Origin of the sequence: Collinsella sp. HCP28S3_G2, from assembly GCF_052065125.1 — a bacterium.
Classification (GTDB): Bacteria; Actinomycetota; Coriobacteriia; order Coriobacteriales; family Coriobacteriaceae; genus Collinsella.
On sequence record NZ_JBQHUO010000007.1, the window covers coordinates 57,672 to 102,301 of the forward strand.

The following is a 44,630-nucleotide window of genomic DNA, read 5'->3' on the forward strand; positions in this document are numbered from 1 at the left end:
TGCTCACCAGACGGCCGTGGAAGAAGTCACGGACCTGCTGGGCGACCTCGGCGGCGTCGAACTCGATGCCCTGCTCGCTATAGAGCTCAAGGGCAAAGTCGATGAGCGTCGTGGGGTCGATCGGCAGACGATCGCGCAGGATGTTGATAATGCCGATAGCGGCGCGACGCAGCGCGTACGGGTCGGAAGAGCCGGTCGGGGGCTCACCGATGGCAAAGATACCGGCAATGGTATCGAGCTTGTCGGCACAGGCCACGATGCAGCCAGCGGTGCCCTCGGGCAGCTCATCGCCGGCAAAGCGGGGACGATAGTGATCGCGGATGGCGTGGGCGACCTCGTCGTTCTCCCCCATCGCAGTTGCGTAATAGCCACCCATCACGCCCTGCTGGCTCGTAAACTCGACGACGGCGTTGGAAACCAGGTCGGCCTTGCACAGGTGCGCGGCGCGAGCGGCATCGGCAGCGAGGTGGGCGCCCAGATGGGCCTCGCGGGCAATAGCGAGCGCGAGCTGCTCAATGCGCTCGGACTTGGCGAGCACGCTGCCGAGCTTCTCCTGGAAGGCAACCTTGGCCAGACGCTCACGGAACTCGTCGAGGGAGATCTTCAGGTCCTCCTCGTAGAAGAACTTGGCATCGTCCAGACGGGCGCGCACGACGCGCTCGTTGCCGTCGATCACACGATCGGCATTCTCGGGCTTGCTGTTGGAGACGACCACGAACTCACGCGTGAGCTTGCCCTCGCCGTCATAGATCGGGAAGTAGCGCTGGTTGGTGAGCATGGACTCGCAGATGATCTCGTGCGGGACCTTGAGGAACTCCTCGTCGAAGGTACCGACGAGCACCGTCGGCCACTCGCAGAGGTTAATGACCTCCTCGAAGACCTTCTTGGGCGTATCGACATGGCAGCCAGGGCGAGCGGCCTCGACCTCGGCAATACCGGCAAGGATGGCCTCACGACGACGCTCGGCAGAGAGCACGCCGGCGTCCTCGAGCACCTGCTCGTAGACGGCAGGACTGGCGACAACATGGTCACCGGCGCCCAGCACGCGATGTCCGCGCGTGGTATTGCCGCTCGTCACATCGGCAAACGTCACGGGCACAACGTCCTCGCCCAGAAGGCAGCAGATCCAACGGACCGGACGCACAAACGTAGCGTGCTCGTGGCCCCAGCGCTGACTGCGGTAGTTGGGCCACTGCAGGCCTGCGATCGTCTTCTCGCACAGAGCCGTCAGAATAGGGGTAGCCGGCGCGGAGGGAATGTTCTTCTCGGCGAACACGTACTCGCGGCCGTCGGTGTCCTCGCGACGGATCAGGTCCTCGGCAGCCACACCGCACTTGCGGGCGAAGCCCTGAGCGGCCTTGGTGGCGTTGCCGTCGGCATCGAAGGCAATGTTTGCCGCAGGGCCGCGCTTGACCTCGTGGACCTCATCGGTCGCGGTGGCGACGTTGGTCACGAGCGCAGCCAGACGACGCGGGCTCGAAATCACGCGGACCTCGCCATGGGCCAGGCCGGCCTCGTCGAGGCCCTTGGCGATCATATCGCCAAGCTGCTTGACGGCATTGTTCAGCGGTGCGGAGGGCATTTCCTCCGTACCGATCTCAAACAGGAAATCCTTAGCGTCTGCCATGGCTTACGCCACCTCGCCTTCCTGGTCGGCATTCTCGTTAACTCCGGCGACCTCGGCCATATAGGCCTCGCAGCACGCCTTGGCGACGGCGCGGACGCGCAGGATGTAGTTGGCGCGCTCGACTGCGGACAGGGCGCCGCGGGCATCGAGCAGGTTGAAGGCATGGCTGCACTTCATGACGCAGTCGTATGCGGGCAGCGGCAGCTTGCGCTCCAGACAGGAGTGGCACTCGGCCTCGTAGTCGTCAAACTTCTGACGCATCATCTCGACGTTAGCGACCTCAAAGTTGTAGGCGCTAAACTCGCGCTCGTTCTCCAGGAACACGTCACCGTAGGTCATGGGCGTGCCGTCGGGCAAATAGCTCCACACCAGGTCGTAGACGGAGTTGACGCCCTGGGCGTACATTGCGATGCGCTCCAGGCCGTAGGTGATCTCGACGGGCACGGGGTCGACCTCGATGCCGCCCACCTGCTGGAAGTACGTAAACTGCGTGACCTCCATGCCGTTGAGCCAGACCTCCCAGCCAAGGCCCCAGGCACCGAGCGTCGGGCTCTCCCAGTCGTCCTCGACAAAGCGGACGTCATGGTCGTTGGGGTCCAGGCCAATGGCGGCAAGAGACCCCAGGTAAAGCTCCTGGGCGTTGACCGGCGAGGGCTTAATGAGCACCTGGAACTGATAGTAGTGCTGCATGCGGTTGGGGTTCTCGCCGTAGCGGCCGTCGGCGGGACGGCGGCAGGGCTGCGCATAGCAGGTGCGCCACTCGGCAGGACCAAGCGAGCGCAGCGTGGTCGCGGTATGGAAGGTACCGGCACCGACCTCGGAGTCATAGGGCTGCATAATGACGCAGCCCTGCTCGCCCCAGTACTGCTGGAGGCGCAGGATGATGTCTTGGAAGGAAAGCGATGAAGCGTTCATGCCTCTAATATCCCCTCGTCGAAACGATTACACGGTTAGGTACTGTACTATAGCGGTTTTTAGTCGATAGCGCCCAGACGGTTGAGCGGCCAGTAACGCACGAGCGCCACGGCGATCAGGTCCGAACGGTCGACCGGACCAAAGTAGCGTGAATCGGCTGAGTTCTCGCGGTTGTCGCCCATCACCCACACGCACCCGTCAGGGACGGTGTAGGGATAGCTCACCTGAGCACCAGGCGCCTGGACCGACAGTGGCCAGCTCATGCCCGTCGTATAGTCCTCGTCGAGCGCTTGGCCGTCAACGACCACCTTGCCGTCCTGCAGGTTGACCGTCTGGCCGGCCGTAGCGATGACCCGCTTGACGAGCACATCGTGCTCAGAGGTGCCATCGGGGTTGTGGAACACCACAATATCGCCCTGTTTGACAGGCTGGCCGAGCTCAAGCGTCACCTTTTGCGCCAGGATCTGGTCGCCAATCTCAATCGTGGACTCCATGGAACCGGTGGGAACCACAAAGGGCTCGACCACAAAGGTGCGAATCAAGAAGGTGGCGGCGAGCGCGATTAGAATGACCAAAACCCATTCCAAGGCGCCCCGCAAAGTGAAAACGGACCTCTCGCCAAAATCATGTTCAAGATGAACTCGTTGGCGGCCTTTATTGTCCTCTATGTTATTCACCTCTTCCAGAAAGCAAATCCTGCGCGTAAGCACGCTCCTCGGGCGTAAGGCGCGCCGTCTCGATCAGATCGGGACGCCAGCGACAGGTGCGCTCGATGGCGTTCTTGCGGCGCCAAGCGTCAACCTTGGCGTGGTCACCACTTACAAGCACGGGAGGCACGCCCTCGCCGTTAAACTCGGCAGGACGGGTGTACTGCGCGTACTCGAGCAGCCCACCGTCCTCGGCGGTCGAGAATGATTCGTCAACGTTGCTCATCTCGTCACCAAGCGCGCCGGGAATCAGACGCACGACGGCGTCAGCAACAACCATAGCAGGCAGCTCGCCGCCCGTGAGCACATAGTCGCCGATCGACAGGCGCTCGTCGGCATAGGCATACGCGCGCTCATCGACACCCTCGTAGCGGCTGCACACAAACAGCAGGCGCTCGCTTTGGAGCAGGCGCTCGGCTACATGCTGCGTAAAAGGCTCACCGCAGGGCGTAAAGAACACTACGGTGGGCTTGGGGCCCTCAGAGCTGATGGCCTCGATTGCCTCGGCAATAGGCTCGACCTTCATGAGCATGCCCTGACCGCCGCCGTACGGCTCGTCATCGACGGTACGGTGGCGATCGTGCGTCCAGTCGCGCAGGTTATACGCCTTAAAATCAAAAAGGCCGGCCTTGCGGGCACGGCCCAAAATCGATGTGGACATGACAGGCTCAAACATCTCGGGAAAGACCGAAAGGGTCTCGATCAGCATGTTGTCCTCCCTACTTGTCCATATCGATCAAGCCGTCCATAACGTGGACGGATATTGCTCCCCGATCGGGAAGATCGAGCACAACTTGCTCGATCACGGGAATCAGCACCTCGCCGTACCGATCACCCTCGACAACCCAAACGTCGTTGGCGGGCGTCGACATAATCTCAACGATCGTTCCGAGCGACCCAAAGCGCTCGTCAACCACCTCACGACCCATAAGGTCGGTATAGGCAGCGTCAAGCGAATCGAGCTCAAAGTCATCACGGTTCGCCAGAACGAAACAACCCGTGATGCCCTCGGCGGCCGTCAAGTCGTCAATGCCCTCAAACAAAACCAGATCGCCATCGCCCGTATCGGTAACGGATGTAACCGTGCAAAAGCGGTCACGCTTGAGCGCCGGTGGCGTCAGGGCGACACGCATACCCGGCTCCAATACAGAAGGAAGCCCCCGCAGCGGCTGCGCGAGGACCTCCCCCTTCCTTCCATGCGGCTTAACCACACGGGCGATGTTTTTGTACTGGGACCTCAAGGTCCTAGCCCAGAACCTCTACCTCGACGGAAGTGTCGAGGCGAGCGGCCAGTGCACGGGCGAGCGTGCGAATGGCCTTGATGGTACGGCCGCGACGGCCAATGACCTTAGCTACGTCATCCTCGGCAACCGAAACCTCAATAGTTGAGGCATCGTCGCCATCGATAACTTCCAGGCTCACGGAATCCGGGTCGTCGACGATCTGAACAACGAGATATTCGACGAGATCGGCGATGCGATCTGAGAGCATTGCCTCACCCTCGAGCTGTGCAGCGTCAACCTCAGGCACGATTTACTCCTCGGCGCCCTCAGCGGCCTCAGCGGCCTCAGCGGCAGCCTTAGCGGCCTCGGCCTCTTTGGCGAGCTGCTTCTTGGACTTCTTGACGACGGTCTCAGTCTTCTCGCCCTCGTTGGCGGCCTTGACCAGGGCAGCGACAGCGTCGGTGAGCTGAGCGCCCTTGGACTGCCAGTCAGCGATCTTCTCGAGATCGAGGTTGATGGTCTTGGGGGCGGTCATCGGATTGTAGCGGCCAACCTCCTCGATGATACGACCGTCACGCGGGGCGCGGGAATCGGCGACGACGACACGGTAGTACGGACGCTTCTTAGCGCCGTGACGAGCAAGGCGAATCTTGACTGCCAAAGGAAACTCCTCCAACCAAGCAGCTTTAGGCTGCAACTACAAACAAACAGTTGAACATAATACGCCATCGACGCGGGCAGGTGAAGTCCGTGAGACCAACTTCTTCGGTGTAGTCGAAGGCAAATCCATATCTTAGACAAGAATTCGCGATTTGCAAGCACATCCACGCACCCCACATGAGCTGCGCGGTATACTCATGCCATGAAAAGATGCGAACATACATACGGTTATGAGGATACTGCGGGCGTCACGCCGCCGCCCTGGACGGGTCCGGCGGTGGGTCTGATGGATCTCGATGCGTTTTTTGCGAGCGTGGAGATGCTCGATCATCCCGAGTGGCGCGGCAAGCCGCTTATCGTGGGCGGAGACGCCGAATCTCGCGGCGTCGTCTCCACCTGCTCATACGAGGCACGTCGCTTTGGCGTGCACTCCGCCATGCCCTCGGCCGAGGCACGCCGCCTATGTCCGCAGGCCATTTGGACACACGGGCATTTCGATCGCTACCACGAGGTCAGCGCACAGGTCATGAATATTCTTGCCGACGAGACACCACGCGTTGAGCGCGTGTCCATTGACGAGGCCTTTATCGACATCACGCCGGGCCGCTTTGCGCCCGAGGACCCACTGCTCGTCGTACGACGCATCAGCGATCGCGTGGCGGCACTGGGGGTGACCTGCTCCATCGGCGTCGGTTGCAACAAAACGGTAGCCAAGATTGCAAGCGAGCGAGACAAGCCGTTTGGGCTTACGGTCGTACGCCCGGGAACTGAGCAGCGTTTTCTGGCACCGTTACCTGTTTCTGCCATGAGCGGTATCGGGCGCTCGGCCGAGGAGCGGCTGCGCCGCATGCGGATTTACACGCTGGGCGAGCTGTCTCGCGCACCGGAATCCACACTGTCTGCGATTTTTGGCGTTAACGGCGAGCGCATGCGCCAGCGTGCGTTGGGGCTCGAGGTTTCCGAAGTCACGAGCTTCGATGAAGAGCGTGAGGTCAAGTCGGTAAGCAATGAGCGCACCTTTGCGAAAGATTTGACCGAGCGCGGGGACATCGAAGCGGCGATTGCACTATTGGGCGAATCCGTCGGACGTCGCCTGCGCCGCCAGGGGCTTACCGGCACCACGGTGACGCTCAAACTTAAGTACTCGTACGGCAGCGGTCGCTCGGCACAGCGACGACTCCCCCATCCCACCGACGACGAGAACATCTTTGTGGCGGTAGCGATCGAGTTGCTCGACAACATCTGGCAGGAAGGAATGCATGTACGCCTTGCCGGCATAGGCATGAGTGACTTCAATCATCAAGGCGGCATACAGACCGACCTGTTTTGCGAAGTCGACGACCGCGGAGCCCAATCCAGCGACCGCCGTGACCTCTCCGTCGCCATCGACGCAGTCCGAGACAAGTTCGGCGACACCGCCCTATCCTTCGGCCGCCAATCACGCTTCTCCTCCCACTAAGTAGTCAATTTGGGACGGGGCTTTTTTAGCTACTTTAGATTGTCAGGGTAGTACGGGGCAGCTAATTTGGGACGGGGCTTTTTTAGCTACCCTTCAGCTGGCAGCGAATTACCCGGGGCCGGAATAAAACTCAACCGATTTGTAGGGTTAGCTAAAATAGCCCCGTCCCAAATTAGCTACCCAACCCATACCTGACGCGGTCGCAACACAGACCTCGTCCAAAATGAGCTATTTTTTGACTTTGACCTTTTGTATGGTGCAGTGTCCAATGCCCGTAAGACGGACGATCTGTTTAATCGAAAAGCCCTCGCTCTTCAAAGTACGAATGCAGGCATCGCGTGCCCCCTTTGGCAAAGCCTTAAGGTGATGAGGCTCGTACGGCTTAAGAAGCGCCTGCGCAAACTCCAGCGCATCTGTGTCGCTCACATGAGCGCCGTCACGGAAGCAATAGCGATTGGGCTCACCCGAGGTGCTGAAGGCAAAAAATCTCTGAGAGTCACCGAGCAACCCGAGAACGCAATCCGTTTTACAGATACCCGGATATCCCATATACTCGCGAAAGCTGCTCCATCGATACAGCGAAGCGGTCCCAATCCTCGCCTTCGCGGGATTGTCGTGAATGTATCTCACGCAGTTGAGCAGCTGATCATCATCGAGGATCGGCACACTCTTAAATCGATCCTGGAAAACAGGCCCCTTCCTGCCTGTCTTTGAGTTGAAATACATGGCATACGCCGTCGTAATCGAATGCATGCAATCGCTCAGATGAACATGCTCGTCGTCAAGCAGAAGATGAATATGGTTATCCATAAGACACCACGCGATGACATCCACTTTAAACTTCTGGCATTTCGAAGCAATCAGCCGAATCAGATAGAGCCGATCTTCGTCATCCTCAAATATGAGTTGGTCGGCACATCCCTTTTGGACGACATGGTAAAAACCATATACAGAGATTTCTCGCGCAGTCCGAGTCATACGCATCCCCTCCTCTACAGATGACAATTACGTTACCCGAGCCAGAGTAGAAAAAAACGTACTGGGAGCTATAAATCGCGATGTTCGGCGAACGGTAGGTAGTAGCTAAAAAAGCCCCGTCCCAAATTAGCTACTTTTGGGCAAAAAGAAAGCCGGGCGGCCGCGGAAAAACGCGACTGCCCGGCGAAATACTTGAGGGTAGCTAAAAAAGCCCCGTCCCAAATGAGCTACTAGAGGAGGTCCAGGGAGAGCTGGGGAGCGTCGCCCCAGAGCTTTTCGAGGCGGTAGAACTCACGTGCCTCGGGAGTGAAGACGTGGACGACAACCGAACCGTAGTCCATGAGCATCCAGGTCTTCTGCTCGCGGCCCTCAATGGAAAACGGGTGCTCGCCGCAAGCCTCGGCGACCTTCTCCTCAATCTCGTCGACGATGGAATCAACCTGGCGGTTGTTGGTGCCGGTAACAAGGACAAAGTAGTCGCAAACATCGGAAAGCTCAGTCAGGTCGAGCACCTGAACGTCCTCGCCTTTCTTGTCGTAGGCGGCCTGCGCGGCGGCGCGGGCGACATCCTCGGCGGCGACACCGCTAGCGGAGAGCGTCGCGGCGGTGCGGTCGGACGTGGCCACGAAACTCTTGTGCTCCGCACCTTCAAGAATCTGCTCGTCAGTCATGGTCTCATCGGCCATGGAATACCTCTTTCTAGACAGCCCGAACTAGCGCAGCTGGGCGTAATGGTTGTAAATCGTAATAGCCGTGGGATAAAGATAGCGCCCGGACTGGATCACATAGACCAGACCCTGCGCAAAACAGGAGAAGAACAACTCGTCGAGCGAGGACTTCCCCACCATCTTGCGCAGCGCATGGGCATAATCGCCGTGGCGGTTGGGTTCGATGGCATCGGCCACAAAGACCACCATATCGAGTGGCGTCATGTCGCAAGCGCCCACGGTGTGACGGTCGACAGCCTGAAAGACCGCCGGCGACAGCTCGGGAAAAAGCTGCGGAAGCTCATAGGCGGCAACCGGGCCATGCAAAAGCGGCGTCGCGGCAGACGGAGAGCCGGCAATCTTAATGCCATAATGCAGAGCGCGCGTGACCAGCTCGTCGTCGGAGAGCACTTTGTCCCAGTCATGGATCAGGCCGGCGGCAGCGGCATCAAAGCGGTCGACGCCGTATACCTCGGCTAGGTGCAGCGCCGTCTCGGCAACCCCGAGCGAATGCACGTAGCGCTTACGCTTATCCTTCATGCGCACATCGAGCAACTCGTGGATACGCGTCAAGAGCGCGCGCTCGTCGCCCTCAAACTGATCTTCTACCGACAACGTTTCCCCCCGTCAATCAAAATCGTCTTGCCCAAGATCGGCATACAGGCCGCGTTTACGGATATAGCCGAGCACGGACTCGCTCGTAAGATAGCGCACGCTCATGCCGCGGGCAACCCGCTTGCGAATGTTGGTCGAGCTAATCGCCAGTGCCGGAATCTGAATATAGCGCACATCGAATGGCAGCCCCGATTCCTTAATCCTCGACCGGGCCGTATCGATGTCAAAGCCGGGACGCGTCGCAGCGATAAAGGTTGCCAGTTCGGCAATCTCATGAGCATTGTGCCAGGTCACAATATCGATAATCGCATCGGCACCCGTAATAAAGTAAAGCTTCACCTGTGGCGGGTAAAACTCGCGAAGGGCACGCAGCGTATCGGCTGTATAGGTGACACCGGCACGATCGATCTCGAAGCGGCTTGCCAAAAAGGCCGGGTTCGCGGCAGTCGCGAGGACCGTCATGGCATAACGGTCCTCAGCAGGCGTCACCGGTTTGTCGAGCTTAAAGGCAGGAGAGCCGGCCGGCATAAAAAGCACAGCGTCCAAGTCGAGCGACTCGCGAGCCTGCTCGGCGGTAACCAAGTGCCCGTAATGAATCGGGTCAAAGGTGCCGCCCATAATGCCAAGCCGAAACTCGTGCCCATCCTTGATGGGCAGCTCAGGCAATCCGATTCCACCGCGCAGCGACATGGCCTACTCGCCCTCCGGGGTCTCAATAACGTCGACTTCGGTAGCGCCTTCGGAGCCCTCGGTGACATGAGCCACGTCCGCACCCTCGGCCGCTACGTCAATAACCTCAACACCAGCATCCTCGAGCTCGTCCTCGAACTCCAAGTAATCCTCGGCGCCTTCAAAGTCAAAGGCGCGCTGGCAAATGCGAACCTCGTCGCCCGCACGGCAGCCGGCCTTCTCGAGCGCGTCGTCGACACCCATGCGCGCAAACTTATGCTGCAGGTAGATGACGGCTTCCTCATTTTCCCAGTCGGTCTGGATAACCATGCGCTCGATCGCGCGACCAACCACGCGGAAAGCACCGGGCTCTTCCTCAACAATGCGGAAGCGCTTCTCGCGCTGCAGGCGGCGACGCTCCCACTCCTCATCGCGCAAATCGACCGGCTCATCGGAAACCGCAAGCTCCGCGCGGAGCTTAGCCACCTGCTCGCCCACGGCAAGCATCAGGGTGTTGAGGCCGGCACCCGTAACGGCGGAAACGGCAAAAAACATATGGCCGTCATCGAGCGCCGCGCGCTTAAGGTCGGCAATCTTGTCGGCCGTGCCCGGCGCATCGCACTTGTTGGCGACAACGATCTGCGGGCGCTCCGAGAGCTCGGCACCATACTGCTCGAGCTCACGGTTAATGATGCGATAGTCCTCAACCGGATCGCGATCCTCAAAACCGCCCGTCATATCGACAACGTGCATGATCAAAGCAGTGCGCTCAATATGGCGCAGGAACTGGTGACCCAGGCCCTTGCCTTCACTCGCACCCTCGATGAGACCGGGGACGTCGGCAACGACGTAAGAATATTCACCGGCACGCACCATGCCCAGATTGGGCACAAGCGTGGTAAACGGGTAGTCGGCGATCTTAGGACGGGCGGCACTCATACGCGCGATGAGCGAGGACTTGCCCACCGAGGGAAAGCCCACGAGCGCGGCATCGGCCATAAGTTTCATCTCGAGCTCGATCCAGTGCTCCTCGGCAGGCTCACCCAGCTGGGCAAACGCGGGCGCGCGGCGCACCGACGTCACAAAGTGGGTGTTGCCCAGACCGCCGGCCCCACCGGGCGCCACGACAACGCGCTCGCCATCGTGCACCAGGTCGGCAATCTCGAACATCGGGGTCTGCGTCTCGGGATCGAGCTCGCGGACTACGGTGCCCATGGGAACTTTCAAAATCAGGTCCTCGCCGCTCTTGCCATTGCGACGGGCACCCTGGCCGTGCGTGCCGCGCTCGGCACGGAAGTGATGCTTAAAGCGGTAATCGATCAGCGAAGACAGCTGAGCATCGGCCTGGATGACGACATTGCCGCCACGACCGCCGTCGCCGCCATCGGGGCCGCCCTTGGGAACAAATGCCTCGCGCCTAAACGACATGCATCCGGCTCCGCCGTCGCCGCCGCAAACGTTAATGCGGCTGATATCGGTGAACTGTGACAACAGAATCGCCTCCTACAAAAAAGAGGGAGACCCTTGAATCCTAAAACTCAAGTGCCTCCCACATATGTGCTCTATGAAGGGTGAATTACGCGTTCGCGAGCGGGCGTACGCTGACCCTGTGCTTGATACCCTTGTGGAACTCAACGGTACCGTCGACCAGCGCGAACAGCGTGTCGTCCTTGCCACGGCCAACGTTCGCACCCGGGTGGATGTGCGTGCCATGTTGACGGACGAGAATCGTGCCCGTGGTTACCGTCTGGCCGGCGAAGCGCTTCGTGCCAAGGCGCTGACCGCGGGAGTCACGGCCATTACGGGAGGAACCGAGTCCTTTTTTGTGTGCCATTGTGTATACCTACTCTTTCGTTACGAGTGTAATCTACTCGGCGACGGGAGCCTCGGCAACAGCCTCAGCCTCTGCCTTGACAGCCTTCTTGGCGCGGGAGGTAGCCTGAACCTTCACGATCTTCAGCTTGGTGAGCTGCTGACGGTGACCCTTCAGACGACGATAGCGCTTACGCTTGTGGAACTTGAAGACCAGCTGCTTCTCGCCCTTGAACTGCTCAACGATCTGAGCGGTAACCTTGGCCTTGGCCAGCTTGTCGGGATCGGTGACGATCTTCTTACCATCGTTGAGGAAGATGACCGGCAGGGTGACCTTGTCGCCCTCATTGCCCTCGATCTTCTCGACGGTGATGACATCGTCGGTGGCGACCTTGTACTGCTTGCCGCCCGTGTTAACGATTGCGTACATGTTTACTTGCCCTTCATGCATCAGTTAGTGCAACAGCCGAATATAGTAGCAGGCGATAATACCCCCGTCAACGAGTATGTGGAGCAAATCCACAAGTTCGCACAGGTATGGGGCTGACGAGTCGGCCCTCGTCGTCTTCGCATGCTTGATTCTGACGCTCGACATCGTAGGAGCAGATGGTCACGAGGTCTTGCATACCGGTGGAAACAATAGGTGCATCGACGCCCGGGGTCAAGCCCTGCAACAAAACATCAGCAGCAGAAAGCAAAATTTCCGGACGCATGGAGCCCTCGTTGTCGGCATGGGTGTCGAGTATGAGCACCAGATGGTCCGGGCGCTCCCCCGCCTTAAGCTCGTAGCCCACGAGCGTATGGTCCAAGTCCAGGCGCTTGCTCTTTTTGCCGCGCGCATAGTCGATGCCGTGGCCCGCACGCAACGTGTCGATTGCGCGTCGCACCTCGTCGATAGCGACCGGCGCCTCAGGGTCCAGATGCAGGTCGATGCGGTACAACAGGCGCGTGAGTTGGGCCGTGAGCGCCGGTGTGCGCACGTCGATGTAGGCGGCCTCGATGGGGACCAAATCAGCCGGAGATGCCGCCGCCAAGCGCTCAAACGCCTCGTCGAGCACGACGAACTCGGTCATAAACAGGTCATACCACTCGCAGATCGACGACGTGCCCACGGGCAGCGCCGAGGAAAAACCCACGCGCATGTGCGGAGAGAAGCCCTGCGTCACGGCATAGGGCAGGCCCGCGCGACGCACGATACGCTCAATGGTATGAATCAGTTCCAAATGGCCCAGGTACTTAAGGCGGTCGCGCTTGCCGTAGCGAACGCGAAGCCTAAAGAGCGTGGGGTTGTCGGTCAAGCGCTCACTCATGCGCGATCACCCACCAATACGTTCTTGGCGTGGAGCGTAGGGCAGATTCCGCAGCCGGTGCACGACGTGCGGGTGCAGTCGGGGGTCGTGACACCCTCCAGCGAGCGACGGTACTCGCGCTCGAGGAAGCCGCGCGAGCAACCGGGGCTCACGTGCTCCCAGGGCAGGTGCCAGTCCAGCTCGTAGGGCAGGTGCACGAGCTCGTTGAGGTCGATGCCGTTTTTGGCCGCGGCCTCCTTCCAGTTATCGAGCGAGAAATGCTCCACCCAGGCGTCAAAACGCGAACCGGCACGCCAGGCATCGATGATGACCGGCGTCATGTCGCGGCCTGCACGAGACAGCGCCGCCTCGATAAGCGAGGTCTCGGCATCGTGGTAGTGCACGCGGACCGCACGGTTGCGAACACTCGTAATGAGGAGCTTCTGGCGGCGTTTGACGTCGTCGTAATCGAGCTGCGGGCACCATTGGAAAGGCGTGGCGGCCTTGGGGATAAACACCGACACCGAGATGGACACCGAGATGGAGCCGCGGCGCGCCTTGGGTACCACGGAGCGGCCGAGCTCGAGCACGTGATCGGCCAGGTTGGCGATGGCCACGATATCCTCATCGCGCTCACCGGGAAGACCCATCATAAAGTAGAGCTTCATGCGGTTCCAGCCGGCCTCGAAGGCCGCCTTGGCCGCGCGGTCCACGTCCTCCTCGGTCACGTTCTTGTTGATGATGTCGCGCATGCGCTGGCTACCGGCCTCGGGGGCAAACGTCAGGCCGCCCTTCTTTTCGCCGGCGACCGACTCGGCCATATCCACGCCAAACGAATCCAGGCGCTGCGAGGGAATGGACACGCGAATGCCCGTATCCTCCAAGCGGCGGTTGAGACTGCCAAGCACGTCGCGGATGCAGGAGTGGTCGGTGGTCGAAAGCGAGGTGAGCGACACCTCGTCATAGCCGGTCTTTTCCAGGCCCTGGATCACCGAGGACACGATCTGGTCGGCCGAGCGCTCGCGCACCGGGCGATACGTCATGCCGGCCTGGCAAAAACGGCAACCGCGAGCGCAGCCGCGCAGGATCTCGATAGACAGGCGATCGTGAACGAGCTGCGCATAGGGCACGCACGACTGCGACAGCGGATTAGTAGCGCCAAAGTCCTCGACGACGCGCTTGTAGACCACCGGCGGGACGTCTTTGCCCTCACGCGGCACGGTATAGCCGTGCGGTGAGCAGGGTTCGTCATAGCGCACCTCGTACAGCGAGGGCACGTAGGTACCGGAGACGGTCGCGAGCCGCTCGACAATCTGGGCGCGCGGGACACCCTCGTCACGCAGGCGGCGATGCAACTGGCAGATCTCGAGCAGCGACTCCTCACCCTCGCCAATCAGGATGGCATCGAAGAAGGCCGCATACGGCTCGGGGTTATAAACCGAAGGTCCGCCGGCGACGACGATGGGATCGTCCTCGGTGCGGTCAGCAGCCAGCAGCGGAATGCCGGCGAGGTCGAGCGCCTCGAGAAAGTTTGTCACGGCCATCTCGTGCGGCACATGCATACCGACGATATCAAACGAGGCCACGGGCGCTGCGCCCTCGAGCGACAGCAGCGGGATACCGGCCTCGCGCATGGCATCGCCCATATCGGGCCACGGCACATAACCGCGCTCACAGGAGATGCCCTCGGCCTGGTTAAGGATGTTGTACAGGATGGCGATACCCTGGTTGGGCAGGCCGACCTCGTACACGTCCGGGTAAATCATGCAGCAACGATAGTCGGCATCGGCCTTGGAGAGCGTACCCCACTCGTGGTCGATATAGCGACTCGGCTTTTCGACCTTCGCGAGCAGCGGCTCGATCAAATGAAAACAGTCTTGGTATGGAACGCGCAAAAGAAACCCCTAAGCAGCGAGATCGGATGCATCCTCAAAAGGATTCATGGGACGGGTAGCGCCGGCAACCGTGGTCACCAGGTCGCGGACGCGCGAGAACGTGGCGGCAACCACCTCGTTGGCACGGCTGTAGTCGATATCGCGCTCGTAGAGAGACACGAGCGCACGACCCATGCCATAGGTGCCGAGGGCGGCGGAGAGTGCCTTGACGGCAAAGCCGATATGCGGCGTCTGCTTTACCAGGGCGCGAGTGACGGCGCGCATTACCAAGCCGCCGGCAAGCACGCCCGCGACCTCGTAGCCGCGCTCGGGCTTAATGCCGCGTCCAAAGATGGCCGCAAGCTCAAAGAGCATGCCAACCTGCGCCAGCGCCATAACGGGATAATCGGCCCCCGGCAAAAACACCAGCGCGCCCGTCGCCATATTGGTAAGCGCGCACGAGGTGATGATGCGGTTGGCGGCGGCGATGCGCATAAAGGCAAAGTTCGCCGCAAAGGCCGTCTCCTTTTCCGTACGGTCCAGGATCCAGCGGGCGAGTGTCTCGAGCAGATACGTCTTATCGGTGGCCGCTACCACGCCGAGCATGGGCGTGGACTCCTGGATAAAAGGCACCTCGACAGCGGACTCGGCCAGCACGCACACGGGCGCGCCGGCAATGACGAGCTCCTGTACAGCACTCTCAAGGCGGTCGGAACCGCACGAAAGCACCAGCACCACGTCGGTATCGGTCTTGGGGACGATTCGCTCCTCACCCAGGCGCTCAACGCGGACAATACCCGACGTCGTCTGCGGCACAAAGGCATCGCGCACCGTCTCGACCAAAAAACGCGAGGCGGTCGAATCCAGGTAGACCGAAACGCGCACCGGCGTATCGGAATCCCTCTTGGTGGTCGCGCCCATTTTAAAAGCGCGAGTCAGCTTTTCCACGGGAATCTTCATGGCAAACCCCTCCAGCGGTTACGCGGCGCCCGAACGATGCCGCCATATGGATTGTACGATACCCACCGTCAACAACTGGATCATCATCGACGACGAACCAAAGCTAATGAACGGCAGCGGAATACCGGTAATCGGCATCATGCCAATGCACATGCCGATGTTCTCGAACGTCTGAAATGCCCACATGCCGACAATACCCACGCATGACAAGCGTAGAAACAGAGACTCGCACTTAAAGGCGACGCGAATCGTCGAGAAGATGAGCAGCACGTACAGGCACAGCAACAAAAAGGAACCGCAGAAGCCGAACGTCTCTGACAAAAAGGCGAAGACGAAGTCGGTATGGAACTCGGGCAGGAAGCCGCCGGCCGACTGCGTCGCATGCCCCAGGCCCTTACCAAAGAAACCGCCCGAGCCGACCGCGATCAACGACTGCTGCAGGTTATACGCATCGTCCGAATCGGCGTTGTCGGGATCGATGAAGACCGTCAGACGATTCATCTGGTACTGCTTAATGAGCACATCGTGGCCGAGCAGCGAATCGAAGACCGAATCGAGCGCCAGGACGAGCGCCACCAAACCCACGAGCAGAGCCAAAGTCGACAGCACCCATTCGCGGCGCGCACCGCTCATGCAGATGACAATGGCGCCCGACACCAGCACGACCAGTCCCGAGCCCAAATCGCCCATGGCGACGACGGCCAAAAACGGAACGGACAGCATGCCGCAGAGCTTAATGTAGTCGCGAGCGGTATCGATGCGCCCGTTGTACTGCGAGCCAAGCGTGGCCATAAAGAAGATGGTGATGAGCTTGGCAAGCTCAACGGGCTGGAATGTTAAACCGATACCGGGAATCTTGATCCAACCCGTCATTCCCAAGCCGCCCGTGTAGGACAGGCCCGGAATCTTAGGCGAGAAGATCACGATGAGATCGATGACGAGCAGGGCCGTCGAAAAGTTGGAAATGCCGCGCAGGTCGGTGCGCCAGACGAGCACCGCCAGCACCGCGCCAATACCGATACCCAGCAGGTGACGCGAGAACGAGGCGTCGGCTTTAAACTGCGAGGCGGACCAGATAATAATGGCGCCATAGGTGACGAGCGCCACAGTCGCCAACAGCACGCCGACGTGCACCTTTTGGCGAAACGTTCCGCGCGATGCGGAAATCTGCTTGTTGACGCGGTCCAGGCTGCTGCGAGAGCCGGTTTTGGTTGAGCGGAACAGGTCCGCCGGCGAAAAGTCCATCGCAACCTCCTATCGAACCGAGGAATCGCCCGTGGCCGTCGACGTGTCGGGCTCGTCATAAATCGCACCGAGGACATCGCGCACAACGTGCAGCGCGGTATCGGAGCCGCCACCGCCCTGTTCCAAGACAGTGGCGATCACGTACTTGGGGTCATCGGCCGGCGCGTAGGCGCAAAACCACGCGTAATCGTCCTCGCCGCTCTTCTCGCCCGTGCCGGACTTGCCGTAGACCGTAGGGGTCAGGGAGTTAAAGTGCGCGGCGGTCGATGTCGACGCCGAGTAAATCACATCGTGCATGCCGTTGCGGACCAGCGCAAGATCGGCATCGTTGTTAATTTGGGCCTCAAGGCGCTTCTTTTTGCCCTTGCCGTTGTACTTGTAGGCATCGCCGTCGCCATCACGCGAGACAGCAGACAAGAACACATGCGGCACATACTGTTTGCCGCCGTTGGCAATACCCATGTAAGCGCAGGCCATCTGCAGCGGTGTCACCAGAATGTCGCCCTGGCCGATGGCGATGTTGGTCATATCGCCGGCATTCCACTTGCGGTCCTCGGCCGAGGCGTCGGTAAAGTACGACTCTTTCCACTCTGCATCGGGAATGCGGCCCGCACCCTCACTCGGCAGGTCGATGCCGCAGGTCTTGCCCAGGCCCCAACGGCGAAAGACCTCTTGCAGGCCTTCGGGATGCTGGTCGTTGTAGAAAAAGGCCTTGCCCATATCGTAGAACACGGGGTCGCAGGAGTTGGCGATACCGGACTGCAGCGTCATCGTGCCGTGGCCGGAGTGCAGCCAGCAGTACTTTCCCCAAGATTTGCCCAAGCCGGTCCAATATCCCGTGCAGTTGGTCGTTTGACTCGAAGTGTACGTGCCAAATTCGAGGCCAGCCAGCGCCGAGAGGGGTTTGATGGTCGAGGCGGACATGTACTGGCCGCTAATGGCGCGGTTGAGCAGCGGATGCGAGCCCTCGTCATCGTTAAGCTCGGTCCACACATCGTTGGAGACGCCGCCGATAAAGACAGAAGGATCAAACTTGGGTTCGCTTGCCATGCCCAAGATCTCGCCGTTGTTGGGGTCGAGGCACACCACGGCTCCGTTGCCGGCATTGCTATGGCCCGTAGTCTTGGCAAGCTCAATGGCATTCGCCAGAGCCGTCTCGCAGGCCTGTTGAATCTTAAGATCGAGCGTAAGCTTAATGTCAGAACCGGCCTTGGCGGGAACGGCGCCGGCTTGACCGGTAACGTTACCCGAGGCGTCAACTTTCACGGTCTGCTCACCGCGAATGCCCTGCAGCAGATTTTCGTAGTAAATCTCTACGCCCGCCTGACCCACAATATCGCCCGATTGATACGAGATCTGGCCAGCCGCGCTTTCGTTGCCGTCCGACGACTTCTTGTTCTGCGCCTCGAGCTGCTCGGAGGTAATGGTGCCGGTATAGCCCAAAATATGGCAGGCGGTCTCGCCATACGGGTACTGGCGCTCGGTGCGCTCGGCGATCTTCACGCCGGGAAACTCACCGGCGTGCTCCTGAATGTAGGCGACGGTAGAGCGGCGCACGTCAGTCGCGATCGTATGCAGGCTCTGCGCGCCCTCGGAATTGTCCTGGATGTTGCGCAGCACCGCGACATACGGCATGCCGAGCACGTTGGCAAGATGACGCACCAGCACCTTGTCGTCGGCAAGATCGCGATAGGCGACGACGGCGAGCGAGGGGCGGTTTTGCACCAGTGCGACGCCGTTGCGGTCCAAGATGCGGCCACGCACGGCAGGGGTGGTAACGGTACGGGTCTGATTGCTCTTGGCCTGCTTGTCGTAGTAGTCCGACGAGACCATCTGCATGCCCCACAGCTTAACGGCAAGCGCGGCAAACATGGCGCCCACACCCGTGGTGAGGATGGAAAAACGGCCCTTGAAGGCCGTGGCGGCCGTATTGCCCTCGCCCTCGGTGGCGCGCGGGGCCGTTCCGTGCTGTGTGTCGTAGGTAAAGCGGGAGTCGCCGCGGCGCATGATGACCAGCGCGACCACAATGGCCACGACCAGCGCGATACCGGCGACAACAACCGTCAACTGGGAAGACATCTTGAGGCCTCCCCTATTTGAGCTTACGGGTCTTGGGCTTAAAGCGCATGCCCGTCTGACGCCCACCACGCGCGGAGAACCCATAGCCAGACTGCGGAGCGGCGCCGGACATCAAAAACGGAATGGCAATCAAGCCCGTCAGGATCGAGGACGGCAGAGCGTGCCCAAAGATGGCCACCACAAAGCTCGTCTCCAGACCCATAAACAGCAAGATGATGCTGTAGACCACGTTGATGGCAAGCGCAAAGGCGCCCACGGTAACGCCGCGCGCGCCCGGCGAGCCGCCCGTCTGACCAGCCGCGCTGTGCACCAAAGCAAAACTGCCCACGGTCAGCAGCAGCGACATAACGCCCACCGGCACGGCGGCGGAAAGGTCGTAAAACAGACCGCTGCAAAAGCCGCACACGACGGCACGCGTAGGGTCGCCCGAAAACACGCTCAGGCACACCAAAATAATCATAAAGTTGACGCGACCGCCCGCGATGGAGATTTGCGGTGCCAGTCCCGCCTGCAGCAGCACGCAGACGATAGCGGCGATTGCAAAGGCGCGGGAGCCAGTCCCCTGCTCGTGTAGATCCATGGACATGCCTCCCTATTCACTCGATCCAGAATCGGACGCTTCGGACGTGCCGGAATCATCATCCGATTTCTCGTCCTTAGACTGAGTCGCGGCATCGCGCGACGTGCCCTGCGGGGCACTATTGGCCGAGCTCACGTCCTCGTCCGAAGCCGACTGCTCATCGGTGAGCGAGGTAATGACGAGCACTTCCTCATTGTTCTCGGCCGTGGTCTGCGCACGTACCACAATGGTGTAGTACACGTCGTTAGCCGACTTCTCGACCGAAGACACGGTGCCGAGCGGCAGTCCCTTGGGAAACACGCCACCGATGCCCGAGGTCACGATGATATCGCCCACCTTAACATCGGAGTCGACGCTCACGTACTCAAGACGCAGCGTGCCATCGGGCTGGCCCTGTAGCATGCCTTGTGCGCGCGTGTCCTGCACCATGGCGGACACACCAGAGTTCTCGTCGCCAATCAGGCGCACGGTCGATGTCTTGGCCGAAACCTCGATAATCTGGCCGATGACGCCGGCCGAGCTCGTCACGGGCATGTTGATGGTAAGCCCGTCGGCAGAACCCTTATCGATGGTGACGGTCGACGTCCAAGCGTCACCCGAGGCTCCGACAATACGAGCCGCAGTGGACTTGAGGTTATAGGTCGACTGCAGGCCCACCAGACCCTCAAGGCGCTCAGCGGTCTTTTGGGCCTCGGAAAGCTCCGCGACCTTGGAAGTGAGGACCTCGTTTTGCTTCTTAAGGTCGTCGAGCGACTCCTGCGAAGCGGTGAGGTTGGAGAAAACGTTGCCGATGGCATTGAATGGCGCCGCCACCGCCGAGCCAACGAAACGCACCGGAGAGGTGATTGTCGTGACGCCCGAGCGCACGGCATGTATCGGCCCGGCCTCGCCCTCTCGAATGTAAAACGTGAGCAGCAACACAGAAATCAGGCTGAAAACAATCAACGGGCGCATACCCGTTGATTGTCGCTTGGTATTCAGATTTGAAGAGAAACCCGAAGATCGTGCCAAATGGAATCCACCTTTTGGAAATTAAGCATTGGTCTGGACGAAACCGCCGTCAAACGCGTTGGCCTCGAGCACGCGGGCGCAACCGTTTACGACGTTGTCGAGCGCCGTGGGGCTCACGTTGACCGAAACGCCTGTCTCATCGCGCAAGCGGACGTCGAGGCCGCGCAGCAGCGCACCGCCGCCGGTCAACAGAATGCCGTAGTACATAAGATCCGAGGCAAGATCGGGCGGCGTGGCGTCGAGTGCGTCCTTGACGGCCTTGGCCATCTCGTCGAGCGGCTTATTGAGCGCACGACGAATCTCCTCGCTCTCGATGCGCACGGTCTTGGGCAGGCCCGTGATCACGTCGCGGCCATTGACCTCGACGTCGAGCTCGTCCTTGAGCGGCACGGCAGAGCCGACCTTAATCTTAATGTCCTCGGCCGTGCGCTCGCCGATGGCCAAATTGTAGGCATCGCGAACATGCGTGAGGATAGCCTGATCGAACTCGTCGCCGGCAATACGGATGGACTGCGACACGACGATACCGCCCATGGCGATAACGGCGACCTCGGTGGTGCCGCCGCCGATGTCAATGACCATGGAGCCGGTCGGCTCCTCGACAGGCAAGTCAGCACCGATAGCCGCGGCCATAGGCTCCTCGATCAGATAGGCCTGGCGAGCGCCAGCCTGAATCGTAGCCTCGAACACGGCGCGCTTCTCGACCGACGTGACACCGGAGGGAACGCATACGACGACGCGCGGACGAGGGGTCCACGGATAGCGCTTCTCGGAAGCCTTATCAATGAAGTAGCGAAGCATGGCCTCGGTGACATCGAAGTCGGCGATAACGCCATCCTTAAGAGGACGCACGGCCACAATGTTGCCGGGCGTACGGCCAAGCATACGCTTGGCCTCGATACCGACTGCAAGAATGCGCTCATCGTTTTTGTCGATAGCGACGACGGAAGGCTCGCGAATGACGATGCCCTTGCCGCGCACAGAGACAAGCGTATTGGCGGTGCCGAGGTCGATGGCTAGATCGCCCGCATAGCTACCGAAGAACATGTCCATCAAAGAAAACAACGCAACTCCTGATGTGTTGGATGATTGCTGGAAAACTACTAGCCCATCATACTAGCGCAAGCCCGGCACCTCACTTGCGGTGAAGCACCGGGCAGCGCCAAATCTCATAAGGTCACTACTGGTTGTCAGCGGCCGAGAAATCGATGTCGAGCGAAGATACCGCCCAGCCGATATGGTTATCGGAGCGCACGAATTTGACGGTATATTCCTGCTCGCCGCCCTTGGACAGCGAAGCCTTCACCTTCGCGGTGGTCTCGGTCATGGACTGATCCATGCCCTCGATGGAGACGGTGGCACCCTGCGGGATCGAGGAGATAATCATCGCCTTGGCGTCCTCGGACAGGCTGGAGGCCAGGCAGGACTCGGCCTTAGCGGTATCACCGTCGCCGGCAGCCTGGAACAGATCGGTGATGACGGACTCCTGCGAGGGGATACCCATGCCGCGCGTGTAGGCAAAGCCCAAACCGCCCGCGGCAAGAACAATCAGCAGAAGCAAAACCAAGAAGACCTTGAGGCCCGTATGGCGATGGCGACGACGGACCTTGGCCTGCTTGCGGTCCTGACGATCCTGCTGGACCATCTCGGACTCGGACAGCGTAAAGAAGCCCGTGTCGGACGGATCGGGCATAAACTGGCCAGTGGCACCCGTGGGATCGAGCGAATCGACAGCAGTCGTATCCATGGCGGGCGCAGGGGCCGTGGCCATGGCGGTCTGGGCCGAAAGCGCGGCAAGTGAATCGTGCACGCGGGCAAGCTCATCGGCCTGCTCGGGTGTGAGCTGATAGATGCCGTCGGCGGTGGCGGCATTAAAGGCATCGAGCGCCTCGGAAGGACGACCCGCGGCAGAAAGCGCCTCGCCCATACCCGCGTTAAGCGCACGCGTGTCATCGCGCGGACCGGCAAAGTCGATAGCGGTGCGATAGGTCTCCACGGCGTCCGCCGGTCGGCCAAGCTTGATGAAGCAGCGTCCGAGTTCGCCAAGGGCGGCCGCGGGGGCTGGATTGGCGCCATCGATGGCGGCCTGGCGGAAGGCAGTGCCTGCATTGGCGAAATCGCCCGACTGGAACAGCGCGTTGCCAAGACCCAGATAGGCCTTAAACGGCGTGGCATAGGAAGCATCCTGCGTTGCGGCGGAGAACGCCTGGGCTGCGGTCACATAGTCACCCACGGCAGCGAGTGCCTTGCCGCGGTTGGTGAGCAGCGCGCCGCGCTTTCCATAGGTGCCGTCGTTGAGGGCAGCCGCGTACGCCTCGGCAGCCTCGGCATACATACCCAGGTGCATCAGAGCGTTGCCACGCAGATGGTCAGCCTCGCCCATGATCTCGCTGGGGGTCTTTGCCGCACCGAGCATCTGAGCGGCTGCAGAAAAGTCGCCCGCACGATAAGCGGCTCGACCCTGTTGAATCAGCTGGCTATTCAAGGAAGTCCCCTTTTACTCGTGAACGATCTCGACATGGACGATCTCGTCGCCGGCACGCAGCTGCGAAATCACGTCGAGGCCCTCGACCGTGGTGCCAAAGACGGTGTAACCGGAATCCAGATTGTGCTGGGCACCCAGGCAGAAGTAGAACTGGGAGCCCGCGGAATCGGGATCCATGGAACGCGCCATGGCAAGCGCGCCGTCCACATGGCTGTTGCGCGGGTTGGTGGCAAACTCTCCCTTGATGCAGTAGCCGGGGCCACCGGTGCCGGGCATACCGTCGGGGCCCTCAAGGCCGGCGGCGACGTCAGCGCCGGACATATCGCGGGTATTGGGGTCGCCGCCCTGGATCACAAAGCCGGGCACATAGCGGTGAAACTTAAGGCCGTCATAAAAGCCCATGGTGGAAAGCTCGCAGAAGTTCGCCACATGGATGGGAGCGCCCTCGCCGTCAAATTTGACCTTGATCGTACCCTTCGACGTCTCGATGATCGCACACTCGTCACCAGCGAGCTGGTACTCGGGCGTATAAAGCTCTTTCTTAAAACCAAACATGCGGTTCCTTCCTCGTGCGTTTAAAGCATATTTGTACGAATTGTAGCAATAAGCACGGGCTTCCATCAATTGCGCACGCAGGTTATGCCGTCGGAGGGCAACAAATTACGAACGCGGCTGCGGCTTCCAGGCGCTCACATTGGCATCGTACTGGTTAAGGGCGCTGTTGCCGCCCTGTGCGATGGGCGCCAAGATTTCACTCTGGCGAGCGCTCAGCGACTCGCCATCGGGAATGGACAGCGAGATATCCCAGCTCTGGCAGATCATGTCGACGCGCTCGTACATCCACTCGGCAAGCTGCTTGAGGTGCTCGATATCCTCCGCGTAGACGGTATCATCTTGCACCTTAAGGTTGTTGAGCTCGTCTTGGGTATTTTTGATCTGGTCGCGCAGGGCATAAGCGCTCTGCGACAGCTCCTGACGCGTGGAGAGCGGCGTGCGCAGGTACCCGCTGTTAAACGAGTCGACAACCTCGCCGATCTGATCATCGTCGCCATACGACACGATGGTCTGATACAGACCGTCGAGCTTGGTATAGAGCTGGTCGTCGGAAAGGACGGTCTCCTCCTGGACCACCTCGGCGGTATCGTCGGACTTGGTCTCTTCCTCGGTAGCCTCGCCCTTCTGGCGCGAGGGGAACGTCGTCTTGGCGGCCTGGCCAAACTGGTCGTAAAAGCCCGGCATAACGCCCATGGGGTCCGACGTCACAAACCAATAGGCACTGCCGCACACGGCAGCGAGCAACGCGATGACGATGAGCGGCTTGGGAATACGGCGCTTGTGCTTGTGGTAGGCATCCTCGTCCGGATGCACCTTGCGCTTGGGTTTTTGATTTTTGGACTGAGCGTCGTCACGAAGGGACACCGGCAGCGGGATATCGACCTTGGAAATGCCAAAATCCCTGTCGAAAGCCGGCAGCACGCAGGTCTCATTGGGATCGGCGGCATCGGAAAGTACCGCGGCGGCAGAGGCCGGCGCATGGGGCACCTCGGTATCGATCTGCTCCTGCGTCAGGCGGGGAAAACCAGCCGTGCGCCCAGCAGCCAGGTCGGATGCGGCCGCATCCTCGGAGAGAATGCCCGGGGCAGGGCGCCCGCACTTGGAACAGGTACGGTCATGAGGCGACAGACGGGCACCGCAGCCTTCGCAGAACACAAACTCGGTGTGCTCGGGGCCATCGCCCGGGCCAACATAGGTATTGCAATAGGGGCAGAACGAGGAGCCGTCCTCTATGGTCTTGAGACAATGCGGGCAAATCACGGCAGCCTCTTTTCGGAATCATTCGAACCTTCGAGGTTAGAGCATAACATCGCTACGCCCCTAAAGGCACAGGGCACCAATTCAACATCGCAGGGTAGCTAATTTGGGACGGGGCTTTTTTAGCTGCCCTGGCCGCCAAACGGCCAAATAGATCGCGTCATCAGCCGGGTAGCTAAAAAAGCCCCGTCCCAAATTAGCTACCCTGTGAGGTGCGGTTACTTCTTCTTCTTTTTGCTCGGCATCGAGACCTTAATGCCCTGGGCGGACTTGGTCACACGCGAGCGCTTGGCGCCCGCGCCCTTCTTTTTCTTGGGCTGGGTCTTTTCCACGCCCTCGAGCGCGCGGGCTTCGGCCTCACGGGTCGTACGCTCCTCGCGGCGCTGCGCCATGTCGGCGGCGACGCGCTTGGCAAAACGCTCGGCCGTCGAGCCCGTCGAGCTCACCTTGCCGCCACCGCGGCCCAAGCGAACGCGCACGCCGCGGCCAAAGCCAGTGGCGGCATGACGGCGACGCGGCTTAAGCGAATCCATCATCGAGGCGAGTTTAAAGAACACGCTGCAAGTAAAGACCACAATCACCAGAAGGATAATTGCCTCGCCCATCGACAAGTTGGCGATAGACAGCAGCTCGGGGAATCCGATAACGCCCACCAAGATGCCGACGACGACAAATACAAAGAGCATCACGCGCAAGGGTGTGAGCGGCTGCGAGATACGCCAGATCAGGCTCACGCTTGCCGCGCACGACGTGAGAAGGCACATGGTCGACAGCGTGAGCTGGCTAAAGCCAAACACGCGCGCCACAAAGATGTCGAGCGCCGCGGCCAAAATGACTGCAACCGACGCCGGCAGCGCGCGCTTGAGCACGTTGGTCAAGAATGACCCCTTCACGCGGGCATTGTTGGGCTCAAGGCCCAGCACAAAGCCCGGCGCGCCGATGCAGAAGAAGTTAATGAGCGTCATCTGGATAGGCTCAAAGGGATACGGCGGCAGCGCGATGCACAGTGCCGCCAGGCCCATCGAGAACAGCGTCTTGGTCAGGAACAGCGAGGCCGAACGCTGCAGGTTGTTGATGGAGCGACGGCCCTCGGCCACCACGGCGGGCATCGAGGCAAAGTCGTTATCGACCAGCACGATCTCGGCCACGTTGCGTGCGGCGTCGGAGCCGGCGGCCATGGCCACGGAGCAGTCCGCCTCCTTGAGTGCCAGCACATCGTTGACGCCGTCGCCCGTCATGGCAACGGTATGGCCACGACGCTTGAGCGCCTGCACGAGCTCGCGCTTCTGCTGCGGGGTCACGCGGCCAAAGACGTGATAGCGGTCCACCGCCGCATCAATCTTGGACGGCGTATCGAGCGTCGTGGCGTCCACATAAGCGTCCGCCCCCGGCACGCCCACCACGCGTGCGATCGACGACACCGTGCGCGGGTCGTCGCCACTGATCACGTTGAGGGTCACGCCCTGCTCGTTAAAGTAGCCGATGGTCTCGGCGGCCGAAGTGCGAATCTCATCGCGAATGGTCACAAAGCCCACGGGCTCGGCCTCGCCCACCATATCGCCATCGGGCGTAAAGCCGTCCACACGGGCCACCACGAGCACGCGGCAGGTGTCGGCAAGCTCGGCCACACGATTTTCGACCTGGGCAAAGATACGCTCCGAAAGCACAAATTGCGCCGCGCCCATCACATAGGAGCCCTGCGCAAACGAGGCGCCGCTCCACTTTTTGGAGGACGAAAACGGAATGACCGACAGCGGCTCGGACACCTCAACCGGGCGGTCGGCGTAGTAGTTGAGCAGCGCCTGGCAGGTCTCATTGGCATCAGCCGAGGTCGCGCGCGCGACATTGGCAAGCGCAAAATCGAGCACAGCAGTATCGACGGTGACAGGTGCCTCGTCCGGGGCCAAGCCCACGCCCTCAACGGGCAACGGATAAGTGCCCTCGACCTCCATGCGACCCGACGTGATGGTGCCCGTCTTGTCCAGGCACAGCACGTCGACGCGCGCGAGCGTCTCGATGCAATAGAGCTGCTGCGCGAGTACCTTGCGGCGCGCCAGGCGCACCGTGGCAATCGCGAGCACCGACGAGGTCAGCAGCACCAGGCCCTGCGGAATCATGCCCAAAAGAGCGCCCACCGTGGACAGCAGCGCCGACGAAGGCACGCGACCGGCCAGCAGCTCGGAAAAGCACCACGAAAGCGCGCTATCGCCCGGCGTACCGGCGGCATCCCATAGCCCGCTCACACTCGAGGCAAACAAGGCCAGACCGAGCGGAATCATGATGACGCTCGCAAAGCGCACGATGGCGTTGAGCGCGTTCATGATCTCGGAATTGACCTTTTTGACGTACTTGGCCTCGTTGTTGATCTTGGCCACATAGTTATCCGCACCAACATGGACCACGCGGGCACGCAACAGGCCCGAGTCTATAAAGCTGCCGCTCATGAGCTCGGAACCGGGCTGTTTCTTAATAAGGTCGCTCTCGCCCGTCAGCAGACTTTCGTTAACGAGCGCCTCGCCCGATACCACCACGGCGTCGGCAGGTATCTGGTCGCCGCGCCCAAGACGAATGATGTCGTCGAGCACGATCTGGTCCAAGTCGAGCTCCACCTCGGCACCATCGCGCACCGCGATGGCCTTCTTAGAGGTCAGCAGTGTGAGCTTATCGACCATCTTTTTGGAGCGCATGGACTGGATGACGCCAATGGCGGTATTGAGGAACACCACGAACAGGAACGTCAGGTTCTTAAACGATCCGGTCATAATGACCAAAATCGCTAAAATCACGTTGATCAGATTGAACAGCGTGCAGAGATTTTCGATGATAAGCTCACGAACCGATTTGGTCTTGAGCTCCATGTTGCGGTTGATCTTGCCGGCGGCAATGCGCTCCTCGACCTCGGCGGTCGAAAGTCCGCGCTCGATATCCGTCGTTGCCATACCACGTCCTATCACGTCGCGTCGGTACAAGAAAAACCGCCCGGACCATGCGAGGTTCGGACGGTCATACGTTCGATGGTGCCCCATGTTGGATTCGAACCAACGGCCTTCTGCTCCGGAGGCAGACGCTCTAATCCCCTGAGCTAATAGGGCCAACGGTTGGCATTATACCCAAGTGCGCCACGAGCTAACAACATAATAGAAAAAGCTCTGCAATTACGTGGGAGACGAAGCGCAACGGCTCACTTTAGGACGCAAAAGTGAAATAATTAGTATAAACTCTCATGCACCATATGATACGGCTCGCACTGCGGGCCGTTTTTGCAAGGGTTATCCATCGAGGTGAGAGGCACACCATGATTGCAATTTTAAAGCGGAGCGCAAGCGATGAGGCCATCGGCCACATCGTCAGCTGGATTGAGAAGAAGGGTCTCAAAACCGACGTGTCGCGCGGCGAGAACGAGACCATCATCGGCCTGGTGGGCGATACGACCAAGATCGACCCGTTCCTGCTCGAGTCCATGGACGTCGTCGAGCGTGTGCAGCGCGTCTCCGAGCCGTTCAAGCGTGCCAACCGCAAGTTTCACCCCGAGGACTCCGTCATCGACTGCGGCCACGGCATCAAGATCGGCGGCGACCAGTTCCAGGTCATCGCCGGACCCTGTTCCGTCGAGGGCGAAAACCTCATTCGCATCGCCCGTCGCGTAAAGGCCGCCGGCGCCACGATGCTGCGAGGCGGTGCCTACAAGCCCCGCACCTCCCCTTACGCCTACCAGGGCATGGGCCCCGCCGGCCTGGACCTGCTATGCGAGGCCTCGGCCGAGCTCGACATGCCGATCGTCACCGAGATCATGGACCCGCGCGACGTGCAGGTCTTCTTGGATAAGAAGATTGACGTCATGCAGATCGGCGCCCGCAACGCCCAGAACTTCCCCCTGCTCAAGGAGGTAGGCAAGACCAAGACCCCGGTCCTGCTCAAGCGCGGCATGTCCGGCACCGTCGACGAGCTGCTCATGGCTGCCGAGTACATCATGAGCGAGGGCAACGACAACGTCATCCTGTGCGAGCGCGGCATTCGCACCTTCGAGACCCGCACCCGCAACACCTTCGACCTCAACGCCGTGCCGGTGCTGCACCACCTGTCGCACCTGCCCGTCGTGGCCGACCCCAGCCATGCGACCGGCTACACCCGCTACGTTGAACCCATGGCGCTCGCCGCGACCGCCTGCGGCGCCAACGGTCTGGAGATCGAGGTCCACGACGAGCCCAGCCGCGCGTGGTCCGACGGCGCCCAGGCCCTCACCCCCGACCAGTTCGACGACACCATGCGCCGTATCCGCGCCATCCGCGAGGTCGTCTGCCAAGAGACCATGGAGTAGCCCATGGGTACGGTAAGAAACGCACGCGTTAACCAGGGCGGCCCCAAATGCGCCGGCGTTGTGGGCCTGGGTCTGATCGGCGGCAGCTTTGCCCGCGGCTATGCGCAGGCGGGCGTCCGCGTGCTGGCCTGGGACCCCGACGATGACGTCATGACGGCCGCCAGCATGGGCACCGTCGCCGGCGAGCTCAACGACGAGACGCTCGGCGAGTGCGACATCATCGTGCTGGCCTGTTACCCCGAGGCCTGCATCGAGTGGCTCGAGGCGCACGCCCAAGCACTCGCCGATGCCACCGATACCGAGGCCATCATGGGGCCCGTGGTGATTGACACCGTGGGCGTGAAGGGCATCGTGTGCGAGCGTGCCTTCGAACTCGCCCGCGAGTACGGGTTTTACTTTGTGGGCGCGCACCCCATGGCGGGCACCCAGTACTCGGGCTACGCTCACTCCCGTGCCGACCTGTTCCAGGGCGCGCCACTCGTGCTCGTGCCGCCCGCGGTGGACGATGCGCTCAAGCTGGAGCTTTTAGGCCAGGTGCGCGAGATGGTGCGCCCCTTAGGGTTTGGCAAGTTCAGCGTGACCACCGCCGCCGAACACGACCGCGTGATCGCCTTTACGAGCCAGCTCGCGCACGTCGTCTCAAACGCCTACGTCAAAAGCCCGACTGCCCAGGTTCACCACGGTTTTTCGGCCGGTAGCTACCGCGACCTTACCCGCGTGGCGCACCTCAACCCGCAAATGTGGTCCGAGCTCATGATTGACGACGCCGACGCACTTGCCTTTGAGATCGACCATCTGATCGAGTCGCTTGGCGCCTACAGCCGCGCGCTCAAGGACCGCGACCAGCGTTATCTTGAGAATCTCCTTGCCGAGGGCGACCGCATCAAGCGCGCGCTCGACGACGAGGCCACCCACTAGACCACCTATCACGCCAGGTCGAAAGGACCAAAGCTTATGGCGATTACCATCGATATCGACACCGCACGCCCCTACCAGGTGCACGTCGGCACGTTTTTGCTGGAGCAGGCGGGCCCGCTCGTGCGCGCCACCGCCGGCGGATCGCGCGCCGTCATTGTGACAGACACCAACGTGGGCCCGCTCTACCAAATGCCCGTCAAGCAGAGCCTGGAGGCTGCGGACTATACGGTGAGTGTCTGCACCTTCGAGGCCGGCGAGGCCCACAAGCGCGCCGAGACCTACATCAACATCTTGGAGTTTGTGGCCGAGCACGAGCTTTCGCGCTCCGACGTGATCGTGGCACTCGGCGGCGGCGTTGTAGGCGACGTGGCCGGCTTTGTGGCCGCTACCTACATGCGCGGCTGCAAGTTTGTGCAGATTCCCACGAGCCTGCTCGCCATGGTCGATTCGTCGGTAGGCGGCAAGACGGCCATCGACCTAGCTGCCGGCAAAAACCTGGCCGGCGCCTTTTGGCAGCCGAGTGTTGTTATTGCCGACGTGGGGTGTCTCGCCACCCTCACGCCCGAGCAGTTCGCCGACGGCTGCGGAGAGGTCGTCAAACACGCCGTGATCGCCGACCCCGAGCTTTTCACCGAGTTGGAGAAGACCCCGCTCACGCTGGAGCTCCTCAACCGCGACGTTGCCCGTGTGGCGCTCATCATCGCCCGCAATATCGACATTAAACGCGCCGTGGTTGTCGCCGATGAGCGCGAGACCAACCAGCGCAAGCTGCTCAACTTTGGACACAGCGCCGGACACGCCGTCGAGGCCTGCGAGCACTTTGAGCTGGGACATGGCAACTGCGTGTCGATCGGCATAGGTATCATCACGCGTGCCGCAGCCCTGCACGGCATTTGCGACGCCGAGCTGCCCGGCCGCATCGAGGAGCTCTGCGCACGCCACGGTCTCAAGACCCGCTGCGAGCTTTCCGCCGACGCCATCTTTGCCGAGGCACTGCACGACAAAAAACGAGCCGGTGACACCATCGACTTGGTAATTCCGCACGACATTGGCCGCTGCAGCATCGACCGCACGCCGCTTTCCACCTTCCATGATTTAATTGCCGAGGGCCTCGGCCAGAAGGGAGACGCCTCCGCATGCTAGCCCGCATCACTCCGTCCCCACTCAAGGGCACCGTCCCCGCCATCGCGTCCAAGTCGATGGCGCACCGCCTCATCATCTGCGCCGCCCTTGCCAACGGAGAGACGCATGTGACCTGCAACACCACCTGCGCCGATATCGAGGCCACGGTGCGCTGCCTCACGGCGCTCGGCGCCCGCATCGAGACCGTCGAGGATGGCTTCCAAGTCCATCCCACTATGAAGAGTGTTGAGTTCGGCCTGCTCAAGGCACTTGCCGGCGGCACGCTCGACTGCGGCGAGAGCGGCTCCACGCTCCGCTTTATGCTGCCCGTGGCCTGCGCGCTGGGGGCAGAGGCCACGTTTGTGGGCCAGGGCCGCCTGGGCGCACGTCCCCTCTCCCCGCTCTCCGACGAAATCATTGCCGCCGGCTGCGACCTGCAGGGCCTGGGCGGCTTTCCGCTCAAGACAAGTGGCCGCATGCGCCCGGGCACATTTATCCTGCCGGGCAACGTGAGCTCACAGTACATCTCGGGCCTGCTGTTGGCAGCCCCGCTGCTGGCCCAGCCCTCCTGTGTGCAGGTGACCGGCCTTATCGAGAGCCGTCCCTATATCAACCTGACCATCCAGGCCATGAAGGCGTTTGGCGTCGAGGTCAACGTCGAGCGCATCCCCGCCAAGAATGGCAAGCCCGAGGTCACAAACTTCCGCGTGAGCAGCGGCTCGTACCGCACGCCTGGCAACGTGGCTGTCGAGGGCGACTGGTCCAACGCCGCCTTTTGGCTGTGTGCCGGCGCCATCGGCTCCGACCCCATCACTGTGGAAGGCGTATCACTGAGCTCCGCGCAGGGCGACCGCAACGTGCTTGCCGCGCTTTCGCGCTTTGGTGCCCGCATCGTGCGCTCCACCAACGCCGCCACCGTGCAGTCCGATAAGCTCGCCGGCTTTGAGATGAGCGCGCACGACATCCCCGACCTGGTGCCCGTTATCTCGGCCGTGGCCTCGCTGGCACAAGGCCGCACCTTCATCCGCGATTGTGCCCGCCTGCGCATCAAAGAATCCGACCGCTTGGCCACCACCACCCGCGAGCTCACCACGCTGGGCGCGCAGGTGCGCATTGCCGGCGACGATCTCATTATCAAGGGCGTCGACGCTTTTACCGGCGGCGAGGTCGATTCGCACAACGACCATCGTATCGCCATGATGGCCGCTATCGCCGCGAGCCGTGCCACCGGCGAAGTTGTGATCCACGGCGCCGAGGCCGTCAATAAGTCCTATCCCGATTTCTTTGACCACTACCGCCTGCTGGGCGGCAAGGTCACGCTCGAGGAGGAATAGCATGTCCTCGACCTTTGGCAACGTTTTGCACTTAAGCATCTTCGGCCAGTCGCACTCCCCCGCCATCGGCTGCTCGCTCGACGGCATTCCGGCAGGTATCGCCGTTGACCAGGAGCAGCTGCAGGCGTTTTTGGACCGTCGCGCCCCCGGTCGCGACGAGACCGCGACCAAGCGCCGCGAGGCCGACGCCGCGCACATCATTGCCGGTGTGGTCGATGGGCACACCACCGGCGCGCCCATCGCTGCGATCATTGAGAACACCAACACGCGCTCCAAGGACTATTCCGAGCTGCGCCGCAAGCCCCGTCCGGGCCATGCGGACTACCCCGCGCGCGTGAAGTACCACAACATGCACGACGTCGCCGGCGGCGGGCATTTCTCCGGCCGCTTAACGGCCCCCCTATGCATCGCCGGCGGCATTGCACTGCAGGCGCTCGAGGCCCGCGGTATCAAGGTGATGGCGCACGTCGCGCAGATCGGCGGCATCTCCGACCTGCCCATGGACGATATGGTCTATCGCGAGGCCGACCGCAAGGCGATCCTTTCGAACGACCTACCGTGCATCGACGCGGCAGCTGCCGGCCGTATGCGCGAGGAGATTCTCGCCGCACGCGACGAGCTTGATAGCATCGGTGGCATCGTGGAGTGCGGCATCTACGGCCTTCCCGCGGGCATAGGCGACCCCATGTTCGACGGCATCGAGAACCGCATCGCGCAAATCGCCTTTGGCATTCCCGCCGTAAAGGGCGTGGAGTTTGGTATGGGCTTTGCCGTGGCCGCCATGCGCGGCAGCGAGAACAACGATCCGTACCGCATAGATGCCGAGACCGGCGAGATTGCGGTCGAGTCCAACAACGCCGGCGGCATCCTGGGCGGCATCTCCACCGGCGCACCCGTCATGTGGCGGATGGCCGTAAAGCCGACGCCCTCCATCGGTCGCGAGCAGCAGACCGTGGACATGGACGCCATGGAAAATGCGGAGCTCTCGGTCCACGGCCGCCACGACCCCTGCATCGTCCCGCGCGCCGTCCCCGTAGCCGAAGCAGCCGCAGCGCTCGCCATCTGGGACGCCCTCCTAGAAGACGCCGCCCAGCTTTAGCCCACCCACCCCGAGGGTAGCTAATTTGGGACGGGGCTTTTTTAGCTACCCCCATATGCCAGTGAGTATTTGCCCCGGCACCCATCGATTCGCCGCCAGTCAAAGGGTAGCTAAAAAAGCCCCGTCCCAAATTAACTACCCCAGGCAACGATTCACGAAAGGGGTCTCCATGGACCTTGCCGATATTCGCCAGGCCATCGATGGCATCGACACCACGCTCCTCAATAGCTTTGTCGAGCGCATGGACATTGCCACCGAGGTCGCCAAGTCAAAAATCGAGATGGGCAAGGCCGTCTTTGACCCCGCCCGCGAGCGCTCCAAACTCAACAACCTCGCCAGCCGAGCACCCGAGCGCTACGAGGCCCAGACCATTACCCTGTTCCGCCTTCTCATGAGCATGAGCAAGGCCGAGCAGCAGCGCTACATCAACGAGCTCAAGGGCATCACCGTGTCGCAAAAGGCCCATGCCACGGCCACGGCCTTTGACACGCCCTTCCCCCAGACGGCCACCGTCGCCTGCCAGGGCGTCGAAGGCGCCTACAGCCAGATCGCCGCGTGCAAGCTCTTCGACGTGCCCGATATTGCGTTCTTTGAGACCTTTGAAGGCGTTATGCGCGCCGTGCGCGACGGCTTTTGCGAGTTTGGCGTGCTGCCCATCGAAAACTCAACCGCTGGCTCGGTCAACGCCGTCTACGATCTTCTTGCACAGTTCGACTTCCATATCGTGCGTTCGCTGCGGCTCAAGATCGATCACAACCTGCTCGTCAAGCCCGGCACCAAGCTCGCCGACGTGCGCGAGGTCTACAGCCATGGCCAGGCCATCGCCCAGTGCGCCGGCTTTATCGAGGCCCACGGCCTGCACGCCACCAAGTACCCCAACACGGCCATGTCGGCCGAGATGGTCGCCAACTCCGATCGCACCGACGTCGCCGCTATCGCCTCGCGCAGCTGCGCCGCGCTCTACGGTCTGGAGGTACTGGAGCCCAACATCCAGGACTCGGACAACAACTACACGCGCTTTGTTGTCATCTGCCGCGAGCCGCGCGTCTATCCCGGTGCCAACCGTACCTCGCTCATGATCACCACGGCCAATGAGCCGGGTGCCCTCTACCGCGTGCTCGAGCGCTTCTACGCGCTCAACATCAACCTCATCAAGCTTGAGAGCCGCCCCATCCCCGGGCACGACTTTGAGTTTATGTTCTACTTTGACCTGGACTGCCCCTTTGGCAGCAAGGCCCTCGACGACTTGCTCGATTCCATCGATGACGTGTGCGAAAGCTTCACTTACTTTGGCAGCTACACGGAGGTGCTCTAGATGACCGATACCGCTGCAACCCGTCCCTACGGCGTGCTGGGCCGCGTGCTGGGCCACAGCTACACCCCGACCATCTACAAGGAGCTCGCGGGGCTGGAGTATGTGCGCTTTGAGCGCGAGCCCGAGGACCTCGCGGCTTTTATGACGGGCGACGAGTGGGAGGGCACCAACGTGACCATCCCCTACAAGCGCGCCGTCATGGACTACCTGGACGAGCTGAGTCCGCTGGCCAAGCGCATTGGCAACGTCAACACCATCACGCGCCTACCCGACGGCCGCCTGCACGGCGACAACACCGACTACTTTGGGTTTCAGTGCCTGGTCGAGGAGCTGGGCGTAGAGGTTGCCGGAAAGAAGGTCCTCGTGCTCGGTGCCAGCGGTGGTGCCGGCACCACAGCAAGCATGGTACTCGGCGACCTGGGCGCCGTCGTTGTGCCTGTCGGCCGCACGAGTGAAGTCAACTACGAGAACATCGCACAGCAGTCCGACGCGGCGCTGCTCGTCAACTGCACGCCCGCCGGCATGTTCCCTCACTGCCCCGACGCGCCTTGCACGCTCGAAGGGCTCGATGCGCTCGAGGGCGTCATCGACATTGTCTACAATCCCGCCCGCACGGGACTCATGCTCGAGGCCGAGCGCCGCGGCATCCCCTGCATCGGCGGCCTGCTGATGCTCGTGGCCCAAGCGGCACAGGCCGTTGAGCGCTACACCGGCCAAGTCACCCCGCGCGAGCGCATCCTGGACGTAACGGAGCGCTTGTCTCGCCGCGAGCAGAACATCGCGCTCATCGGCATGCCGGGCTCGGGCAAGACCCGCGTGGGCGAGCAGATCGCCCAGCTCACGGGCCGCGAGCACATCGACTTGGACCGCGCGCTTGAGGAGCGTCTGGGCATGCCCTGCGCCGACTTTATCGTCGAGCGCGGCGAGGCAGCCTTCCGCGAGCAGGAGACGGCAGCGCTGTCCGACATCTCCAAGCGAAGCGGCCTGGTGCTCTCCACCGGCGGCGGCGTGGTCACACGCGACGAGAACTACCCGCTGCTGCACCAAAACAGCCAGATCGTAATGCTCAACCGCAAGCTCGACGAGCTTGCCCACAAGGGTCGCCCCATCACCGCCCGCGACGGCATCGACAAGCTCGCCGAGCAGCGCATGCCGCGCTACCGCGCCTGGGCCGACTACATCATCGACTCACGCGACTGCGCCGCCAACACCGCCCAGGCCCTCCTCGACACCCTCTAAAACCTGCCAAAAAGGGACAGGTTTATTTTGGCAGGTTTTATCTGGGCAAATGCCGCAGACAGCAAGCCCCGCCACCAACCAGACCGCAAAGGAAGCAACCATGAAAGCACTCGTCATCAACGGCCCCAACCTCAACATGCTCGGCATTCGCGAGCCGGGCATCTACGGCAGCGACAACTACGACCGCCTGGTCCAGATCTGCCAGGAGGCGGGAGCCGCACAGGGTTTTGACGAGGTCGAGGTCTTCCAGTCCAACCACGAGGGCAGCATCGTCGACAAGATCCAGGAGGCTTACGGCAAGGTCGACGGCATCGTCATCAACCCGGCGGCCTACACGCACACCAGCGTGGCCATCCTGGACGCCCTCAAAGCCGTCGCCATCCCCGCCGTTGAGGTCCACATTAGCGCCGTCGAGACGCGCGAGGACTTCCGCCAGGTGAGCTACGCCCACCTGGCCTGCTTCGCCACCATCACCGGCGAAGGACTCCAGGGCTACGCTCACGCGCTGGAGCTGCTGAGGAAGCGTCTCGAAAAGTAACCTCGCGAGCAAATCCATCAACGCGATTAACACGCTAATAATGCCAGCGCCGGCAGCAGCGACCTCGCTGCTGCCGGTATTTTATTACTGGCATATAATCGTTGCAGTCACACTACGTCTGGAGACCCACATGCTGAGCATTCACCTGGGGGATTACCCCGGTTCCATCTACGATACCGAAACCTATTTTAGGAACTCATACTTGGACTCATGGTTCGAAGACCCCATGGCCGCACAGATTATTAAACGCGTGGACGGATCAGAGCTCATCGGTCCCCACAACATCGTAAGCAAGCAGCTGGGCTCAATCACTCCACTCGAACTGTCCGGCGGCGTTAAGACGCTGCTGCTGGTGCGCAATCTCCCAAATATGGTGTTTAACGCATCCACCTGCGGAGACAACTGTGCCCGCTGGCTACTCAAGATCGGCAAAGAACAGGATGTGCTGGTGACCCTTTACCACATCATGAAATTCCCCTGGAAGAACTTTGAAATCCGCATTGAAAACGATGGCCGCATCGTCAGGAACATGCAGGAGTTTGTCGGCGCCACGAATGACTTTTTGGATGTTGATGAGTAATGAGGGGAACGCACACCGTTGTCGTAGAGCGTGCAAAGGTCAAATACACGCTCACGTTTAAACGAAATATTTCCTTCATACGCGGCAACAGCGGCACGGGCAAAACGACGCTCATCTCGATGATTCGCGACTACAACGACCGAGGACCGGAAAGCGGCGTTGCACTCAGCTGCGATGTACCTTGCGAAACGCTTTCTGGCAGACGCTGGAAGCGCGAGCTGTCGATCATCGAAGATTCAATCGTCTTTCTAGATGAGGGTAACGAGTTTATCTACTCAAAGGACTTCGCCAAAGCCGCCAACGGCTCGTCCAACTATTTTGTTCTGATATCTCGTCGCGACGCCAACGAGCTCCCCTACAGCGTCGACGAGATCCTAAAACTGGTCAACACCACAAGCAAGACGATCAATGGCCGCAAGAGCGACAGGCGCTTCTACTCGGTGACCAAGCCGCTATATGACCACACGGCAAGTATGCTGTATCAGGACCTTAACGTAGGTTTCGACAATCCCGATGCCGTAATTGTCGAGGATAGCAAGTCTGGTTATCAATTCTACAGCGCCCTTTGCAACCGACTGGGAATCCCCTGCTACACCGCTACCGGCGTAGCAAACCTAAAACGAACGATTCACGAATGCCCCGAGCAAAACGTTCTTGCCATTGGAGACGGCGCAGCGTTTGGCCCCTACATCGAAAAGGTGCTGGGACAGCGCGTTTACAAGAACGTTCGCTTGTTCCTCCCGGAATCATTTGAGTGGACGCTTCTGCAATCCGGCCTCATCCCCAACAACGACATTCCAAAGATACTTGAGGACCCCTCGAGCTACATCGAAAGCCGCGACTACCTGAGCTGGGAGCGGTTCTTCACCGATGTGTTGGTCAAATACTCGGCAGACACTCGTTATGCTTACAAAAAGGCGAAGCTCAATGAGCAGTACCTGAAGCCACAGGCAATGGATGCAGTTGCAAACGTCTTGCCCGAGTGCCTGAGGGCGGAATAGCGAGTCCTAACGTCATTTGGAAACCAGGCTACGCCCATGCATTGGAGCTGCTGAAAGAGCATCTGCTACACTAATCTTTGGGGCAAATGAGCCAATGGCGTTTGTCCTGAATCATTTGTAACTGTCCAATTGACATACAAAGGAGCATATCCATGTCCCAGTACGATTACCTTGTCGTCGGTGCCGGCCTTTCGGGTGCCGTCTTTGCCAATGCCGCCAAGCGCGCCGGCAAGTCGGTCCTGGTCATCGACCGCCGCGACCACATCGCCGGCAACATCTACACCGAGGACGTCGAGGGCATCCAGGTCCACCGCTACGGCGCGCATATCTTCCACACTTCTATGAAGGATGTCTGGGACTACGTCAACCGCTTCGCCGAGTTCAACAACTACGTCAACTCGCCGGTCGCCAACTTCCACGGCAACATGTACAACATGCCCTTCAACATGAACACCTTCGCCAAGATGTGGCCAGGCGTCGTCACGCCGGCGGACGCCAAGGCCAAGATCGCCGAGCAGGTGGCCGCCGAGAACATCGGCGAGCCGCAGAACCTCGAGGAGCAGGCGCTGTCGCTCGTCGGCCGCGATATCTTCGAGACGCTCGTGAAAGGTTACACCGAGAAGCAGTGGGGCCGCGACTGCAAGGACCTGCCTGCGAGCATCATCAAGCGTCTCCCCTGCCGCTTTACCTACGACAACAACTACTTCAACGACCGCTACCAGGGCATCCCCATGGGCGGCTACACCAAGATGGTCGCCAACATGCTCGAGGGTATCGAAGTCCGCTGCGGCGTGGAGTACAAGGACCTGATCGCCGCCGTGCCCGATATCGCCGCCAAGACGATTTACTGCGGCCCCATCGACGCGTTCTACGACTTTAAGCTGGGCGCGCTCGAGTACCGCAGCCTGCGCTTTGAGACCGAGACGCTCGACGAGCAGGACCACCAGGGCGTGGCCGTGGTCAACTACACCGAGCGCGAGATTCCCTACACGCGCATCATCGAGCACAAGCACTTTGAGTTCGGCACGCAGGACAAGACCGTCATCACGCGCGAGTACCCGGCCGATTGGAAGCCCGGTGACGAGCCCTACTACCCCATCAACGACGCCAAGAACGAGGCGCTCTACAAGCAGTACGAGGAGCTGGCGGCACAGGAGGGCGACGTGATCTTCGCCGGTCGCTTGGGCGGCTACAAGTACTACGACATGGACAAGGCCATCGCCGCCGCCTTCGAGCTCGTCCGCAACGAGCTTGGCGTGGAGCCGACTGAGGTGTAGAAACAAAGGCGCATTAGCTAGCGACCATAAGCAAACAGAATGCCCGGTACAGCGCGAATGCTGTGCCGGGCTTATATGTGGAGCAATCAAGCGCACCCCGATGCCCTAATTCGGGGCGTTCAAGCAAACGACCCAGCCCATGAGTTACTCACCAACAGAAAAGGCCGCCCGACGTAAGTCGAACGACCTTAATAGATAGCCAATAAAACAACAGAACCCTAAACACGGACGTAAAAAATCAGTCTAAAGCCCTATTGCGCCGTCTCAAGCCAATCCAGACGACTGTTGAGCCATGCGCGTACATCATCGGTAGACTCAGAAGAGACACCCCACAACATAGACTCCATGTTCACAGAGGTAGCAACACTAGACTCATACGCAAGGTAATCCTGCCCATTGATGCACCCCCGGGCTTCGTCAAGCACTTCTTGCTTGACGGCATCAACAGCAGCGCGAACCGTCGGATCCTGCAGCAGACGTGAGCCTAAAACAGCATTGCGCGTAAGCCAACCCTGCGGCGACAAGCAACTGTCACTTGACTGGAATGAAAGAGCGTTTCCCATCGCCAAGTCAAAATCCCAGGCTGGACCGAAAACAAACCGCGAGTCGCCAGAGGCATCAGAATTCTTGAACAGATACGTTGATGAGCAATTAAAACCGTCAACGCACTTGGTAATCTCATTGAGCCAGTAAAGGCGCGCAAGAGAATCAATGTCGCAGTAATCCGCCGTCGTTTTTCCCGTCTCAGGATTGACACCTCCGTTGCGAATGCAATCGAAGAATTCCTGGAAACGAGAACTCAAATAGTCAGCTTCATCCTCGGTCCAAACACCAGGCGACTTGCACACAAAGTACAGTACGCCGTTTCCCGAATCTACGCTAAACCAGGCGTCCTCATTCACATAGCGCTCCTGATCAAACTCAATCAGATAGCCGCCCGTGATGTCGGCGGGATTATGCAGACCCTCAGCGTACTTCATTCGATTACCGTAAGAGTTAACCCCCTCGACAAGCTGACAGCTTGCCCCGCCATTAACGGCATCGTTAGCGTCTTCAAGGTTGTCGATATCCACGCGACCGGAGTTGATCTGGACCTTCTCGCAGAGCATATAAGCGCCGCGGTATTGTCCGTCGTAATACAGATCAACGGCACGATACTCAATCGGCGCATGGGTTCCCAATGCAGACGCAAGCGAATATGCCGCAGCATTGCGCATCGAAGTTCCATCATAGGCGTTTGCCAAAAGCACCCAGGTCTTATTCTTATTCGCTTTGTCGCCTGTCTCCAAAAGGTCAGTCTTCTTATCGAGCTTGATCTGATATGGCTTCTTGTCCATCATCCATGTACTGTTGCCGCGACCCTTAATCTGAGACAGTGCGCCGTCATACACGGAGACGCCGGAGGCGTCAACAAGCTTCATGGAACCGGTAGCAACTGCAGTATGGTCTCCACTCGATTCGATGTAGCCACGCCCATAATTGACCGGATCGTCGCTGCTAATAAACATCGATGCCACGCCAGCGGTCTGCTTAATGTCAAACATGAACAAATCGGCCGCATCAAGGGCGGATCGAACGGCAATCGGACTATCAGAGTTCACACTGCTTGTCAGGCCAAGATCGCTCAACGCCACCGAAGACCCCACGATAAGTCTAACAGAGTAGGCTCCTACGGTAATAGACGTCTCCGGCCCGCCGCTGTATACAAGCTGAGAAGAGTTAAGGTCAAAACCAGACGGAAGCGCAAAGTGCGCATTGCCGTAACGATCAAAGGTCATCCCAATTTCAAGCGAGTCCGAGCGAAGACTCAGATTGTACTCTGACGCAGCCGCACTATGCGAAATGACAAGATCGCCGGGATTGTTAACATTCCTAAACTCCCATTCGGACTGCGGAGTTGTCTTGTCGATAGAAATAATAGCGAGCACGCCCGATTCGGCACCGCGCTTGGTCGACAGCACATAGTCACCGAGCGCAGACTGGATATAACCACCGCTGAAAGTGGGAACATACTTCCAAGACTGAGCTTTGGTATCGTTCTCGGCATACTGCTGGACAATGGTCCCCGATTTGGCACGGCCTGAGCGGACATCAAGACACAAACCCGAGTTGATGTTCTTAATGGTAAAGAAACCGCCGCCCGTGTTCTCGAGATGCCACTGTTGAGCCGCCGAGCCATTGAAAACGTACGTCTGAAGCGCAAGTCCCCCGTCAGACGAAGCGTTCGGAACATCTAGAACTTGCCTGGTGCCACTCTGGTTTAGCAGATAGTAGTCACCATTCTCAATCAAATTGCATGGGACGAGCAACCACGATTGGGCCTTGGTTCCGTTACACGAGTACGTAGAAACACTGTTACCAGCAGCGCTCGATCCACCGGAAAGATCGATGCATCTGCCGGACTGTTTGTTTTTAATACGATATCCCCCGTTTAAGCTAGCATCCAGGATCCAGTATGAACGACCCGAAGGCTCTTTACGATATTCGATTCCACGTTTCGCGATTTCCGTCAAATACAGCCCCGAGTTAGCATTTTTAAAGGTATACGAGCCATCATCTTGACGCTCAAGCACCCACTTCTGCGCCAGAGACAGATTTGAGCTCCAAAGCTGCGATGCAGCGCCGGAATCCTTTGACCCACCGGAAACGTCAAGAACACCTAATTCGTCAACAGTTGTCTTAAGTTGAAAAGAACCAGAATGATCTATTGGAGACGTGTTGAACGTCCATTTTTGAGCCTTGGTATGGTTCAACTGATACATTTGCAGTTGGTTGCCATTAGAGAGAGAACCACCGGGAACGTCCAACGCCTTACCTGTTAGTGCCGAGACAACTTCAATGTGACCGTCGGAAGTCTGCAGAAGACGCCATTGCTGTGCCGGAGTTCGATTAGATGAGTACTGCTGAATGCGCACACCGGAAGACTTGGAACCACCAGGAATATCAAATGAACGACCAGACAGCGCAGAGAAAATGGAATAATAGCCCGTATTCTGGTCGAACACAACATTCCAAGCTTGAGCCGACGAATCGTTATCTTCGTAGATTTGAACAGCGGCTCCGTTATCTAAAGATCCGCCCCAAAGGTCAATCATCGTTTTATCCGACAGAGCGGTAGAAATACGATAGGAGCCGTCTTTAACAGGTTGAGTGACGCGCTCGACCCTCCATTTTTGCGCCTTAGTGCCATTTGACGTATAAAGGCAGACATTAGCTCCATTTTTTGAGCTTCCACCGGCAACATCAAGAAATAAACCATTGCAGTCAGAACGAATTGAATACGATCCGTCAGCATTCTGGACAAATTTCCATCGTTGGGCCTGTGTGTTGTTCGAATCATATAGCTGCGCATTAGCACCCGCTTTTTTTGAACCACCAGCAACATCAAGCACCATGCCGGTAATCGAATTCTCAATAGAATAAGAGGACCCTTTCTTAGAAATTCTCCAAGCCTGGGCATAGGTATGATTACCTTCATAAACCTGCACATTCGACCCGTTAGCGCAATTACCGCCCGCAACATCCAGTGATTTATCGGCAATAACATTAGTGATAGTGTAAACACCGCCATCAAGCTCAGCATAGCTCTTGGCCTCTGCCTGAGTTGGCATTACGCAAAGCGCGATGAATAAGAGAAGTAGCGCCATTCCCCTCGATCGTTTTCGAAAGCAGATTCGAACTGCGTCAGTACCAACCATCAAATCACCTAATTTCCTAAACACTACTTAACTACACCTTGCACGAACAGCCCAATTAGAGCAATACGGAAATCGACAAGCGGAGATATTTGCGGAAATAAGACGATATGAGAAAGCCATTTGGGTCGCCTCCCCCGCGGCGCAGCTTCTTTCCGCGGGCTCGGGATGCCACAATGGGCTTTGAGTATCGGCCCGTGCGGTAGCCCTTACCGCACCTGCGGGGAGGAGGCTTCCCATGCCCCATGTTACCTCCATCGGCCTGGACGTCCACGCGCGATCGGTCGCCGCCGCGGCGTTCAACCCCTTCACCGGCGAGGTGGTGCACCGTGACTTCGGGACGGACGCCGCCGAGATCGCGGAGTGGGCCCTCGGGTTCGAGGAGCCCAGGGCCTGCTACGAGAGCGGCCCCACCGGCTTCCACATGGCGCGCGAGCTGCGCGCGCTCGGCCTCGACTGCGCCGTGGCCGCCGTCTTGGATTGGCAACACCTATTTGGACGATTTCGGGAGGGACAGCCCCGCCTCCCTGAACTCGACCGGAGACATGTAGCCCAGCGTCGAGTGGATCCTGAAGTTGTCATACCGGTGCACGTAGTCCGAGAGCTTGGCCCGGAGCTCGCGCGTCGTGCCGAACGTCTCGCGGTGGACGAGCTCGGCCTTCAGTATCCTGTTGGTCGACTCGTCGACGGCGTTGTCGTAGGGGCAGCCCTTGGCCGACAGCGACCTCTCAATGCCGAAGGCCTCGAGCATCGGGTCGATCTCGGCGTCGTCGAGCTCGCTGCCGCGGCCCGTGTGGAATACCCCGATGCCCGAGATCGGGAAGGAGGGCGTCGCGAACGCCGACTTGACCGGCCGGGCGTCCTTCCTGGGCCCGGCGGAGTGGCCGACGATCTCCCTGTTGTAGAGGTCGACGAGCAGGCAGACGTAGTTCCACGAGGCCCCGACGCGCACGTAGGTCAGGTCGCTGCATATATGGGTGCGCGGCGCCCTGCCGCCGAAGCCGCGCGCGACGACGTTGGGCACGTCGGCCCCGTCGGCCGCCCCGGGGTGCACCCTGGACCTCTTCCTGCCGTATGCGCCGACCGGGCCGTTCTCCCTCATGATGCGGCAGACCCGGCGCCGGCTGACGGTGACGCCCGACCTCCCGGGCGACGCCTTTATCTTGCGCGAGCCGTACCGGCCCTTGTGTTAGCGCTAATCTAAAATTGACCACTTTCGCAAACGCATCTCGCCGAATGCGCTAACGCGCTTTCGCCGGCCCCGCTAACGTACTTTCACCAACTGCGCTAACGGAACTATGCTCCGATCGGGTATCCGACCCGGGAGGAGCGGGATATGGAGCGAAACGTAATGGGAGAGCTGAACGTCTACAGGTGGTCCGGCGCGAAGCCGAACTTCAGCGAGATCGCGAGGAGGCACGGCATGGACCGGCACACGGTCGCCAAGTACTGGCGGGAGGGCGAGTCCGCCGCCGACGGGAGGTCCG

General features: G+C 60.2%; 40 protein-coding genes and 1 tRNA gene (1 of these 41 only partly in view). 12 read left to right on the forward strand and 29 right to left on the reverse strand.

Going from position 1 to position 44,630, the window contains the following annotated elements; all coding sequences use genetic code 11:
- The 7 genes from glyS to rpsP form a co-directional block, all read right to left on the reverse strand.
- On the reverse strand, positions 1–1,627 hold the 5' portion of the coding sequence (gene glyS, locus ACTNB2_RS05585; RefSeq protein ID WP_427726887.1) for a glycine--tRNA ligase subunit beta. Its footprint begins 470 nt before the window's first position; 1,627 of the gene's 2,097 nt are visible here — the first part of the coding sequence; its start codon is at positions 1,625–1,627; its stop codon lies off the left edge, out of view.
- A gap of 3 nt (positions 1,628–1,630) precedes the next feature.
- Entirely contained in the window at positions 1,631–2,542 is a 912-nt protein-coding gene (locus ACTNB2_RS05590) for a glycine--tRNA ligase subunit alpha (protein ID WP_006236091.1), read from the reverse strand.
- A 59-nt stretch (positions 2,543–2,601) separates the two neighbouring features.
- On the reverse strand, positions 2,602–3,117 hold the full coding sequence (gene lepB, locus ACTNB2_RS05595) for a signal peptidase I (protein WP_441041591.1): 516 nt from the start codon (positions 3,115–3,117) through the stop codon (positions 2,602–2,604).
- A 94-nt stretch (positions 3,118–3,211) separates the two neighbouring features.
- On the reverse strand, positions 3,212–3,958 hold the full coding sequence (gene trmD, locus ACTNB2_RS05600; RefSeq protein ID WP_441041592.1) for a tRNA (guanosine(37)-N1)-methyltransferase TrmD: 747 nt from the start codon (positions 3,956–3,958) through the stop codon (positions 3,212–3,214).
- A 10-nt stretch (positions 3,959–3,968) separates the two neighbouring features.
- Positions 3,969–4,460, reverse strand: a complete 492-nt coding sequence (gene rimM, locus ACTNB2_RS05605) for a ribosome maturation factor RimM (protein ID WP_441041641.1) — start codon at positions 4,458–4,460, stop codon at positions 3,969–3,971.
- 34 nt (positions 4,461–4,494) lie between these two features.
- Positions 4,495–4,740 carry a KH domain-containing protein gene (locus ACTNB2_RS05610; RefSeq protein ID WP_154516529.1) on the reverse strand — a complete coding sequence of 82 codons (246 nt, stop codon included), beginning with the start codon at positions 4,738–4,740 and terminating at the stop codon, positions 4,495–4,497.
- A gap of 42 nt (positions 4,741–4,782) precedes the next feature.
- A complete protein-coding gene (rpsP, locus tag ACTNB2_RS05615) occupies positions 4,783–5,133 on the reverse strand; it encodes a 30S ribosomal protein S16 (protein WP_427717582.1) in 351 nt (116 codons plus the stop codon).
- Between the two features lie 201 nt (positions 5,134–5,334).
- Here rpsP and dinB point away from each other — a divergent pair, with 201 nt between their 5' ends.
- Positions 5,335–6,591, forward strand: a complete 1,257-nt coding sequence (gene dinB, locus ACTNB2_RS05620) for a DNA polymerase IV (protein ID WP_441041594.1) — start codon at positions 5,335–5,337, stop codon at positions 6,589–6,591.
- A gap of 228 nt (positions 6,592–6,819) precedes the next feature.
- On the opposite strand, the gene ACTNB2_RS05625 is transcribed toward dinB, so the two are convergent.
- The 20 genes from ACTNB2_RS05625 to ACTNB2_RS05720 form a co-directional block, all read right to left on the reverse strand.
- Positions 6,820–7,569 (reverse strand): transposase, encoded by a 750-nt coding sequence (locus ACTNB2_RS05625; protein WP_195838550.1) that lies wholly within the window; start codon positions 7,567–7,569, stop codon positions 6,820–6,822.
- A gap of 230 nt (positions 7,570–7,799) precedes the next feature.
- Positions 7,800–8,255 (reverse strand): ribosome silencing factor, encoded by a 456-nt coding sequence (rsfS, locus tag ACTNB2_RS05630; protein ID WP_441041596.1) that lies wholly within the window; start codon positions 8,253–8,255, stop codon positions 7,800–7,802.
- A gap of 27 nt (positions 8,256–8,282) precedes the next feature.
- Positions 8,283–8,816 (reverse strand): bis(5'-nucleosyl)-tetraphosphatase (symmetrical) YqeK, encoded by a 534-nt coding sequence (gene yqeK, locus ACTNB2_RS05635; protein WP_427718844.1) that lies wholly within the window; start codon positions 8,814–8,816, stop codon positions 8,283–8,285.
- Between the two features lie 87 nt (positions 8,817–8,903).
- Positions 8,904–9,581: a nicotinate-nucleotide adenylyltransferase gene (gene nadD / locus ACTNB2_RS05640; RefSeq protein WP_427718693.1), complete on the reverse strand. Its 678-nt coding sequence runs from the start codon at positions 9,579–9,581 to the stop codon at positions 8,904–8,906.
- Between the two features lie 3 nt (positions 9,582–9,584).
- A complete protein-coding gene (obgE, locus tag ACTNB2_RS05645) occupies positions 9,585–11,051 on the reverse strand; it encodes a GTPase ObgE (protein ID WP_441044849.1) in 1,467 nt (488 codons plus the stop codon).
- An 85-nt stretch (positions 11,052–11,136) separates the two neighbouring features.
- Entirely contained in the window at positions 11,137–11,394 is a 258-nt protein-coding gene (rpmA, locus tag ACTNB2_RS05650) for a 50S ribosomal protein L27 (RefSeq protein ID WP_154516202.1), read from the reverse strand.
- A 33-nt stretch (positions 11,395–11,427) separates the two neighbouring features.
- Positions 11,428–11,802 carry a 50S ribosomal protein L21 gene (rplU, locus tag ACTNB2_RS05655; protein ID WP_035138585.1) on the reverse strand — a complete coding sequence of 125 codons (375 nt, stop codon included), beginning with the start codon at positions 11,800–11,802 and terminating at the stop codon, positions 11,428–11,430.
- A gap of 67 nt (positions 11,803–11,869) precedes the next feature.
- Positions 11,870–12,682 carry a TIGR03936 family radical SAM-associated protein gene (locus ACTNB2_RS05660; protein WP_441044848.1) on the reverse strand — a complete coding sequence of 271 codons (813 nt, stop codon included), beginning with the start codon at positions 12,680–12,682 and terminating at the stop codon, positions 11,870–11,872.
- Positions 12,679–14,556, reverse strand: coding sequence for a TIGR03960 family B12-binding radical SAM protein (locus tag ACTNB2_RS05665; RefSeq protein ID WP_441044847.1), 1,878 nt, complete (start codon positions 14,554–14,556; stop codon positions 12,679–12,681). Before ACTNB2_RS05665 ends, ACTNB2_RS05660 begins: the two co-directional genes overlap by 4 nt.
- Before the next feature lie 9 nt (positions 14,557–14,565).
- Positions 14,566–15,495, reverse strand: coding sequence for a YcjF family protein (locus tag ACTNB2_RS05670; RefSeq protein WP_427795656.1), 930 nt, complete (start codon positions 15,493–15,495; stop codon positions 14,566–14,568).
- Between the two features lie 18 nt (positions 15,496–15,513).
- Entirely contained in the window at positions 15,514–16,740 is a 1,227-nt protein-coding gene (locus ACTNB2_RS05675; RefSeq protein WP_154516190.1) for an FtsW/RodA/SpoVE family cell cycle protein, read from the reverse strand.
- A 9-nt stretch (positions 16,741–16,749) separates the two neighbouring features.
- The gene (gene mrdA / locus ACTNB2_RS05680) at positions 16,750–18,819 is read right to left on the reverse strand and encodes a penicillin-binding protein 2 (RefSeq protein ID WP_154516187.1); all 2,070 of its coding nucleotides are present in this window, start codon (positions 18,817–18,819) and stop codon (positions 16,750–16,752) included.
- A gap of 13 nt (positions 18,820–18,832) precedes the next feature.
- The gene (locus ACTNB2_RS05685) at positions 18,833–19,399 is read right to left on the reverse strand and encodes a hypothetical protein (protein WP_441044846.1); all 567 of its coding nucleotides are present in this window, start codon (positions 19,397–19,399) and stop codon (positions 18,833–18,835) included.
- Between the two features lie 12 nt (positions 19,400–19,411).
- The gene (gene mreC / locus ACTNB2_RS05690) at positions 19,412–20,353 is read right to left on the reverse strand and encodes a rod shape-determining protein MreC (RefSeq protein ID WP_441044845.1); all 942 of its coding nucleotides are present in this window, start codon (positions 20,351–20,353) and stop codon (positions 19,412–19,414) included.
- A 78-nt stretch (positions 20,354–20,431) separates the two neighbouring features.
- Positions 20,432–21,463, reverse strand: a complete 1,032-nt coding sequence (locus ACTNB2_RS05695; RefSeq protein WP_006236061.1) for a rod shape-determining protein — start codon at positions 21,461–21,463, stop codon at positions 20,432–20,434.
- Between the two features lie 127 nt (positions 21,464–21,590).
- Positions 21,591–22,895, reverse strand: coding sequence for a tetratricopeptide repeat protein (locus ACTNB2_RS05700; protein WP_427726917.1), 1,305 nt, complete (start codon positions 22,893–22,895; stop codon positions 21,591–21,593).
- 12 nt (positions 22,896–22,907) lie between these two features.
- Complete coding sequence (locus tag ACTNB2_RS05705; protein ID WP_154516178.1) at positions 22,908–23,450, reverse strand: peptidylprolyl isomerase; 543 nt, start codon at positions 23,448–23,450, stop codon at positions 22,908–22,910.
- A 105-nt stretch (positions 23,451–23,555) separates the two neighbouring features.
- Positions 23,556–24,710 carry a zinc ribbon domain-containing protein gene (locus ACTNB2_RS05710; protein ID WP_441044844.1) on the reverse strand — a complete coding sequence of 385 codons (1,155 nt, stop codon included), beginning with the start codon at positions 24,708–24,710 and terminating at the stop codon, positions 23,556–23,558.
- Positions 24,711–24,925: 215 nt separating this feature from the next.
- Positions 24,926–27,646 (reverse strand): HAD-IC family P-type ATPase, encoded by a 2,721-nt coding sequence (locus ACTNB2_RS05715; RefSeq protein WP_441044843.1) that lies wholly within the window; start codon positions 27,644–27,646, stop codon positions 24,926–24,928.
- Positions 27,647–27,722: 76 nt separating this feature from the next.
- Positions 27,723–27,799: transfer RNA gene (locus tag ACTNB2_RS05720), tRNA-Arg, on the reverse strand.
- 203 nt (positions 27,800–28,002) lie between these two features.
- Here ACTNB2_RS05720 and aroF point away from each other — a divergent pair.
- The 11 genes from aroF to glf all read left to right on the forward strand — a co-directional run bounded on the left by aroF (position 28,003) and on the right by glf (position 39,448).
- Positions 28,003–29,025, forward strand: coding sequence for a 3-deoxy-7-phosphoheptulonate synthase (gene aroF / locus ACTNB2_RS05725; protein WP_427726922.1), 1,023 nt, complete (start codon positions 28,003–28,005; stop codon positions 29,023–29,025).
- Between the two features lie 3 nt (positions 29,026–29,028).
- On the forward strand, positions 29,029–29,943 hold the full coding sequence (locus ACTNB2_RS05730; protein WP_441041609.1) for a prephenate dehydrogenase: 915 nt from the start codon (positions 29,029–29,031) through the stop codon (positions 29,941–29,943).
- A 36-nt stretch (positions 29,944–29,979) separates the two neighbouring features.
- Entirely contained in the window at positions 29,980–31,086 is a 1,107-nt protein-coding gene (gene aroB / locus ACTNB2_RS05735) for a 3-dehydroquinate synthase (protein WP_441044842.1), read from the forward strand.
- Positions 31,080–32,399, forward strand: a complete 1,320-nt coding sequence (gene aroA / locus ACTNB2_RS05740; RefSeq protein ID WP_441044841.1) for a 3-phosphoshikimate 1-carboxyvinyltransferase — start codon at positions 31,080–31,082, stop codon at positions 32,397–32,399. Before aroB ends, aroA begins: the two co-directional genes overlap by 7 nt.
- Before the next feature lies 1 nt (position 32,400).
- Positions 32,401–33,498: a chorismate synthase gene (gene aroC / locus ACTNB2_RS05745; protein WP_441044840.1), complete on the forward strand. Its 1,098-nt coding sequence runs from the start codon at positions 32,401–32,403 to the stop codon at positions 33,496–33,498.
- 169 nt (positions 33,499–33,667) lie between these two features.
- The gene (gene pheA, locus ACTNB2_RS05750) at positions 33,668–34,813 is read left to right on the forward strand and encodes a prephenate dehydratase (RefSeq protein ID WP_441044839.1); all 1,146 of its coding nucleotides are present in this window, start codon (positions 33,668–33,670) and stop codon (positions 34,811–34,813) included.
- Positions 34,814–36,052, forward strand: coding sequence for a shikimate kinase (locus ACTNB2_RS05755; protein WP_441044838.1), 1,239 nt, complete (start codon positions 34,814–34,816; stop codon positions 36,050–36,052).
- A gap of 100 nt (positions 36,053–36,152) precedes the next feature.
- Complete coding sequence (gene aroQ, locus ACTNB2_RS05760; protein ID WP_441044837.1) at positions 36,153–36,590, forward strand: type II 3-dehydroquinate dehydratase; 438 nt, start codon at positions 36,153–36,155, stop codon at positions 36,588–36,590.
- A gap of 130 nt (positions 36,591–36,720) precedes the next feature.
- Positions 36,721–37,170, forward strand: coding sequence for a DUF4869 domain-containing protein (locus ACTNB2_RS05765; protein ID WP_427748113.1), 450 nt, complete (start codon positions 36,721–36,723; stop codon positions 37,168–37,170).
- A 119-nt stretch (positions 37,171–37,289) separates the two neighbouring features.
- Positions 37,290–38,171: a hypothetical protein gene (locus ACTNB2_RS05770; protein WP_441045730.1), complete on the forward strand. Its 882-nt coding sequence runs from the start codon at positions 37,290–37,292 to the stop codon at positions 38,169–38,171.
- A 152-nt stretch (positions 38,172–38,323) separates the two neighbouring features.
- Positions 38,324–39,448, forward strand: coding sequence for a UDP-galactopyranose mutase (glf, locus tag ACTNB2_RS05775; RefSeq protein WP_441044835.1), 1,125 nt, complete (start codon positions 38,324–38,326; stop codon positions 39,446–39,448).
- Positions 39,449–39,699: 251 nt separating this feature from the next.
- Here the strand turns inward: glf and ACTNB2_RS05780 are convergent, their stop codons facing one another.
- Positions 39,700–43,095 carry an RICIN domain-containing protein gene (locus ACTNB2_RS05780; RefSeq protein WP_441044834.1) on the reverse strand — a complete coding sequence of 1,132 codons (3,396 nt, stop codon included), beginning with the start codon at positions 43,093–43,095 and terminating at the stop codon, positions 39,700–39,702.
- A 538-nt stretch (positions 43,096–43,633) separates the two neighbouring features.
- Complete coding sequence (locus ACTNB2_RS05785) at positions 43,634–44,305, reverse strand: IS3 family transposase (protein WP_441044851.1); 672 nt, start codon at positions 44,303–44,305, stop codon at positions 43,634–43,636.
- Between the last annotated feature and the right edge of the window lie 325 nt (positions 44,306–44,630).

Bases quoted from the DNA above. Each gene is read 5' to 3' on its own strand.
- ACTNB2_RS05590 (WP_006236091.1), bottom strand. From the start codon at position 2,542: ATGAACGCTTCATCGCTTTCCTTCCAAGACATCATCCTGCGCCTCCAG.
- trmD (WP_441041592.1), bottom strand. From the start codon at position 3,958: ATGCTGATCGAGACCCTTTCGGTCTTTCCCGAGATGTTTGAGCCTGTC.
- ACTNB2_RS05610 (WP_154516529.1), bottom strand. From the start codon at position 4,740: ATGCTCTCAGATCGCATCGCCGATCTCGTCGAATATCTCGTTGTTCAG.
- dinB (WP_441041594.1), top strand. From the start codon at position 5,335: ATGAAAAGATGCGAACATACATACGGTTATGAGGATACTGCGGGCGTC.
- ACTNB2_RS05625 (WP_195838550.1), bottom strand. From the start codon at position 7,569: ATGACTCGGACTGCGCGAGAAATCTCTGTATATGGTTTTTACCATGTC.
- rsfS (WP_441041596.1), bottom strand. From the start codon at position 8,255: ATGGCCGATGAGACCATGACTGACGAGCAGATTCTTGAAGGTGCGGAG.
- yqeK (WP_427718844.1), bottom strand. From the start codon at position 8,816: ATGAAGGATAAGCGTAAGCGCTACGTGCATTCGCTCGGGGTTGCCGAG.
- nadD (WP_427718693.1), bottom strand. From the start codon at position 9,581: ATGTCGCTGCGCGGTGGAATCGGATTGCCTGAGCTGCCCATCAAGGAT.
- rpmA (WP_154516202.1), bottom strand. From the start codon at position 11,394: ATGGCACACAAAAAAGGACTCGGTTCCTCCCGTAATGGCCGTGACTCC.
- rplU (WP_035138585.1), bottom strand. From the start codon at position 11,802: ATGTACGCAATCGTTAACACGGGCGGCAAGCAGTACAAGGTCGCCACC.
- ACTNB2_RS05660 (WP_441044848.1), bottom strand. From the start codon at position 12,682: ATGAGTGAGCGCTTGACCGACAACCCCACGCTCTTTAGGCTTCGCGTT.
- ACTNB2_RS05670 (WP_427795656.1), bottom strand. From the start codon at position 15,495: ATGAAGATTCCCGTGGAAAAGCTGACTCGCGCTTTTAAAATGGGCGCG.
- ACTNB2_RS05675 (WP_154516190.1), bottom strand. From the start codon at position 16,740: ATGGACTTTTCGCCGGCGGACCTGTTCCGCTCAACCAAAACCGGCTCT.
- mrdA (WP_154516187.1), bottom strand. From the start codon at position 18,819: ATGTCTTCCCAGTTGACGGTTGTTGTCGCCGGTATCGCGCTGGTCGTG.
- ACTNB2_RS05685 (WP_441044846.1), bottom strand. From the start codon at position 19,399: ATGGATCTACACGAGCAGGGGACTGGCTCCCGCGCCTTTGCAATCGCC.
- mreC (WP_441044845.1), bottom strand. From the start codon at position 20,353: ATGCGCCCGTTGATTGTTTTCAGCCTGATTTCTGTGTTGCTGCTCACG.
- ACTNB2_RS05695 (WP_006236061.1), bottom strand. From the start codon at position 21,463: ATGGACATGTTCTTCGGTAGCTATGCGGGCGATCTAGCCATCGACCTC.
- ACTNB2_RS05705 (WP_154516178.1), bottom strand. From the start codon at position 23,450: ATGTTTGGTTTTAAGAAAGAGCTTTATACGCCCGAGTACCAGCTCGCT.
- ACTNB2_RS05715 (WP_441044843.1), bottom strand. From the start codon at position 27,646: ATGGCAACGACGGATATCGAGCGCGGACTTTCGACCGCCGAGGTCGAG.
- aroF (WP_427726922.1), top strand. From the start codon at position 28,003: ATGATTGCAATTTTAAAGCGGAGCGCAAGCGATGAGGCCATCGGCCAC.
- ACTNB2_RS05730 (WP_441041609.1), top strand. From the start codon at position 29,029: ATGGGTACGGTAAGAAACGCACGCGTTAACCAGGGCGGCCCCAAATGC.
- aroB (WP_441044842.1), top strand. From the start codon at position 29,980: ATGGCGATTACCATCGATATCGACACCGCACGCCCCTACCAGGTGCAC.
- aroA (WP_441044841.1), top strand. From the start codon at position 31,080: ATGCTAGCCCGCATCACTCCGTCCCCACTCAAGGGCACCGTCCCCGCC.
- aroC (WP_441044840.1), top strand. From the start codon at position 32,401: ATGTCCTCGACCTTTGGCAACGTTTTGCACTTAAGCATCTTCGGCCAG.
- pheA (WP_441044839.1), top strand. From the start codon at position 33,668: ATGGACCTTGCCGATATTCGCCAGGCCATCGATGGCATCGACACCACG.
- ACTNB2_RS05755 (WP_441044838.1), top strand. From the start codon at position 34,814: ATGACCGATACCGCTGCAACCCGTCCCTACGGCGTGCTGGGCCGCGTG.
- aroQ (WP_441044837.1), top strand. From the start codon at position 36,153: ATGAAAGCACTCGTCATCAACGGCCCCAACCTCAACATGCTCGGCATT.
- ACTNB2_RS05765 (WP_427748113.1), top strand. From the start codon at position 36,721: ATGCTGAGCATTCACCTGGGGGATTACCCCGGTTCCATCTACGATACC.
- ACTNB2_RS05770 (WP_441045730.1), top strand. From the start codon at position 37,290: ATGATTCGCGACTACAACGACCGAGGACCGGAAAGCGGCGTTGCACTC.
- glf (WP_441044835.1), top strand. From the start codon at position 38,324: ATGTCCCAGTACGATTACCTTGTCGTCGGTGCCGGCCTTTCGGGTGCC.
- ACTNB2_RS05780 (WP_441044834.1), bottom strand. From the start codon at position 43,095: ATGGCGCTACTTCTCTTATTCATCGCGCTTTGCGTAATGCCAACTCAG.